At 33.8% G+C, this 43,768-nt stretch carries 38 protein-coding genes and 1 other RNA gene (1 of these 39 running past the window's edge); 16 read left to right on the top strand and 23 right to left on the bottom strand.

All coding sequences use genetic code 11. The features are described 5' to 3' along the window. From ISP71_06140 to ISP71_06130, 3 genes are all read right to left on the bottom strand, one after another. Positions 1–2,341, bottom strand: a 2,341-nt coding sequence (locus tag ISP71_06140; GenBank protein MBL6663669.1) for a fibronectin type III domain-containing protein, incomplete at its 3' end; no start/stop codon positions are given. A gap of 90 nt (positions 2,342–2,431) precedes the next feature. Continuing rightward, positions 2,432–3,517: a deoxyribodipyrimidine photolyase gene (locus ISP71_06135; protein MBL6663668.1), complete on the bottom strand. Its 1,086-nt coding sequence runs from the start codon at positions 3,515–3,517 to the stop codon at positions 2,432–2,434. Between the two features lie 83 nt (positions 3,518–3,600). Then, the gene (locus tag ISP71_06130) at positions 3,601–3,906 is read right to left on the bottom strand and encodes a hypothetical protein (protein MBL6663667.1); all 306 of its coding nucleotides are present in this window, start codon (positions 3,904–3,906) and stop codon (positions 3,601–3,603) included. A gap of 116 nt (positions 3,907–4,022) precedes the next feature. On the opposite strand from ISP71_06130, the gene ISP71_06125 reads away from it, so the two are divergent. The 4 genes from ISP71_06125 to ISP71_06110 are packed head-to-tail and all read left to right on the top strand — an operon-like array spanning position 4,023 to position 8,140. Beyond that, positions 4,023–5,249: a DUF481 domain-containing protein gene (locus ISP71_06125; GenBank protein MBL6663666.1), complete on the top strand. Its 1,227-nt coding sequence runs from the start codon at positions 4,023–4,025 to the stop codon at positions 5,247–5,249. Positions 5,250–5,306: 57 nt separating this feature from the next. Further along, positions 5,307–6,641: a hypothetical protein gene (locus tag ISP71_06120; GenBank protein MBL6663665.1), complete on the top strand. Its 1,335-nt coding sequence runs from the start codon at positions 5,307–5,309 to the stop codon at positions 6,639–6,641. 18 nt (positions 6,642–6,659) lie between these two features. Then, the gene (locus ISP71_06115; protein MBL6663664.1) at positions 6,660–7,424 is read left to right on the top strand and encodes an alpha/beta hydrolase; all 765 of its coding nucleotides are present in this window, start codon (positions 6,660–6,662) and stop codon (positions 7,422–7,424) included. A gap of 2 nt (positions 7,425–7,426) precedes the next feature. Further along, a complete protein-coding gene (locus ISP71_06110; GenBank protein MBL6663663.1) occupies positions 7,427–8,140 on the top strand; it encodes a thioredoxin fold domain-containing protein in 714 nt (237 codons plus the stop codon). A gap of 9 nt (positions 8,141–8,149) precedes the next feature. Here ISP71_06110 and ssrA read toward each other — a convergent pair. Beyond that, positions 8,150–8,520, bottom strand: a transfer-messenger RNA (tmRNA) gene (gene ssrA, locus ISP71_06105). 275 nt (positions 8,521–8,795) lie between these two features. On the opposite strand from ssrA, the gene ISP71_06100 reads away from it, so the two are divergent. From ISP71_06100 to ISP71_06080, 5 genes are all read left to right on the top strand, one after another. Then, on the top strand, positions 8,796–9,884 hold the full coding sequence (locus ISP71_06100) for a hypothetical protein (protein ID MBL6663662.1): 1,089 nt from the start codon (positions 8,796–8,798) through the stop codon (positions 9,882–9,884). A 45-nt stretch (positions 9,885–9,929) separates the two neighbouring features. Next, positions 9,930–10,715: a hypothetical protein gene (locus ISP71_06095; GenBank protein MBL6663661.1), complete on the top strand. Its 786-nt coding sequence runs from the start codon at positions 9,930–9,932 to the stop codon at positions 10,713–10,715. A gap of 69 nt (positions 10,716–10,784) precedes the next feature. Beyond that, on the top strand, positions 10,785–13,292 hold the full coding sequence (locus ISP71_06090; protein MBL6663660.1) for a hypothetical protein: 2,508 nt from the start codon (positions 10,785–10,787) through the stop codon (positions 13,290–13,292). 107 nt (positions 13,293–13,399) lie between these two features. Then, positions 13,400–14,350 carry a Fic family protein gene (locus ISP71_06085; protein MBL6663659.1) on the top strand — a complete coding sequence of 317 codons (951 nt, stop codon included), beginning with the start codon at positions 13,400–13,402 and terminating at the stop codon, positions 14,348–14,350. Positions 14,351–14,414: 64 nt separating this feature from the next. Further along, positions 14,415–15,620, top strand: a complete 1,206-nt coding sequence (locus tag ISP71_06080) for an alanine dehydrogenase (protein MBL6663658.1) — start codon at positions 14,415–14,417, stop codon at positions 15,618–15,620. On the opposite strand, the gene ISP71_06075 is transcribed toward ISP71_06080, so the two are convergent. The 6 genes from ISP71_06075 to fbaA form a co-directional block, all read right to left on the bottom strand. Then, complete coding sequence (locus tag ISP71_06075) at positions 15,617–16,267, bottom strand: ribulose-phosphate 3-epimerase (GenBank protein ID MBL6663657.1); 651 nt, start codon at positions 16,265–16,267, stop codon at positions 15,617–15,619. The two genes, ISP71_06080 and ISP71_06075, sit on opposite strands and share 4 nt — an antisense overlap. Before the next feature lie 60 nt (positions 16,268–16,327). After that, positions 16,328–17,191, bottom strand: a complete 864-nt coding sequence (locus ISP71_06070) for a sigma-70 family RNA polymerase sigma factor (protein MBL6663656.1) — start codon at positions 17,189–17,191, stop codon at positions 16,328–16,330. A gap of 71 nt (positions 17,192–17,262) precedes the next feature. Continuing rightward, complete coding sequence (locus ISP71_06065; protein MBL6663655.1) at positions 17,263–19,380, bottom strand: polyribonucleotide nucleotidyltransferase; 2,118 nt, start codon at positions 19,378–19,380, stop codon at positions 17,263–17,265. Between the two features lie 90 nt (positions 19,381–19,470). After that, complete coding sequence (gene rpsO / locus ISP71_06060; protein ID MBL6663654.1) at positions 19,471–19,740, bottom strand: 30S ribosomal protein S15; 270 nt, start codon at positions 19,738–19,740, stop codon at positions 19,471–19,473. A gap of 82 nt (positions 19,741–19,822) precedes the next feature. After that, on the bottom strand, positions 19,823–20,668 hold the full coding sequence (locus ISP71_06055) for an acetyl-CoA carboxylase carboxyltransferase subunit beta (protein ID MBL6663653.1): 846 nt from the start codon (positions 20,666–20,668) through the stop codon (positions 19,823–19,825). Between the two features lie 5 nt (positions 20,669–20,673). After that, positions 20,674–21,735 (bottom strand): class II fructose-bisphosphate aldolase, encoded by a 1,062-nt coding sequence (gene fbaA, locus ISP71_06050; protein ID MBL6663652.1) that lies wholly within the window; start codon positions 21,733–21,735, stop codon positions 20,674–20,676. 110 nt (positions 21,736–21,845) lie between these two features. Here fbaA and ISP71_06045 point away from each other — a divergent pair, with 110 nt between their 5' ends. Then, a complete protein-coding gene (locus ISP71_06045) occupies positions 21,846–22,550 on the top strand; it encodes an RNA methyltransferase (GenBank protein MBL6663651.1) in 705 nt (234 codons plus the stop codon). Between the two features lie 329 nt (positions 22,551–22,879). On the opposite strand, the gene ISP71_06040 is transcribed toward ISP71_06045, so the two are convergent. The 4 genes from ISP71_06040 to ISP71_06025 are packed head-to-tail and all read right to left on the bottom strand — an operon-like array spanning position 22,880 to position 28,161. Further along, a complete protein-coding gene (locus ISP71_06040; protein ID MBL6663650.1) occupies positions 22,880–24,418 on the bottom strand; it encodes an FAD-binding protein in 1,539 nt (512 codons plus the stop codon). Between the two features lie 11 nt (positions 24,419–24,429). Next, complete coding sequence (locus tag ISP71_06035) at positions 24,430–25,125, bottom strand: PorT family protein (protein ID MBL6663649.1); 696 nt, start codon at positions 25,123–25,125, stop codon at positions 24,430–24,432. Between the two features lie 27 nt (positions 25,126–25,152). Then, positions 25,153–25,881, bottom strand: a complete 729-nt coding sequence (gene ubiE / locus ISP71_06030) for a bifunctional demethylmenaquinone methyltransferase/2-methoxy-6-polyprenyl-1,4-benzoquinol methylase UbiE (GenBank protein MBL6663648.1) — start codon at positions 25,879–25,881, stop codon at positions 25,153–25,155. A gap of 42 nt (positions 25,882–25,923) precedes the next feature. Then, positions 25,924–28,161 carry an amino acid permease gene (locus tag ISP71_06025; protein ID MBL6663647.1) on the bottom strand — a complete coding sequence of 746 codons (2,238 nt, stop codon included), beginning with the start codon at positions 28,159–28,161 and terminating at the stop codon, positions 25,924–25,926. An 80-nt stretch (positions 28,162–28,241) separates the two neighbouring features. Between ISP71_06025 and ISP71_06020 the strand changes: the two genes are divergently transcribed. Further along, positions 28,242–29,039: an ion transporter gene (locus tag ISP71_06020; protein MBL6663646.1), complete on the top strand. Its 798-nt coding sequence runs from the start codon at positions 28,242–28,244 to the stop codon at positions 29,037–29,039. Here the strand turns inward: ISP71_06020 and ISP71_06015 are convergent. Continuing rightward, a complete protein-coding gene (locus ISP71_06015) occupies positions 29,023–29,919 on the bottom strand; it encodes a D-glycero-beta-D-manno-heptose-7-phosphate kinase (protein ID MBL6663645.1) in 897 nt (298 codons plus the stop codon). The two genes, ISP71_06020 and ISP71_06015, sit on opposite strands and share 17 nt — an antisense overlap. A gap of 73 nt (positions 29,920–29,992) precedes the next feature. Continuing rightward, positions 29,993–31,186 (bottom strand): pyridoxal phosphate-dependent aminotransferase, encoded by a 1,194-nt coding sequence (locus tag ISP71_06010; protein ID MBL6663644.1) that lies wholly within the window; start codon positions 31,184–31,186, stop codon positions 29,993–29,995. A 132-nt stretch (positions 31,187–31,318) separates the two neighbouring features. Between ISP71_06010 and ISP71_06005 the strand changes: the two genes are divergently transcribed. Then, on the top strand, positions 31,319–32,764 hold the full coding sequence (locus tag ISP71_06005; GenBank protein ID MBL6663643.1) for a T9SS type A sorting domain-containing protein: 1,446 nt from the start codon (positions 31,319–31,321) through the stop codon (positions 32,762–32,764). Here the strand turns inward: ISP71_06005 and ISP71_06000 are convergent. After that, a complete protein-coding gene (locus ISP71_06000; protein ID MBL6663642.1) occupies positions 32,750–33,922 on the bottom strand; it encodes an MFS transporter in 1,173 nt (390 codons plus the stop codon). The two genes, ISP71_06005 and ISP71_06000, sit on opposite strands and share 15 nt — an antisense overlap. After that, positions 33,923–34,822: a site-specific tyrosine recombinase XerD gene (xerD, locus tag ISP71_05995; GenBank protein ID MBL6663641.1), complete on the bottom strand. Its 900-nt coding sequence runs from the start codon at positions 34,820–34,822 to the stop codon at positions 33,923–33,925. It lies immediately after the preceding gene. Positions 34,823–34,838: 16 nt separating this feature from the next. On the opposite strand from xerD, the gene aroQ reads away from it, so the two are divergent. Next, positions 34,839–35,255, top strand: coding sequence for a type II 3-dehydroquinate dehydratase (gene aroQ, locus ISP71_05990; protein MBL6663640.1), 417 nt, complete (start codon positions 34,839–34,841; stop codon positions 35,253–35,255). On the opposite strand, the gene ISP71_05985 is transcribed toward aroQ, so the two are convergent. Both ISP71_05985 and ISP71_05980 read right to left on the bottom strand, forming a co-directional pair. After that, positions 35,252–35,488 carry a hypothetical protein gene (locus ISP71_05985; GenBank protein ID MBL6663639.1) on the bottom strand — a complete coding sequence of 79 codons (237 nt, stop codon included), beginning with the start codon at positions 35,486–35,488 and terminating at the stop codon, positions 35,252–35,254. The genes aroQ and ISP71_05985 overlap by 4 nt on opposite strands. Then, entirely contained in the window at positions 35,478–36,452 is a 975-nt protein-coding gene (locus ISP71_05980) for a D-alanine--D-alanine ligase (protein MBL6663638.1), read from the bottom strand. The genes ISP71_05985 and ISP71_05980 overlap by 11 nt, the downstream gene beginning before the upstream one ends. 193 nt (positions 36,453–36,645) lie before the next feature. Here ISP71_05980 and ISP71_05975 point away from each other — a divergent pair, with 193 nt between their 5' ends. The 3 genes from ISP71_05975 to ISP71_05965 are packed head-to-tail and all read left to right on the top strand — an operon-like array spanning position 36,646 to position 40,143. Continuing rightward, positions 36,646–37,323, top strand: a complete 678-nt coding sequence (locus ISP71_05975; GenBank protein MBL6663637.1) for a PASTA domain-containing protein — start codon at positions 36,646–36,648, stop codon at positions 37,321–37,323. Further along, positions 37,316–39,130 carry a T9SS type A sorting domain-containing protein gene (locus tag ISP71_05970; protein MBL6663636.1) on the top strand — a complete coding sequence of 605 codons (1,815 nt, stop codon included), beginning with the start codon at positions 37,316–37,318 and terminating at the stop codon, positions 39,128–39,130. The genes ISP71_05975 and ISP71_05970 overlap by 8 nt, the downstream gene beginning before the upstream one ends. Next, positions 39,127–40,143 carry an RluA family pseudouridine synthase gene (locus tag ISP71_05965; protein ID MBL6663635.1) on the top strand — a complete coding sequence of 339 codons (1,017 nt, stop codon included), beginning with the start codon at positions 39,127–39,129 and terminating at the stop codon, positions 40,141–40,143. Before ISP71_05970 ends, ISP71_05965 begins: the two co-directional genes overlap by 4 nt. On the opposite strand, the gene mqnE is transcribed toward ISP71_05965, so the two are convergent. The 3 genes in view from mqnE to ISP71_05950 are tightly spaced (each overlapping or abutting the next) and all read right to left on the bottom strand, a layout consistent with a single transcriptional unit that may run on beyond the window. Next, positions 40,140–41,303 (bottom strand): aminofutalosine synthase MqnE, encoded by a 1,164-nt coding sequence (gene mqnE, locus ISP71_05960; GenBank protein MBL6663634.1) that lies wholly within the window; start codon positions 41,301–41,303, stop codon positions 40,140–40,142. The two genes, ISP71_05965 and mqnE, sit on opposite strands and share 4 nt — an antisense overlap. Beyond that, complete coding sequence (locus ISP71_05955; GenBank protein ID MBL6663633.1) at positions 41,304–43,214, bottom strand: T9SS type A sorting domain-containing protein; 1,911 nt, start codon at positions 43,212–43,214, stop codon at positions 41,304–41,306. It lies immediately after the preceding gene. Then, a protein-coding gene (locus tag ISP71_05950; protein MBL6663632.1) for a T9SS type A sorting domain-containing protein crosses the window boundary here: on the bottom strand, positions 43,211–43,768 show its final stretch. It continues 1,266 nt past the right edge of the window; only the last 558 of its 1,824 coding nucleotides appear in the window; its start codon lies off the right edge, out of view; its stop codon occupies positions 43,211–43,213. The genes ISP71_05955 and ISP71_05950 overlap by 4 nt, the downstream gene beginning before the upstream one ends.

Below are 43,768 nucleotides of genomic sequence, written 5' to 3'. Positions count from 1 at the left end.
TCAATACTCTAGCTCTCATTGACCACTCATAAGTAGTACCTGGCTCCATGAAGTAACGTGTTCTGCTAGTACCAGTAAAGGCATTAGAGTTAACAGGACCAGCTGTCATTACTGTCCAAGATGAAGTACCTACCACACGGTAACGAATCATGTAGTGTGATGGTGCAGCAGATGGTGCTGACCAGTTAAACACAACTCTATTGTGAATAATGTTATCCGCAAATAAACCTGTTGGTACAATGTCACAAGGGTTGTCAGTTACTACTGGCTCAGAAATAGTTATAGAAGTTGAAGCTTCACATCCTGAAGTTACATCAGTTACTGTAACAGTGTAGTCACCTGCTGCTAAAGCAAATGAGTTCTGTGGTACACCATTACCATCAGCAACAGTTATTTCGTAGTTGTTAGAACCACCTTGACCTGTTGCTTGAACACTACCATCTGAAGCACCAGCTTCAGAAACATCAGAAGTGCCAATTAAAAATACTTCAAATGAATTACAATAAGTACAACTTCCATCGTCTGTGTTAGCGTTAGGATCAAAGTTATCAGCAGAAGCATCAGTACAACCTGGCACATCTTCAACACACTCTGTACATTCACTGAAACATACAGTTGGTAAATCAATAACTTCACCACATTCTCCTGAGAAGAAGTAGTTTGGTGATGCATCACCTGTTGTTTCAGAAACGCCTAATTGACAAGCTTCAGGAGCAAATCCAATAACACCCCAACCTGACCAACCATCAGCCGCTCCAGTTAAAGCATGAACATACTCATGAACAACGTTAGCTTCTACAGTAGTAGAACCAGTGTAAACGCCGTCTGCATCTTCATCGGATAGAGTAACACCCCAACCAAACCAGTTTGCAAATGATCCATTAATTACTACATTATCGTAATCACCAGAAACAACGTTACCAGCGTCAACACTAAAGTTAACAGTTACAGCATCACAGTAGTTACATGATCCGTCATCTTCAGTAGCATTTGGGTTGTAATTATTTGCAGCAGCATCAGTACATCCTGAAATCAAATCAGAACACTCTGAGCATGAGCCGTAAGTATCAGCAGTTGTTGAACCAGCAGCTACTTGACGATTTGCATATCCAAAATAATCTGTGACAGGAGCACAAGTAGCACCGTTAACCATATCATCGACTAGGTCTTCTTGACTTGCCCAATAGTCAACCATGTATTTGTATTCAACATCGCCTGTAAGATCATCAAATGTAATGCTATAAATACCATCACCATCATCATCTGACATTAGAATATCAGCAGTCCATCCCCAAATTGGTCCTGTAATATGTACAGTAGAGAATTCTACACCTGCACAGTTCATATCAACATTAAATGTAGTTGATACTGAAGCGTATTCACATGAGCCATCATCAACAGTTGCCTCAGAGTTAAAGTTTGTTGCAGCAGCATCAGTACATCCTGAAACAGTTGGTAAAGTAGCAATATCACAAGTATCGTTAACATTTATTGCTACATTACTTTGACTCCACTGCCAGTTTCCGCCAAAGGATTCCTTACTCCACAATACATTAATATCTACTATATCAACATCAGTATTCCATGTCATAGTGTTACTAAACACACCATTACTTGAGTTCATGACTCCAAGGGTATATCCACCAGTAGCACTATTGATAATCATATCATCTATAGGATCAGCATCAGCTGATTCCACTTGAATGATAATAGAGTTTGCACCATTATTTCCAACAGAAATAAATATGCTAGAAGGTACTTCTGCCTCATTCATGAAGTGATAGATTTGAGTATCACAGTAAGGAGATTCTCCATCAACTAAAAACTCACAACTACCATCATCTTCTGAAGCTGCTGGATTGTAGTTCATAGCAGATTCATCAGTACAGCCTGAGATAACTGGACATGTACCATCATTATCGCAAGTTGCGAAACAATGTAATAAAGTCGTGTCTGAATTGATAGCAGGTAAAATTCTATCGTTCCAGTTAGCCGCATCAGCACAAGGAAGACCAGCTATGTTTTCTTTAGCACCCCAGTCGCCACCATGAGCAGGACTATTAAGTAGGGTATAGTTTCCAGTTGTTCCTGAATTGATGTAAGCTACACCAGTCCAAACACCATCGCCATCATCATCAGACAAAGGTAGTGCCATAGCATCACCTAACATACCACCACCAGCATACATGCCGTTAGGGCCTACTTCGATGTTAGCCGTGTTTACAGAAAATGTTACGGCAAAACTTTCTGAATCAGGAGTTTGCGCATAACTTAAATTCGTACTTATGAAGAGGATAAAAATCCAACTAAGTACAACATTTAAAGGTTTAAAAATTGACATTTTATGAAATTATTTTGGTTAGTAAAGTGTCAAAACTACACTTTATGTTCAAAAATCCTAATTACTTAAGTTAATTTTTTTAAAAAATAATCATTTTATGTGTTTTTTACACTTATTCCAATACTTGAAGAAGCTAGGAAAATAACCCTTAATAGGAAATATCCAGTCTCTATCTTCTTTTGTTCCTTCATAAGAATGATTTAAAGGATGTTCTTTATAATATATATGACTCTCTTCAGTAATTTTTTTTAGTTCTTTGAACTCGCCCACATATAATTGTATGTCATTAATATTTTTGGATAAGTCAATCATAAACTCCATTGATTTATTTGAAATTGGATAATTTTCAAAAACAGATGGTTCGACAAGAAGAATTCTATTCGCATCAACATTTACTTTCCATTGTGGGTCGAGATTATAAAAGTTGTATATCAATGTAGGCTTATTGGTGTCAATTTTAATTTCTTCAGTCATTTTGGGTAGGGTGGTAGTCAGTTTTAAGTCAATAAGTTCTACTAATTCATTAGGAATATGTAAATCATTAAACTGATGGTATTCAATATCAAGAAAAGTATTTTGTTGAGTAGTATGGCAATATTTGTTGATATTGTTCTGATTGGCGTAGTACAATTTATTACTATTACTACCGCATACCCATTGCCAACTTAAAGCGTTACTTGCCCAATCTCCGTCTAACAAATAATAATACATCCATTGAGCAGGTAATTTCCAATGAGATTTAGCCACATTACAACAAAGTGATGCTATGTACATACGCAGGTGGTTGTGTATATATCCACTTTCATAAAATTCTGCTATACTATCATCTATAGCTTTGATTGAGGTTTTTCCATCCACAATAGCTTTTGGTATAAGGTGGTTTTTAACGCCATCTTGTTTATTTTTTAAATCAGAATTGATATGGGTGCCTTTATCTATCCAAATTTGTTGCCAATAATCTCTCCATGCTAATTCTTGTACAAATTTTTCGATTTTATAAAATGGATAGCCTTGAGCCATAACATATTCAAAAACTTGTTTGGTAGAAATTACACCTCTAGAAATATAAGGCGATAATTTACTGACATCTCCATCAATATAATTACGGTTTTTGGCGTATTCAACAGGCTTAAGTAGGTCTAACTTTTGAAGTATTTGTGAGAAGTCTGTATTCATTTTGTATAACTATAAAATTAAAAAGTTATACAAAAATACAGTTTTAAGTGATTATATGACTAAAAGCCAAGAGCAAAAACTATTTATTGATTTCTATTTCCTCTAAAAGCTTGATATAATTTATCTTTAATTTCTTCTTCCATGTCTGCTTCAGCTTGTAGATAGCCTTCTTTTCTACCTATAATCATAGCAATAAAAATAGCTTCTCTCAGATTATGACCTTTTTGAAGAATTTTCATCATAGCATCATAGGTGTATTCTGTTTCATCAGCGATTTGTAAAGCAAGCTTTTCAAATTCTACTAATTCTTGTTGGTCACACTCTAAAAGATGACATAGCTTTTCTATTTCAAAAGAGCTCAGATGTTGTATTTTACTTGGAATATTCATAATTACTAATTTCTATACTAATTCAGTTCAAATTTTATGCCAATGTTAAATTTTAGTCAAAATGTCAGTTTTTGCAATAATTGTATGCTTGTAAAGTTATAGCTAAAAACTCAGTCATGTTTAAAAAAACCATCTTTTTTCTTTTGCTATTACCATCACTTCTTTTTTCACAAGAAATTGAAAAGCTCAATGTTTTTTTAGATTGTCACTTAAATTGTGATGAAGATTTCCTTAAAAGAGAAATGCCTTACATTAATTTTATGCGCGAGCCCTCAGATTCTCATGTGCAAATAATTGTTAAATCTCAAAAAAGTGCTAGTGGTGGTAGTCGAATATCATTTAGGTTTATCAGCTCAAAACAATTTAACTCTAAAGAAGATGAGTATTTCATAAATCTCAAACCTGACATTTCTAAAGAAAACCAACGGCAAGAAATTTTAGAGATGCTTAGAAAAGGCTTGTTTTATTATTTATTGAGAAGTGAAGAAGCTAAGAACTTCAATTTAGATTATACAAATACTACAGTTTCTAAAAATAATCTGGATTTAGACCAGTGGAGAAATTGGGTGTTTAGAATTAATTTGAGTGCTTGGCTAGATGCCGAAAAAGGATACAGCAATAGTAATTACAATTCCTCTTTATCCATTAATAAGATAACTGAAAAGTCAAAGTTTTTATCCAACTTTAGGTTGAATAATTCCACGACTAAATACGATTATCCTGATTATAAACTGCAAACCGAAAAGAAAAAATCGTCAATAGAATTTACTTATGTAAAAAGTATTAGTCCTAAGCTATCATTGGGTGGGTTTACTAATATTTCAAGAGATACATATTCTAATTATAATCTAAAACTTCGTTTTGAACCTGCTATTGAGTATAATTTTTATCCTTATGATGAGTCTTCTAAACATCGATTGAGTTTGCTTTATGGCGTCGGTTTGGGTTATAACAACTATATGGATTCAACAATATATTTTAAAACTGAGGAAACATTTCCTCTTCATCAATTTGAAGCTAGATATAATAATATTCAAAAGTGGGGTAGTATAGGTTTAAATTTATATAGCTATCAAATCTTAGATATTGAGGAAATGGGTAAATATTATCTCAATTTTAGTACGGATATAGATTGGAAAATTGTAAAGGGTCTTTCAGTAAATTTATGGTATTGGATAACTCTTAATCGTGCGCAAATTTCTCTAGTTAAAGGTGATGTTTCATCTGAGGATATTCTAACACGTCAGAGAGAATTGGAATCAAATTATAAGTTTTACTTTAATTTTGGTTTGAGTTATACCTTTGGTTCTACAAAAAATAATATTGTAAACTCACGATTTTAATATTTTTGGATTTTAAATTTTTTAACTAGATTTGATAAAACTTAATCTAATACACCAATGTTCAAAAAAATATTACTAGTTCTAATTTTCTCGCCTTTTATTTTACAGGCTCAAGATTGTATCGACTCAACAGCTATTGACCCAGGTTGTCTCTGTGGTCTTATATATGATCCTGTTTGTGGATGTGATGGTGAATTGTATAGCAATCCGTGTGAGGCTACACAGTGTTTTGGTGTTACCTCATATGTTTCGGCATACGATACCAATGGAAATATAATAGATTGTTCTACAGTAGCTACAGATAATTCTATTTGCGACTCTATTAATGTAGTGGTAGAATCATTTAGTCTTTTGACAGAAGAAAGTGGAGCTATACTGACTATTAATATGTCCACCTTCTTTACTTCATCAGAATTCTTTGATTATGCAGGTTTTGTATTGTTAAACTCCGAAGGAGAAGAAATTGCTCAGGAAGGTATGGACGCAGGAAATGTGTATGGTTTTGGTGCTAACTACAGTGATACGAGAACATTATATTTTGAAGAATTTTTTAGTATTCCTTTTGAAGGAACCTTGTTGCTTTTCGAAGGGTTTTTTGCTGGAAACCCTGAGCTTGTCTGTTCATTTCCTATCAGCTTTAGTCTAGATGATTCTGGTATTTCTTTAGAGGGTCAATATAATATAGCCGAAGAATACGATTATGTGGAGTTTACTTCTGATTCTTTGTTTGTTTATGACTTTGAGGAAGACATGGAATGTTACGAGTATATTGCTTTTAGCTATTTAGCTTCGGACTCTCAATTGGTAATTACCAATGCAGACTTTGAGGAGCAAATCATGTTTAATTATGTATTTTCTGAAAATAATATAATGCTAATGACTGCTGGAGAAAATATTTTGTTGGATTACACTTCTTTTGATTCTTCTGAGTGGGAAGAGTGCAATGAAGATTCTACAAGCTGTATTATTTATAATGTATTTGCTGAGGCAGGAGAATGTGATAGTTTAGGTTATTTTATGGTTGATATAGAATTTGATGTGGAAAACCCTATGGCTTACACCTTTACTATTCAGGGTAATGGCACGAATTACGGTTCTTTTGAATATGGAGAGCCCTTTTATCAATTAGGTCCATTTTTAGCTGATGGCGAGACCGAATATGAGTTTGTTATTATTGATAATGAGGATTCTGAATGTTCTAATTACTACGTTTTAGGAACAGTTAGTTGTAATGTTACTTCTAGTATTACAAATTTCGAAATGTCAGACAAACGACTTTTATTTATCAAAAATATTTTAGGTGAAACGGTCAATAAACTAGCACCCAATAACCCATACATCTACTTTTATGATGATGGTAGTTTTGAAAAGAAGATTATTTTTGTACAGTAATTTTTTTGTTGAGTACCCTTGTTAAAATTTAAGCATTTCATAAAATCTGATGATGCCACTTGGATAACATTTATTCATGGAGCAGGTGGTAGTAGTACTATTTGGCACAAACAGGTCAAAGTACTCAAAGAACATTTTAATTTATTGCTCATCGATTTAAGGGGGCATGGTATGTCAAATGACCTTCCTGTAAATGACGATTATTCTTTAGGTATTGTGGTAGATGAAGTGGTTGAAGTTATTCATCATTTAAGCATCAAAAAATCTCATTTCATTGGTGTTTCTTTGGGAACAATTATCATTACCAAGATTTCTGACCTTTATCCTAGTATTGTTGATAAGGTGATACTAAGTGGTGCTATTACGAGTTTTTCAACTCGTACATTATTTCTATTAAGGACAGCACAAGCTATAAAGGGGTTTACTCCTAACATCATTTTATACCGTTTGTTTGCCCTTATAATAATGCCTAGCAAAGAACATAGAGTTTCTAGAAGAGTATTTATCAATGAGGCCAAAAAAATTAAGAACAGAGCCTTTAAAAATTGGCTGAAATTATTGCCAGAAATTAAGCATACTATTGATGATATTTCTAAACTCAAACTTTCTAAACCTACCTTATTTATTTCAGGAATTGAGGATTACCTTTTTGTACGACAAATTGAAGAATATGTAAAAGACAAATCCAATTGTTTTTTTGAAAAAGTAAATAATTCAGGACATATTGTCAATATTGACCAATACCAAACTTTTAATAAATTTGCATTAAAATTCTTAAAATAATCATGAAAAACTTGTTAATCCTTATTGGCTCATTTCTGTTATTAGGCTGTAGTTCAAACTCCCAACCTTTCATCAATTTAAATCCTATTGAATTCCAAACAGCTATTGAAAAAGAAGGAGGTATTATATTAGACGTCAGAACTCCACAAGAGGTAAGTAGTGGTGCCATAGAAAATGCCAGTACAATAGACTTTTATGACCACGATTTTGAACGAAAAATCAGCAAAATTCAAAAAGATAAAACCGTTTTTGTTTATTGTAAGAGTGGAGGTAGAAGTTCTCAAGCTGCCAAATTATTACTCAAGTCTGGACAAGCTAAAGTCGTCAATCTTAGTGGAGGAATTATGGCATGGCAAGCCACTCAATTACCTTTAATACGAACTTCTAAGAAAAAAGATAAATCCATTCAGGAGTTATCCATTTCTGACTTCGATAGTATGCTTAGTCAAAATAATTTAGTGTTAGCAGATTTCCATACTTTGTGGTGTATGCCTTGTCGTAAAATATCCCCTATGATAGACGAGCTGAAAGAAGAATACATTAATTCAGCACAAATTCTTCGAATAGATATGGATAATAGTGAATTACTAGCAGAATCTTTTGAAATTAAGGCGGTACCAACCCTAATACTATTTAAGGAGTCTAAAGAAATATGGAGGCACACTGGCTTAATTAGTAAAGAAGAGCTGACTCGACTATTGGATTCTCACCTATAGTTTAGTCTAAAGTGGAGCTGGTGGGAATCGAACCCACGTCCAAACAAGGAACTCAAGCGCTTTCTACATGTTTATTGTTTTTTGATTGTCGGGAAGGGTAAGGAAAAACACAACCATACTCCAACCTTATCTTCTTAAATTTCGCTTTTTAGTCGAAGCACTAAAAAACTAGCCCAATCTTTTTATGATGCTTCATAAGAACAAAAGCACTGAGCCTTCTTTCATTCAGAAGCAAAGGCGTCCTAAATACTATATTTAGGCTGCCATAGCGTAGTTATACTCGCCATTTAAAAGTGTGTGAATTGATATTTACGAGCCAACAAACAACGCTCGACATGCTTACGGTTAACTTCATCTTGTAGTCAAAACCAGTCAGCCCCAATAACTAAAGAACGAAAGGCAAAAATACAACTTTTTACTTTGATTTTGCCGAATGATTAAAATCCAATATTTTACAGATATAACTTAGAGATAATGACGATGTATTCGGATTTTTAGCAGATAAACTAATATTTTTATTGGCTTAGTGTTACTTGGTAGATACTCGTTTTAAGCTTTAAAATGATAGGTTTGTGTAGTCTAAACACGTTAAAAGCTATAAAGTTAGAAAACATAGTTTTATAAGCGTTTGTTGTAAAAAAAACTTGAAGTGGGGATGAGACTTATCTTAAACATAGCTTTCCTTTTGGTAAATATAGCATTATTCGCTCAGACACCAGGTATTCCATATCAAGCGATATTATTGAGTCAAGATGACCCTCAAGAGCTACCGGGTTATGATTCTGAGTATTCAAATGTACTACGTAATTCATTAGTATCTATACAGTTTTCAATTCAAGATATCAACGGACTAGAATTCAAAGAATATCATTCTGATGTGATTGTAGATGATTATGGCATGATAAATTTAATTGTAGGCAGAGGAACCTACACTTATAATGACTTTTATGAAATGGATTGGAATGGTGAAGAAAAGTGGTTAAAGGTAGAAATTGATTTTGATAATGGTATGGATTTCGATAACCTAGATTATTTACCAATTCACTGGATACCTGGACCAGATAGACAACGCTTGTTCCTTACTGGTGATTCATTAATTATCGAAAATGGAGGAGGAGTAGATTTATCTTCATTACTAGCAACCGCAGGCAATGATAACCAAAGTTTAACACTAGTTGGTAACGTCATTTATTTAGAAAACGGAGGAAGTATAGATTTAACCGACTTGCTAGAAAATGCAGGAACAGACGACCAACGTTTGACACTGACGGGTACCTTGTTGAATTTGGAAGATGGAGGAACGGTTGATTTATCGAACTTGTTAGGTATGGCCGAAGACAATCAGCATTTGACAAACTTTGAAATAGTAGGTTCTACTTTACATATTAGTATTGAAGATGGAAATACACTCTCTTTAGATATATCTCCACTAGCTCACGATTCTACTTTTGTGTCTGAATTGGCTGATGACTCTTTATTTATTAACCTATTGGCTAACGATTCGACACTTATACAAGCTTTTAGCAACAACGGACAGATGTATGAAGTGGTGTTTATAGCTAATAACGGCCAAACAGTTTTTACACCTCCTATGCCTACAAGTCAATCAGCTAATATTGATGTATATAGAAATGGAGCTAGAATAGGATTTACAATAATTAACACCAACTCTATTGAATTGGAAGCTGAGGCAACATGCTATCAGGACGATGAAATACGAATTGTGCAATACTATACACCTTAACACTTTTTTAAAACAGAAACTGAATTATTAACCAAAATTTTAACTATGAAAAAAAATTTTTTAAAACTAGGTATTTTAGCCTTAATGCTTGTAGCAGGTGTAGCAGTACACGCACAATCAACAGGGGCAGATATACCAAGACAAACTGATGCTGCATTAGGTGATGAAACAACACCTGTTGCCGCAACACCTGGTGCTGATGCATTTACTGCACCAACATCTGGAGCAACTACTCAAGGTGGTGCGATTAGACTTATTGACAACAAGGGTACTAAGAAGTATCTACAAGTTCAAAATGGTTTGACGCAACTTACCAACACTGCACCTGACGGTGGTATTATTACCACTTGGCAATTGGGTGGGCAATTAGCTGATGATACTGATATTGATTTCAATGGTCATGTATTTTCTTTCAACAATGTAGTTCAAGTAGATGTAACAGACGCTACTAATGGTGTTCCTGCTACAACTACGACTACAGCAAGTGGTCAAGGGAATACGGGTTGGACTTTATTGGTAAGAGATGAGGCTACTGGTGAGATTAAGAAAATGTTAGCTACTGACTTAATCGTTAGTGGACAAACAGTATTTACAGCTACTGCTGGTACTCTTACTTACGATGTTACTGCTGGTACTCCAGCTATGGTAGGTGCTCAAATTCCTTTACCAGATTATGAGAAAGTATGGGTGTATAGAAATGGTGCCAAATTAGTTGCTGGTATAGATTACACTATTGCGGGTTCTGTAGTAACCTTAGTGGAAAATACAACTGCTCCTAATGACTGGACACTTTTTACAGGTGATGTAATAGAAGTTCAGTATTATAGGTAATAATTTTTTAGTCAAGAGTTAGTATTCTTTATTAACTCTTGACTTTTTTTAATTAATAAAGTTGTGTGTATGCGTTGTTGTTTTATTATTTTTTTTTCTTTTTTTCTCTTTGAGATTAACGCTCAACAAGTAAGAGTTATTGACAATAAAGGAACCTTACAAGACGTCACATCCAATGTAGTAACAACTTCGGCAACTGCACCGACAAATCCTGTTGAGGGAGATGTTTGGTTTGATACGACTACCAATATTTCAAAAATTTACGATGGCTCTGTTTGGAAAGTCATTGATTTAGATAAAGTAACTTCTTCAGCCACAGCCCCTACTACACCTGTTGAGGGCGACATATGGTTTGATACCTCAAATACTAGTACACTAACTAAAGTTTTTGATGGTACAAATTGGCTGCAAATTCAACACATTTCAGATGATCAAAAAATAGATGTCTTCGAAATATTAAACGACTCTTTACAACTGTCCATTGAGGACGATTTAGAGGCAAACAAAAGTATAGCTCTAGCTGATATTGCTAGAGAACCTTGGTTTGGCGATGATGACGATGCAGCTGCTACCACCAACACCGAAGACATTTACCATTTGGGGCGTGTTGGTATAGGTATTAATGACCCTGGTGTTTATAATTTGTTTGTTCAAGGATCAATAGGAATAAATTGGAAAGGAGGTAATCACGAAATGGAGTTTTCTACTCCTGCAGGTCATACGGGCATTATTATTAATAGAAACAGCTTAGGTAGTCGAAGTCGTTTTGAGATGCTTAATGTAAGTAATGCAACGGTAGCTAATCGCTATTTTGAATTAAGTTATAATGGAGAGAATGCGCTTTTTTTACGTAAAGGAGGAAATGTAGGAATTGGTATTGCAGCTCCAACCAAAAAGTTAGACGTCAATGGCGAAGCTCGAGTAAGAACGCTTAATACTGGTATTGTAGGCACCGATGAAATAGTAGTGGCTGATACCGATGGAGTCCTCAAAAAAATACCAGCAAGCAACCTGAACAACGACTGGCAACTGTTGGGCAATAGCGGTACAACCGCTGGGACCAACTTTGTGGGAACCACCGATGCACAAGACTTAGTATTTAAGACCAACAGTATAGAAGCGGCACGATTTAAGAGTGGCGATCAACGCCTATTGTTTGCTAATCCAGGAGACTTTGCCGTACCTGGAGTATCTTCCTCGGCAGTATTGGGCATTGATGGTACTACCCACTCTCGGTTAAGAATAACCGCTGGGGACGATGAAAGCTATAATGATAGTAAAGGGGCAAGTATAGATTTACACGGCAATAATGCTACTGCCAATACGGGCGTGTTAGATTTGGTAGCTGGTAGTGCTGCAAGTGGCTCCAATTCAGCCATTAAGTTTTGGACCAATACCGATGGCAGTAACCAACAAACCAGTGCAGTCATAACTGGAAGTGGAGATATGGGTATAGGTACGACGACACCCTCTGAAAAATTACATATTAATGGTGGAGAGGCAACCACTTTAGCAATCTCTGACAATACCAATGCAGGAAATAATTTGCGACTAGCAATGTATCATGGTGGAGCTAGTGGTAAAGGTATGAGCTTTACTTGGAATGATGTTATTAATTCTAATGTAGGTGGGCTAATAGTCCAAACAATAAATAATACAGGAGGATTTGTTTCAAACCATACAACCTTTAGTCGTGATGGTAACTTAGGTATTGGAGATACTGCTCCAACCAAAAAGCTAGATGTAAATGGTGAGGTACGTATTAGAACTCTAAATGTAGGTGCAGATACTGACGAAATAGTAGTTGCTGATGGTACCGGTGTACTAAAAAAACGAACCATTTCTGATATTAATCAAGAGCCTTGGTTTGGAACAGATGATAATGCAGGTGCTACCCTAAATACAGAGAATATCTATCAAATGGGAAAAGTAGGTGTAGGTATTAATCCAACAGCGAAACTTCATATAGGTTCAGCATTAGGTTCAGTACCAGCAATTGGATTAGTTAGAGTTGGAAGTAATTTAAACTATTCAGGTCAAACTAATAATATTTTATTATCTGTAGCACCTGGAGTGGTTAATGTAGATGCACCGGGAGTAGTTGGTGGTAGATTTAAAATTGATAAAGATGGTAATGTAGGAATAGGCACCACGGCACCAAGTGAAAAGTTAGAGGTAAATGGTATAGCACAAGCCAAAGCATATAAATCAAAAGTGCATACTGTTAGAAGAACTTCAGATTTTACTACAAGCAATAGTAACGCTTGGGCTCAGTTTGCTAATTTGACACAAACTATTACCTTAACTCATCAGGCTACAGTACTTATTACTTATAACATTTCTATGGTTGGCAGCTTACATTTAGTTAGTCGATTGAAAGTTAATAATACTGTTGTACAAAAAGCTATAACTGGTAATTCACAATATTGGACAAATAGTGGTAACTGGTCTCAAACATTAGCAGCTGGAACCCATACTATTGTAGTTGAATACCGAACACCTTCTTCAAGAACATTATCTCCTAGTCTTGATTGGAATGAGGCGGTTCTACAAGTTACAATTCTTGGAGAGCAGTAGTTTTCAGTAGTATTATAAGAATGTATCAATCGGATATAAGGTAGTAATTTTTTAATATCGGTTAATTATAATTTTTATATTTAACGATATTATTGTATTTTTGTGGAGTGAATATTGATTTAACATATAGAACAACATTAGAGAACACTTTTGAACGTTTGTTTGATAAACAAACACAACTTCAGAAAAGTCGTCCTATTAGTGCTGCTTCACTTAGAAATTTAAAAGAAAGCCTATCATTGGAATGGACATATAATTCTAATAGTATAGAAGGTAATACGCTCAGTTTGCGTGAAACTCAAATGGTTCTACAGGAGGGTATTACTATCAAAGGCAAATCTCTGCGAGAACATTTTGAAGCTAAAAATCACGAAAACGCATTGTTTTTACTAGAAAAATTAGTTTCTACTAAAACCTCACTTTCATTAAATGTAATTTTAGATTTACATGCTCTAATTTTACGTTCTATCGAAGATGATCAAGCAGGTAGAATACGCAATGCTGGAGTTAGAATTTCAGGTGCAAATTTTATTCCTCCAAATGCTCGTAAGGTGACTTTCTTGTTAGAAGAACTTATCTCTTTTGTTAATTCAAATCCTTTAAATCTGAATATCATTGAGCTAGCAACAATTTTTCATCATCAATTCGTTTGGATTCATCCATTTTTTGACGGCAACGGTCGTACGGCTCGATTATCTATGAATTTAATTTTAATGTCTTTTGGTTTTCCACCTGCTATTATTCTTCGAAATGATAGGAAGAAATACTATTCTGCATTGAATGCTGCCAATAATGGTAATTATCAAAAACTTATGCTCCTTGTTGCTCAAGCTCTTGAACGTACTCTAAATATTTATATCAATGCTTTGCCTGGAGTAGATTATGGCTATGATGAAATTTCCAATATTGTAGAAGAAGATGATGTTCCTTATGGTCAGGAATATGTTAGTTTGTTAGCCAGACAAGGAAAAATAGATGCCTATAAAGAGGGTAAAAATTGGTTAACTTCAAAAGAAGCGATTTTAAATTATATACATAATAGAAAACGTGCTCGCTAGATTTATTGATTGGTTTATAAGTTATTTATTGGATATTTTCTTTTAATTTTGAAGCATGACTGAAATCAAAATTGGTATACTTAAAGAGGGTAAAACTCCACCAGATAAAAGAGTGTCTTTGACACCTATTCAATGCAAGAATTTGATTACTCAATATCCAAATCTAAGTTTGGTGGTTCAAAAAAGTCCCATCCGTTGTTTTGATGACGAAGAGTATGCTAATTTAGGTATTCAATTAGTCGATGATGTGTCCGATTGTGATGTGTTATTTGGTATAAAAGAGGTTGTAAAATCAGAATTACTAGAGCGTAAAACCTACTTTTATTTTTCACATACTATTAAGGAACAAAGCTACAACAGAGCTTTGTTACAAACTATGATTGCTAAAGGGATTTCAATGGTAGATTACGAAACCTTAACTCATGCAAATGGCAAACGAATTCTAGGTTTTGGTCGCTATGCTGGAGTAGTGGGCTGCTATAACGGTTTTTTGGCTTATGGAAAAAGAACAAAACGATATTCTTTAAAAGCGGCTCATTTGTGTCAAAATCGATTGGAACTTGAACAGGAATTGCAAAAAGTGAATTTACCCGCCGTTAAAATTATTGTTTCTGGTAATGGTAGAGTAGGGCATGGGGCATTAGAAATCATTAAGCAATTAAATATTAGAGAAGTCAGTAAAGAAGAATTTGTATCTCATAGTTTTGACGAAGCTGTCTATGTGCATTTGGATTTTTACGATTATAACGAACGAATTGATGGTTCTACATTTTCGAATAAAGATTTTTTCTCAAATCCTGAATGGTTCCAGTCTAGCTTTATGAACTATGCTTCTTGTGCAGATATCTTCATTGCTGGGCATTATTATGGCAAAGGCTCACCTTATCTATTTACTAGAGAAGATGCAAAATCCTCAGATTTTAAAATACGTACTATTGCTGATATTTCTTGCGATATTGATGGTCCAGTTGCTTCAACTATTCGACCGTCTACCATTGCAGAGCCAATTTATGGTTATAATCCTCATACAGAATCTGAAGATGTCTTTGATAAAGATGATGTGATTACTGTAATGGCTGTAGATAATTTACCTTGTGAGTTGCCAAAAGATGCTTCTGAAGATTTTGGTAATGCTCTCCTTCAACAGGTTTTCCCTTGTTTGCTTGGTGAAGACTCAGAGCAAATTATTGCTCGAGCTACAATTTGTGAGAATGGTGATTTGACTAAAAATTTCGAGTATTTAAGAGAATACGTCAATACTAAAGACTAAATCGATTTTAAATCAGCTATAGTTTTTGAAGGGTTTTCAGATTTAAAAACAAAACTTCCTGCTACCAATACATCGGCTCCTGCTTGTTTCAATAGGGGGGCATTACTAGAGTTAACGCCGCCATCAATCTCAATTTTAGTAGAGGCATTTTTACTCTGAATTAAGTTTTTCAATTCTCTGACTTTTTGATACGTATTTTCTATAAATGACTGACCACCAAAGCCAGGATTTACTGACATTAAACAAACTAAGTCAATATCTTGAATAGTGTCTTTTAACAAATCTACAGACGTATGAGGATTGAGTGCCACACCTGCTAACATACCTTCCGCTTTAATAGCTTGTAAAGTTCGGTGCAAATGAGTACAGGCTTCATAATGGACCGTTAAGATATCTGCACCAACTTCTTTAAAGGTTTTAATGTATCTATCTGGGTCAACAATCATCAAATGTACGTCCATTGTTTTTTTACTGTGTTTTTTGATAGCTTTAATAACAGGCATACCAAAAGATATATTGGGTACAAAAACACCGTCCATTACATCGATATGAAACCAATCGGCTTGACTTTCGTTAAGCATTTCACAATCTTTTTCAAGATTGGCGAAATCGGCGGCTAAAAGTGATGGTGCTATTAAATGTGACATAGTTGTTAGATTATTTGTGCAACAAAGTTAAAAAAAAAGAGAGCCGAAGCTCTCTTTAGTTTATCCCAAATAGGTTTTTAATATTTTACTTCTAGAAGTATGTTTCAGTCGGCGAACAGCTTTTTCCTTTATCTGTCTCACTCTTTCTCTAGTTAAGTCAAAGGCTTCGCCAATTTCTTCAAGAGTCATAGCGTGAGCACCATTCAAACCAAAATAGGCTTTTACTACTTCTCCTTCTCTAGGAGTTAGTGTAGCCAGAGCTCTTCCGATTTCTTGTCTTAGTGAATCAATCATTAAGCCTTCATCAGGATTCGGACTATCTTCACTACCGATGACATTATACATGTTACTGTCTTCTCCTTCTACTAAAGGAGCGTCCATAGAAACGTGACGGCCAGAATTTTTCATAGCTTGTTTGACTTCATCTTCGGTCAAATCCAATTCTTTAGCCACTTCCTCAGCAGTTGGCGGTCTTTCCAATTGTTGTTCTAATAGGGCGTAAGCTTTATTGATTTTATTGATTGAACCAATTTTGTTTAATGGAAGTCTCACAATTCTAGACTGTTCAGCTAGAGCTTGAAGAATAGATTGACGAATCCACCAAACGGCATAGGAGATGAATTTGAAACCACGAGTTTCATCGAAACGTCTGGCAGCTTTTATCAAACCAAGATTTCCTTCATTGATTAAATCGGGAAGTGATAAACCTTGATTTTGATATTGCTTAGCTACTGAAACTACAAATCGTAGATTGGCTTTGGTAAGCTTCTCAAGAGCCATTTCATCACCTGCTTTGATACGTTGAGCTAATTCGACTTCTTCTTCTGCAGTAATAAGGTCTACACGACCAATTTCTTGCAAATATTTATCTAGTGAGGCGGTTTCTCTGTTAGTTACCTGTTTGGTGATTTTTAGCTGTCTCATTTTGTAATTTAAAAATTAATAATTCGGTTGTTCCAGCATTCTTTTACGCTGTAAACAATCAAAGGTTACAACTATTGATTATTTTTTTCAGGTTTTGGTAAAAGTACTTTTCTTGACAACCTTAATTTTCCAGATTTAGGATCAATTTCAGTTAATTTAACTTCTACTTTATCGCCTTCTTTTAAAACATCTTCAACGTTTTCTACTCTTTCCCAATTGATTTCAGAAATGTGTAATAAACCGTCTGTTCCTTTGCCAATATTTACAAACGCACCATAAGGCATTACAGAGCGAACAGTACCTGTATAAACATCTCCTACTTCAGGAGTAAATGTCAATGCTTTAATTTCTGATATAGCATTATCTAATAACTCTTGAGTAGTTCCTAAAATCTCTACTTTTCCTTGATTGTCGATTTCCTCGATAGTTATTGTAGTATCGGTATCAGATTGAAGTTGCTGGATAATTTTTCCACCAGGTCCAATTACTGCTCCAATAGTATCTTTTGGAATGAACATGACATGTATTTTTGGCACATGAGGTTTAAGTTGAGCTCTTGTTTCAGAAATAGTATCCGTTAATTTTCCTAAGATATGTAGCCTTCCAGCCTTGGATTGCTCTAACGCTTGAGTAAGAATTTCATACGATAAGCCTTCTATTTTGATATCCATTTGACATGCAGTAATACCATCTTTAGTACCACATACTTTAAAGTCCATATCACCTAAGAAATCTTCGTCTCCTAAGATGTCTGATAATACTGCAAAATTACCACCATCAGTAATTAATCCCATAGCAATTCCTGAAACAGGTTTTCTTAACTTAACACCTGCGTCCATCAGTGCCATAGTACCCGCACATACCGTAGCCATTGAAGACGAACCGTTAGATTCAAGTATGTCAGAAACTACTCTTACTGTGTAAGGGTTTTCTTCATCTATCATTCTAGATAAAGCTCTTTGTGCTAGGTTTCCGTGACCTATTTCTCTTCTACTTACTCCTCTGATTGGTCTTGCTTCACCAGTAGAAAATGGTGGAAAATTGTAGTGAAGATAGAATCTTTCAGAACCTACTTCTGTAACGCCATCAATTCTATTCTCATCCATTTTAGTACCTAAAGTAACTGTTGTTAGAGATTGTGTTTCGCCTCTAGTAAATAGTGCAGAACCATGAGGTCTTGGAAGATAATCAACTTCACACCAAATTGGACGAATATCAGAAGGGCTACGACCATCTAAACGAACATTTTCGTTAAGCACCATGTCTCTAACAGCTTTTTTCTCTGCTTTCTTGAAGTAAGCACCTAGCATAAAGCTCTTTTCTGCTAATTCTTCTTCAGAAAGTGTTTCTTTGAAAGCGTCTTTAATGGCTTTGAAGTCGTTACTTCTAGCGTGTTTTTCAGAGGCTTTTTTTGCTACAGTGTAGAATTTGTCGTAGCAATATGCCATTACATTGTCCTCTAATTCTTTATCGTGATTCTCGTGAGAGTATTCTCTTTTAGTTTCTGTACCTACTGCTTTAGTTAGTTCTAATTGAACAGCACAGTGGTTTTTTATTTCATCGTGAGCAAATTTGATAGCCTCTACCATTTCTGTTTCAGAAATTTCGTCCATTTCACCCTCAACCATTGCTACGCTATCTGCTGATGCACCGATAACCATATCAATATCAGATTCTTCTAATTGAGCAGGGGTAGGGTTAGCTATTAATTCGCCATTTACTCGACCCACTCTAACTTCAGAGATAGGACCGTTAAATGGTATGTCAGAAACTGCAAGTGCAGCAGATGCACCTAAACCTGCTAGTGCTTCTGGACATACGTTTTCATCGTGCGATACTAGTGATAACATAATTTGTGTTTCAGCATGGTAGTCGCTTGGGAAAAGTGGACGTAGTATTCTGTCTACTAATCTCATTATTAATATTTCGTGATCTGTTGGTCTAGCTTCACGCTTTAAAAAGCCACCTGGAAAACGTCCGTCGGCAGCAAATTTTTCTCTATAATCTACGGTTAGCGGTAGAAAGTCTACATCATCTTTGCCCTCTAAGTTAGATACTACAGTAGCTAACAGAACAGAATTACCCATTCTTAATTCAACTGATCCATGTGCTTGTTTAGCGAGTTTACCAGTTCTTATTTCAATGGTTCTACCATCTTTCTGTTCAATTTTTTTTACAATTTCTTTCATTTTTCTTTGTCTATTTACATACTAACGGATTTATACACAAAAAGGCAATTGAAAAATTGCCTTTTGCGTATTGTCCGCTTAGAAGATACCTTATCTTCTTATTCCTAAATCTTTGATTAACGCTCTGTATTTCTCGATATCTTTATTCATTAAGTAATCAAGAAGACCTCTTCTCTTACCGACAAGAAGTTGTAGCGAACGTTGTGTGTTTTTATCTTTTCTGTTATTTTTTAAGTGACCTGTAAGGTAAGATATTCTGTTGGTAAATAATGCTATTTGACCTTCAGTTGAACCTGTATTTTTTGAGTCACCGCCATATTTTTTAAAAATGGCGTCTTTTTCTTTAGCAGTTAAATGCATTCTATTTTATTTTTTTTATCCTAAAAATTGGTTTGCAAATATAGAAAAACTTTTAAATAAAGAAAGATAATTCTCTTTATTTCTAGGAAGTGTACATATCTAGTAAGAGAGAGACTTTGGATTTAAGGTTTTTTCGTTCAACTATAAAGTCTAAAAATCCGTGCTCTAAGACAAATTCAGAGGTTTGAAATCCTTCGGGTAAACTTTTACCGATAGTTTCTTTAACTACTCTAGGACCAGCAAAACCAATTAAAGCTCCAGGTTCAGCAATATTGACATCACCTAACATGGCAAATGATGCTGTTACTCCACCTGTTGTAGGGTCTGTTAATAGTGAAATATAGGGCAGTTTAGCTTGTGCAAGTAAAGAGAGGTTAGCTGATGTTTTTGCCATTTGCATCAATGAAAAAGCGGCTTCCATCATTCTTGCTCCTCCTGATTTAGAAATCATCATGAAACCACACTTTTGTTTAATAGCGTGTTGTATGGCTCTACTGATTTTTTCTCCAACAACAGCACCCATAGAACCTCCAATGAAATTAAAGTTCATACAAGCAATGACAAGGGGTTTACCCTCGATTTTACCAAAGCCTGTTGTAATAGCATCTTTAAGACCTGTTTTTTCTTTTGACTGAACTAGTCTGTCTATGTATTTTTTAGTGTCTTCAAATTTTAAGGGGTCTTCAGATTCCATTTTAGAATCTAGCTCCTTGAATTTGCCTTCGTCAAAAAGAATTGAAAAGTAGCCGTTAGCATTTATTCTTTCATGATAGCTGCATTTTTGACATACGCTTAATTCTGATTTATGCTCTTCGGTTGGTACAATATGTTTACATTTAGGACATTTATACCACAATCCTTCAGGGATTTCCTTTTTGTCATTGGTGGAAGTAGTAATGCCTCCTTGTATTCTTTTGAACCAACCCATTTTGTTTATTTCAAGGTATTAACGTTATTTAAATCAGCAAATGCTTGATTGAGACGAATTTTGAAAGCTTCTTCACCCTTTCTTTGCCATACTCTAGGGTCGTAATACTTCTTGTTCGGAATATCACTGCCATCAGGGTTTCCTATCTGACTGGAAATGTAATCTTTCTTTTCGTTCATGTAATCCCTTACTCCAGAGGTAAAAGCGTATTGAAAATCAGTGTCTAGATTCATTTTAATGACTCCATATCCTATCGCTTCTCTTATATCTTCAACAGAGGATCCTGAGCCTCCGTGAAATACAAAATTAACTGGATTTTCTTTGGTGCCAAATTTCTCTTGTATGTGTAATTGAGAGTTTTTAAGAATTTTGGGTTGTAAATCCACATTACCAGGCTTATAAACACCGTGAACATTTCCAAAAGCTGCAGCTACTGTAAATCTATCACTAACCTTCATCAACTCTTCGTATGCATAGGCGACTTCTTCGGGTTGGGTGTAAAGTTTTGAACTATCTACGTCAGAATTATCTACACCATCTTCTTCACCACCAGTAATACCTAATTCAATTTCTAAAGTCATATCCATTTTGCTCATTCTTTCTAAGTAGCGTTTACAGATATCAATATTTTCTTCTAGTGGTTCTTCTGATAAATCTATCATGTGTGAGCTGTACAATGACTTACCATGAACTCTATAAAAGTCTTCACTAGCATCAAGCAGTCCATCTATCCAAGGTAAGAGCTTTTTAGCACAATGGTCAGTATGTAGTATAATTGTCGCACCATAAAGTTCTGCTAATTGGTGTGTGTGCATAGCACCAGAGATGCCACCTGCTATAGCTGATTGATGCTTATCGTTTGAGAGCCCTTTTCCAGCAAAAAATTGACTTCCTCCAGCTGAAAATTGAACCATAGCAGGAGAGTTATTATCTCTTGCAGCTTCCAAAACAGCATTAACACTACTTGTGTTAACAACATTGATTGCAGGTAATGCATACCCGTGTTTTTTAGCATGTTCAAAAATCTCTTGCACTTCGTTTCCTGTGGCTACGCCCGCTTTTATCATCTTAAAATTTTATTAGGTTGGTTATTATGGCAAATGTATTAAATACTATTTTTTATTGAATGTTTCATCAAGATATTTTTTTACTTTCGGCTTAAAGTTTTAAACACAGAATGTTAACTAAGAATCAAATTAAATTAATTCGTTCATTATCTCTCAAGAAGAATAGGCTAAAACATGGTTTATTTATTGTTGAAGGGGAAAAGCTAGTAAATGAAGTCCTTAGTTCTGACTGGACGGTAGAGGCTATCTATGCTACAAAAGAATGGTTAGGAGAAAATGCAATAATCATTTCCAATAACGATTTAAGTAGGATTTCATCTCTAAAGACACCAAATAAAGTAATAGCCGTAGTTCAAATTAAAAAGGATTCTTTGGATATTACTGGTAATACAGTTTTAGCATTGGATGGTGTCAAAGACCCTGGTAATCTTGGCACTATTATACGTCTTGCTGATTGGTTTGGAGTTAAAGATATTATTTGTTCAGATGACTGTGTGGATTATTTAAATCCTAAAGTGGTTCAGTCAAGTATGGGGTCTTTTACTAGAGTTAACCTTCATTATACAAGTTTAATAGATGCATTCAAAAAATATTCTGATTATAAATTGTTTATGACAGTGTTAAATGGTAGTCCACTTAGCGAATTGACAAAAGATGATAAAAAGATTATTGTTATGGGTAGTGAGTCTAAGGGTATTAGTAAAGAGATTTTAGAATTAACAAGTGAAAAAATTACTATTCCTAAATCTAAATCTTCAAAGGCCGAATCATTAAATGTATCTGTAGCTGCAGCAATTATTCTCTCTGCTATTTAAGCTTTTTGGTGTAATTAGCCAATAAGCCTGTCCATTTACATGATTTACAACAAAAACGTTTAAAACCAAATATGCTTAGAGTTAGCACGTTAATTTGTTTGTCGTATATTTTACTTTTATATCTATCTAAAGGTTTGCTGCAAATAGGGCAACAATTACTATATGTTTTATTTTTTAATCTAGACTTAAAGAGTCTTAATCTTAGTACAAACAATACTATAAGATATACGAAGATTAATAGAACAATTAATGCAATTAAATCCAACTTGAAATAGCTTAGTGTTATTAATACAATTTTTTTAGCTAACTTAGATTATTTTCTAATTAGTTCAAATTTTTTCAGCTACTTTTTTTCCATCAATTGCAGCAGATACTATTCCTCCAGCATTTCCTGCACCTTCACCGCATGGGAAGAGGTTACTAATTCTTATGTGTTGTAGAGTTTCTTTATCTCTAGGAATTGATACTGGTGACGAGGTTCTACTTTCTAAGCCAATAATATTAGCTTCATTGGTTAAATAGCCTTTCATTTTTTTTCCGAACACTTTAAAACTATCAGAAAGAGAATGAGATATACTTTCTGGTAAAATTTCATGCAGAGGTTGAGATAAAACTCCTGGTTGATAAGATGTTTTATTTAATTTATTGGATGTTTTTTTATTGATAAAGTCAACCATTCTTTGAGCAGGAGCAACTTGTAAGTCAGGCGTTATTTTACACATACTTTTTTCTAAAGCCATTTGATAATATAAGCCTTTCAATTCTCCATGTTTTTCATATGGCATCAAGTCTTCTTCTTTTACCTCTACTACTATTCCAGAATTTGAAAATACAGAATCTCTTTTAGATGGTGACATTCCATTGACGACTATTTCGCCGCTATTTGTTGCTGAGGGCACAATAAAACCACCGGGACACATACAAAAAGAATATACACCTCTATTATTTGTCTGTGTAACTAATTTATAAGATGCTGGAGGCAGATATGGCCCTCTTTCAGAGCACGAATATTGAATTTGATCTATTAAGTCTTGAGGATGCTCAATCCTTATGCCCATAGCAAAAGGTTTGTTTTGGATTTCTATAGATTTTTTATCCAAAAGTTTAAAAATATCTCTTGCAGAATGACCTGTCGCTAAAATGGTGTTTTTGGCCAATACTTTATCGTTGTTTTGTAAGACAACGCCTTTTATAGTGTTACTTTCTATTATAAAGTCAACAACTTTAGTATCAAAATGTATTTCTCCACCATGAGACAAAATAGTTTCTCTAATATTGGCAATAATTTTGGGTAATTTATTGGTTCCTATATGGGGTTGAGCTTCTATTAAAATATCTTCCTTGGCACCGTGAAACACTAAAGTTTCTAAAATATCAATTATTGAGCCTCTTTTTTTAGAACGTGTATATAATTTTCCATCCGAATATGTGCCAGCCCCGCCTTCTCCAAAACAGTAGTTTGACTCTGGATTTACAATATGATTTTTATTTATTGCGGCAATGTCTCGTCTTCTACTTCTTACATCTTTACCTCTTTCTAAAACAATTGGTTTTTTACCTCTTTCTAATAGGGTTAGAGCAGCAAAAAGTCCTGCTGGTCCTGAGCCTATGATTATTACTTCCTCAGAATTAGAAACATCTTTATAGTGCTTTTCAATTTTCAGTTTTTCTTTGATTTCTTTTTCAAAGACTTCAATTTTCAGTTGAATTTTAACTTCTTTTTTTCTAGCGTCAATTGATTTTTTTAAGATTTTCCATTGGGATGGTTCGATGTCACTAGAATTCAATTCCTTGCAAATATGATTATTTATAGAATCATCAAAAGCAGCATTTTCTGGGCTAAGTGTTAAGGAAAGTATTTTAGACATCGTTTGTTGTTTTATTCAAATGTAAATGATATTGAAAAACCTCTTGTTTTCATTCCTTTTATTGAACGACTATAAATACTACCATCATTAACAACTAAATTTGTTAATCCAAAATTAGCTTTTAGTTCGGGAGAAAACTTAAAATAGGGGAGGTAGAAGTCTAAGCCCAATCCAATTTCATACAAAAAATCATCTTTTTTAATTTTCACAATTTCTAAGCCTTCATCATCAATATTTCGTTGAGAAGCTAAATCCAAAGAATACTTTAAACCAGTCATTATATATGCTCTACCATTATTGTATCTTAAAGATTTGTACTTTATACTAATAGGAAATTCAATAAAAGTAGATTCAATTTTTTTATTTTCATTTGTCAGAACAGTGTTATCATTTAAGGTATAAAATATTCTTCTTTCAGCTAATGATAGTGTTGGTATAAATCTAAAGTCTAAATTGTTTCCTAACCTCATATTACTGACTACACCAAGATTAAATCCTTTTTGATTTTGAGATTGGATAACAAACAATTCATCTTCAACATTAGATACTGGTGTCAGTTTAAAGTCCAGAGTATTTAAACCAATTAAGAAACCAAAGTGCATAGGCTTGTTATCGTAATTAGGAAGGTTTAATGGAACATTATAGCGTTGAGCAAAAAGGTTTTGACTGAGTAGTAAAATTAGAGCGATTTTGTAAATTTTTTTCATACTGCAATATCGTAAAAAAAAATAGAATTATTTAGTTGCTGTATACAAAGCTGCTATGCCAAATGTTAAAGCTTTAAATTTGGGCTCTTTAAAGCCAGCTTTCTCTAGTTCTTTAATGAAAGCATTTCTGCTAGGAAATGCAGCTACAGATTCTGGTAAGTAGGTGTAGGCAGAGTTGTCTTTAGAAAAAAGTTTGCCAAGAAGTGGCAGTATAACTTTAAAATAAAGCCCATACAATTGTTTAAAAGGGAATATTTTCGGTTCGGCAGGCTCTAAAATAGCAAGTTTTCCACCAACTTTCATTACCCTACACATTTCGCTTAGCCCTTTATCCAAGTTTTCGAAGTTTCTGACACCAAATCCAGCAGTAACTGCGTCAAAAGTGTTGTCTTCAAAACTTAAATTTTCGGAGTCGCCATATTGCATATCGACTAGTTTGTCTAGTGATTTTTTTTTCATTTTTTCTCTACCAACATCTAGCATATTGTTAGAGATATCCACTCCTATAACTTGGGTTGGATTTAGTCGACTAGCTTCTATAGCTAAGTCTCCTGTTCCAGTAGCGATATCTAATATCATTTTAGGATTTACTTTAGCGATTTCTCGGACAGCTATTTTTCTCCAAACAATATCTATTCCTAATGATAAAAAATGATTTAAGAAGTCGTACCTACCAGCTATAGCATCGAACATTTTGGCTACTTGTTCTTTTTTAGAGGTTTTGTCTTTGTTATATGGAGTGACTTTTGTTCCCAATTTTAAAATTTTAGGGTACAAAGATAGCTAAATACTATTCTTTTACTCAATATCTTTCTTGTTGATACTGTTTACAAACAAGATATTACCTAAGCTATCGTAACCTTCAAAAATATCGAGCTTTTGTTTTTTCACCAATTCCCCTCTAAAGCCAATAATTGTCAAATCTGAATTTGAAGAGCGTTTGTTTATGATTTCCTTGATACTTACGTCCTCATCGTGAGGAACCATTTTCATATTTCTAGGCGATATTGGAAGTCGTCCTGACTCTATGTAATCAAACATTTGGTTTTTGTATTCTTCGAATTTATCTTTAGGGTATATAGTAAAAACTTTTATTTGAGCCATTTTCCACTCCGGATGACCTAAGATAATGTAACCTAATAGAATCATCATATTTGAATTTTCATAGTCTCTTGATGATATCCAAATATGTATTTCTTCTTTTTTGTCAACTTTTTTATCATTAGAGCGCATTATGACTACATCATAGCCAGTTGTATAAAGTAAATTAAAGTTACTCATTACATCTTCGAAAGATTCTTTATCAGATTCTCCATATTCTAGTAGTATCAGGTTGTTTTCTGAACCCGAAATACTTGATAATTGTACTACTTGAGCAAGAGCTGATGTATACGATGGCGAAATGAGAGTATCTACATAGACATTTGTTCTTTTGCCTTCTATGAGTTGATGTTTGATATCTTTTGATTCCTCAAAAGTTTGTTTACTCAAGTAACCCTTGATAAAGTGTATGTATGTTCCAAAACCATATTTGTGTGCTATCCATCGAGTAATATCAAATGCACTTTTTCTTGTCAATGAAGCGTCACTAATACTCACTACAAACGGACGCCAATGAACATTAGAGGAAACGTTGCTGTCATTTTTCCGTTGCAAAAATATTTGTAATTGTCTAGCTACTTGCTCTAACACATCTTTAAAGAGGTTTACAAACTCTCTTTTATCAGAAGACTTTTTACTGATGAAATAGTAGAAAGTAATCATAATAACTATAGACAGAAAAGCGAACAAAGTATCCATTTTGAACATAAGCCATAGTGATAGTATTGCTCCTAATAAAGAGATGTACCATCTAGATTTAAATACAGGTCGATAGGAGGGGTCTCCTGAAAAATGTTCTAAAAATGATATCAGACAAATTGCTCCGTATGTTACCATAAAAAACATAGATATAATACGAGCAACGAAGTTGATATCTCCAATATAAATAAAGAAAAAGGCTATAACGCAGGTTACTAGTGTGCCATTTAAAGGTTCATTATTTTCTTTTTTTCCCTTAGCTAACCAAAAATCCAATTTTTTGTAAGGAAAAATCCTATCTCTCCCTAATGCTTGTAGTGTTCTAGGTGCTACAATAATTGAACCTAAGGCAGATGAAATAGCAGCACAAGCTAGTCCAATAGGAATTATTGGTCCCCAAATTGCTATGTCACTCATTACTAGTTGATTATTGGCAAGATTGTCTAAGTCGGTGGAAATAGTCAATTTGAAAGCCACCAAAACATAAATTATTGCTCCAAGAACAGTTGCAATAATTGTTCCTCTTGGTATGGATTTTCTAGGTTCTTTTAAATCACCAGATAAACCAAGTCCTGCAGAAATTCCAGTAAAAGCAGGAAATATAATGGTAAAGACGTAAAAGAAATTATCAGCATTTTCTACTTTAGAAAAGAAGTTAACTTGTTTCCAGTCGATTTGACTTTCCCCAAAGAAGAAAAATAGTAGAGAAACTAATATAACTGAGGCCACAACATATAAGGCTTTTACTCCTAAATCTGCTCCTTTTGAAATAATAAGTAGGGATAAAAGAGACATTGAGATTAATCCTATTGCTTTTCTATCTTCTAAAAAATCACCCAATAGCCCAAGATTGTATGTCTCGTTTAAATATTGACCAAAAGGAATGAAAGATTCGGCAAAAGCAATGATATAAAAAGAGACACTTATAGCTTGAGATAGAAATAGTGCAATTCCAATAGCTGCACCAATATTTAGCCCAAATGATCTAGAAATCACATAATAATCTCCACCACCTTCTACTTTTCTATTAGTAGCAATTTCAGCTACTGCTAGAGCAGTTGGTATAGTAACAGCATGACCTAAAATGATAATTGCTATAGCACCAAAAAAGCCAACATTTCCTACGGCATAGCCAAAGCGTAAAAATAGAATAGCACCTAAAATAGTACTGATGGAGGCCATAAAAACGGGTGTAGTTCCAAATTGTCCTCGATTTTCTTTTATCTTTCTTGGCATAGTCTCCTTTGAAAATTTTTCAAATTTATAAAAATAAAAAATCAAGATGTATACAAAATAGTTATTAAATTCGCTGAACTATGACAAAAGATAGACTTCACGAAATTATTTTTGAAGCAGATACTAAAAAAGGTAAACTTTTTGATGTTATACTGTTAATTGCCATTCTTATATCAGTATTAGGCGTAATTCTCAGTAGTGTTGAAAGTATTGAAAGTGAATATGGTAATCTTTTGACGTTTTCTGAATGGGTATTTACTATATTATTTACTATCGAATATATACTCAGAATTTATTCTATTAAAAAACCTTTCAAGTACATCTTTTCATTTATGGGAATTATTGATTTTTTATCAATTATCCCTACTTACTTGGTCTTTATATATCCTCCTATACATGTACTAGTAGATATTAGAGCCATCCGTCTTATTAGGATATTTAGAGTGTTTAAATTGTCTCGATATTTGAGAGGTGCAAATATTATGCAAATAGCTCTAAAATCCTCTAGGCCAAAAATTATAGTTTTCTTGCTGTCGGTTATTTTGATTGTTATCATTTTAGGTACTTTAATGTACATTGTTGAAGGACAAAAGAACGGTTTTGAAAATATACCTAAATCCATCTATTGGTCGGTTGTTACTCTAACCACGGTAGGTTATGGAGATGTAGTTCCAGTAACAACATTTGGTAAGTTTTTAGCTTCTATTATTATGATACTTGGTTATGGAATAATTGCTGTTCCTACGGGTATTGTTACTGCTGCAATAGCAAAGTCTTCTAGTAAGGTAACGACACAAACTTGTAGGTTTTGTTCTAAAGAAGGACATGATTTAGATGCTAAGCATTGTAAATTTTGTGGCTCTATATTAAACGAATAGCCTCGTTTAATAAATTTTCCCTGTCAATAGAGTTAACACCAACTTTCTCGCAAGATAATCCACCCGCTAAATTGGCTAGTTGCGCCAAAATATGATAATCTAGTTTTTGAGCTAAAGCTAAAGCTGCAGTAGCAATAACAGCATCACCTGCACCTGATACATCAAGAATTGTTCTTTTGTATGCGGGGTAGTGGTGTTCGTCATTTTCGGTTTGAAAAAACACACCTTTTTCTGATAAAGTGAGAAGAAACGACTTAGCGTTAAGTTGTTTTCTTTGCTTAGTGACTATTTTTGAAATATTATCTAGACTTAGTGCTTCAGTTTCAGAATTACTTTCAATTAGCTCTTTAGCATTTGGTTTAAAAAGATTAACTCCTTTGTATTGCCAGTAATTTTCTTTTTTTGGATCTACTAAAGTGGGTATCTGTTTTTTTGTGGCAAATTCGACTAAACTAGTTATAACATGTTTTGTGAGTACTCCTTTATTATAATCTTGAAAAATAACTACATGTACTTTACTCATCAAATCAATTGAGTGTTTTATGAAATCAGATTCATTAACAATTGGGAAAGTGTCTTCTTCATCGACTCTTAATTGATGTTTGTTTTCACTAATTATTCTAGTTTTGACAGTCGTTTTCCTTTCTTCTTGCAAAATGCCTTTAGTCGAAAGGTTTTCACTCTTCATCAAATCAAAAAAACCTTTATCCTCATTTCCTATGACAGAGCAGAGTATAGGAGTAGCTCCCAGAGCTTTAATGTGTGATGCTACATTGGCAGCTCCACCTAGTCTTTTTTCATACTTTTCAATATCTACAATCGGTATAGGAGCCTCAGGAGATTGTCTATTTATAGAGCCCCACATATAGGAATCAATCATAGCATCGCCAACAATTAAAACTTTAAATTTTTTAAAATCATTGAAAATGCTATGCCAATTTGTATTCACTATTTTATTGAAGTTTTGCTAATGATTTTTTCATTCTTTTTACTGCTTCGATAAGGTTTTCTTCAGATGCAGCATAAGAAATCCTAACGCAATTAGGTGAGCCAAAAGCTTCACCAGCCACTAAGGCTACGTGGGCATCGTTTAGAATATACATACAGAAGTCACTAGAGTTTGAAATTGTTTTTTGACCATCACTTTTGCCGAAATAATGAGATATGTCAGGGAAGATATAAAACGCACCATCTGGTGTGTTGGTTTTTATTCCAGGTATTTCAGATAGCATTTTTAACATTAAATCTCTTCTTTTGTGAAATGCTATTCTCATATGCTCTACTTCAGATGGTGAGGCTAACATAGCTGTTTCTGTAGCCTTTTGAGCAATTGCACAAGTTGCCGAAGTCACTTGACCTTGTATTTTATTACAGGCACTAGCTATCCATTGTGGGGCTGCAATATAGCCAACTCTCCATCCAGTCATTGCAAAGCCTTTGGAAACTCCATTAACCGTAATGACTCTATCTCTTATGGATTCTATTCTTGCTATACTGAAATGCTCAACTCCGAAATTAATGAGTTCGTATATTTCATCGCTTACCACAAATATATTTGGGTATTTTTCCAACACTTTGGCTAATTCTTCAAGTTCTTGTTGACTATATACTGTTCCACTTGGATTACAAGGTGAACTGAAAATTATCATTTTAGTATTTGGCGTAATAGCGTTTTCTAAGTCTTGTGGACTCATTTTAAAGTCATTGTCGATACTACTTTTTACGACTATTGGTGTTGCTTCTCCTAGTTTAACTAGTTCATAGTAACTTACCCAATATGGAGCAGGAAGAATAACTTCATCGCCTGAATTTAATAAACTTAAACAAACGTTAGCTATTGATTGTTTAGCTCCGGTTGATACAACAATTTGATCAGCACTGTAGTCTAATTTATTATCTCTTTTCAATTTTTTACTTATGGCTTCTCTTAGTTCTACTAAACCAGGAACAGGAGTGTAGTGAGAGTAGTTGTTATCAATCGCATTTTTGGCAGACTCTTTGATAAATTCTGGAGTGTCAAAATCTGGCTCACCCAGACTAAGTGCGATTACATTGTGTCCCTGAGCTTTTAGCTCACGACTCATTCTTGCCATTGCTAGAGTAGCTGATTCTGACAATTGTTTTAGACGATTTGAAACTTGTTGCATTGTTGAGATTATAATTTATAATTAGTTGCAAAAATACTAATTTACAGATGTCATTTATCTTTTATTAAAATCATTTCTATTTATTTTTTAATTATGATTAACTTTGTGTTAATCATTTAACCTATTCTTATTATGAAGTTTCGTTTATTACCTATTTTATTGTTATTTATCACAACTCATTTGTTTTCTCAAGACTGTCCTCAGCCCACTGGACTTTTTACTGATAATTATACTTTTAATTCATCATATGCTTCTGTAAATGCAAATTGGGAGTCTTTATTAGGAACAGGAGTTCATCATTTTATTGTTAATTATAGAAATGTGGATTCTTTGCAGTGGAATAATTTAGCGAATTTAGATAGTAGTTCTACCTACAAGGTGATAGGCTTATTAGATTATAATACTACTTATGAGTGGAGAGTAGCTGCTTATTGTTCTGAAAATAATCTAATAGCTTCAGAATGGTCTGTTGTAGATACGTTTACAACATTGGAATACGTTGAGTGTCCTGAACCTACTAATACTTATTCTGACAATATTATTGTTACTGAGGTAACAGGTTTTGCTGATACTCATTGGGATTCTATGCTTGGAATGGGTGTTGATCATTTTTTACTTACATACAAAAATGTAAATGATACTATTTGGACAAATGTTTCCAATATGGATAGCACCATTAACTCTAGAACAATAGGAGCAAATCTCGAACATGATAATTATTATGAATGGAGAGTTAGGGCTTATTGTTCTCAAAATCAAAGTTATTATTCAGAGTGGTCTGTTAGAGATACCTTTTATATAGGCAATTTTGTAGCTGAGGCCTTTACTCCAGAAATCAATATTTCCCTATCATCATTAATTTGTGAGGAGTTATCAGATATAAATTTCATAACAGAGCAAGGCTTAAACGAGCCAGATATTCAATCAACTTCTGTTACTTCAAATTTGGGCTATATAAATCTAGATAATTTGGAAATAGGGCAAAATGTGGGAAATGCAACTATTATTGCAGGCATCAATAACTTTATTAATAACGAATATTCACTAGAAATTAGTGAAATTAATTCTGTCGAGAATTCAATTGAAATTGATTTAGTCAATGATGATAATGAAACTCAATTTTCTTTTACTATTGAAAATATAGAAGGTGGAGGTGTAGAAATGTCTATTGTTTCTCCTTCTGATAATAATTCTTATACTTCTGGCAACAGTTTAGATATCAACCTAACAGGAATTTTTATGAATCCTAGCCCTTCTTTATTACAGTTTGATGTAACTGTTTTTTCTGAGTTAAATGATGATACGTTTAATCAATTTGATTTTAACATTGATTGTGCAAATACTATTGCAACTTTTGATAATGTTAGTTTGTTTTATCCTAATCCTACATTTTCTATTGTGAATTTGATGGTTGAAAATTTGAAAGCGGTTAAAATATTTGACACTAAAGGACAATTGATGGTATTTGATGAAAACCCTTCCAATAGTATAGATGTTAGTCAATTATCCCAAGGTTTGTATTTCGTGGAAATAATCAGTGATGGTAAAAGTAGGGTAGAGCAATTAATTGTTAGATAAGGCTTTTAATTTCAAACTAGCCAATAAGCTAGTAATTCCAACAATTATTCCTAACAATAAAAAACTTTGTCCTAGAGTATAAATGTCGGCAATCCAGCCCATAAGTGGTGCCATAACAGCAAAGGTTACTCTAATACAAAAACTTCTTATAGACAAGACAGTTGCTCTCATATTAGAAGGTGTTATATCGTTTATATATGTTCTCATTACAGGAGTAGCGAACCCTCTAATCATATATACTGTCGTAATCAAAATTAATCCCAATATGGCTGTTGATTTTGAAATTAAAAAAATAGATATGCTTATGCCTAAACTTATGAAAATCAAAAAACTATTTTTAGACAATAACCTTTGCAATCTATAAGCGTTTATAGAGGAAAAGCCAGTAGTTAGGTTTAAATACGCCCAAGCAAATCCAAAGTATTTTAAGGGCATATCTATACTTTTAAAATAAGGTTGTGCAAACCATGCTAGGGATAGGGTAGCAAAGCCAATAGATGACGATAGGATTATCAACCACTTCAGTAATTTGTTTTCTACTAGAGAAAATTTAACAACTTGCCATATAGCTTTGAAACTCTTAGGTAGTTTATTTTGTTGATGTTCTTTAGGCTCTATTAATAAAAATGTAAATGGTATAATGAGCCCTGCTACAACAACTTGAACTTCCCAAGGCAATCGTAAAGATATTTCTGCTAATAAACCTCCACAAATTCCTGCAATAGCCTCTGAAAAGTTTCCTATACCATAAGCTACACCTTCAACTTTAGTGTATTCATTTTCTTTTTTGCTTTCAGCAAGAGAATCATATAAAATAGCCGAATCTGCTCCAGAAATAAAACTCGAACCAATACCTAAAATAATTTCACCAATGATAAAATACCAAAAACTGAATGAAAGGCTGATGATTAGAAAGCCAAAAAAACAGAAAATTGCTCCTAATATCAAGGTGTTTTTTCTACCAAAGACATCGGCTAAATAGCCTGAAGGAATTTCCATTGCTGCCACCATAAAGGAATATATACCTTGTAGAATCATCACCTCTTGTAGACTTAATCCATTTTCTTGAAAAAATAGCACAACAATAGGCATGACTATCATAAACCATTTCAACCCTTTGATTACGTAAAGTTTCCAGATGTTAGAGTAAATATTCATTTATGACCTTGGATGATGTGATATTATGGATTGTCTTAAAAATTCTCTGTTGATGTGTGTGTAAAGTTGAGTAGTTGTAATGGATTCATGCCCAAGCATTTCTTGTACTGCTCTAAGATTAGCACCTCTTTCTATTAATTCAGTGGCAAAACTATGTCTAAAGGTATGAGGACTTATATTTTTCTTTATTTGTGCCTTTTCAGCAAGTTCTTTAACAATATTAAAGATGGATACTCTACTTAAATTTTTACCTCTTTTACTTAAGAAAATGTAATCTTCCTGTCCTTTTTGAATACTTAGATGGCATCTGACTTCGTCAACATATATATTCAGTACTTTAGCTGTTACATTACCTATTGGAATCAATCGTTCTTTGTTACCTTTTCCAATTACTTTTATAAACCCATCTTTTTTATACCAATTGGAAAGTTTTAAATTAATAAGTTCCGAAACCCTTAATCCACAGCCGTATAATGTTTCTATAATAGCTTTATTGCGTTGTCCTTGTGGGTGGCTCAAATCAATAGCGTTTATAATTTGGTCAATTTCTTCAGTACTTAAGGTATCAGGAAGTTTCAGCCCTTTTTTTGGTCCTTCAATTAGGTTACTAGGGTCGTTGCTAATGACATCTTCTAATATTAAATATTTGAAAAAAGCTTTAATTCCAGATAGTATTCTAGCCTGAGTACTAGCACTCATTCCGATTTCTGCTACCCAGCGTATAAATGCGGTCAAATCACTAGTATTTATTTTTTTAACACTAACTTTATTATCGCTCATTTCTAGATAGTCAACGAGTTTATTGACGTCTCTTACATAAGATTCAATAGAATTTTCTGATAGATTTCTCTCTAACATCAAATAAGAACGAAAGCCATTTATGTTATTTTTCCAACTCATTGATTACTTTTGTACTATGAAAGTCGTAATTGTTAATGGACCAAATTTAAACTTATTAGGCGTAAGAGAAAAAAGTATTTATGGTGATCAATCATTCGAAGAATATTTAAAAGAATTACGCCAAACTTTTCCTAGTATAAATATAAGCTATTTTCAGAGTAATGTAGAAGGTGAAATTATTAATTGTCTTCATGAAAATGGCTTTGATAGCGATGCTATTATTCTAAATGCTGGAGGGTATACGCATACCTCTGTCGCTATCGCTGATGCCATATCTTCCATAAATTCACCTGTTATTGAGGTACACATTTCAAATATATATTCCAGAGAAGATTTTCGTAAAAAATCTTTAATAGCTCCATATTGTAAAGCTAGTATTTGTGGTTTTGGATTAGATAGTTATCGTTTGGCTCTTGAAAGCTTAAAAAACTAATTCACTAAAAATCCTCGATGTGGTTTCAATCTTTTTTTAACGAAATCCAAATCACTTTCTTTAATAATAACCGAGCAAATAGAATGTAGTTCGCTAATCTGTTCTGATGACTTATCTAAATATGAAACATCTTCTTTTTTCATAAATTCGACAAGATGTATAAGTTGATGTTCAGCAGTTTTTAAAGCATCCGCCCCTCTAAAATCCCAAACTAGACGAATTTTATTTTCCATGAAACATGTGTTCAACAGATTGATTAAACAATTTACTGAGTGATATCCCTTGGCAGCGTGCTTGTTGTGGAATGATACTCTCTTCAGAAAGACCTGGTACTGTGTTTGCTTCTATGATATAAGGTTCATTGTCAACAATCATAAAATCAATTCTTGCAATTCCATTTAGTTCTAATAATTTATAAATTTCAATGGTTCTTTCAGAAACTTTTTTAGCCAAGTCGTCACTAATTCTTGCCGGAGTGATTTCTTTTGATTTACCCTCGTATTTAGCTTCGAAATCAAAAAAGTCATTTTCACTGACAATTTCTGTAATCGGAAAGGTTTCGATTGTTCCGTTTAGATTATGAACACCACAAGTTATTTCAGTGCCAATTAATAAGGATTCAATAAGGATATATTCGTCGTGCTTAAAAGCCTTGTCTATGGCTGGTAGTAGTTCTTCAATAGATTTGACCTTGCTGATGCCAAAGCTACTTCCGTTACCATTAGGCTTAACGAAACATGGTAGTTGCAAGTGTTTAATGATGTTTGAAGAATCTATTGTATCCCCTTTTTTTAGTTTTATAGATTTGGCACAAGGAATATCAAAATTTCTTAAAAAATCGTTGCATGCTCCTTTGTCAAAACTTAATTCTGAAGCTTTTGCTCCAGAGCAGGTATAAGGAATTTCTAAATTATCAAGATAGTGTTGTAGCACGCCATTTTCTCCAGGCGTTCCGTGAATAGCCATAAATACACCGTCAAATTTTACCTTATGATGGTCAATATTTACACTAAAATCGGATTTATTAATAGGGTAAGACTTTCCATCTTTTTCTAATCTCCAGCCTTCATTATCGATAATTACTGCAAATACATTGTATTTGTCCTTATCTAGAAACTTTAATGCGACCTTTCCACTTTTTAGTGAAATAACTTTCTCAGCAGAAAAGCCACCCATTACAATGGCGATATTCTTCATAATTCAAAAATAAACTAAATACATATAATCACGACAAGGGCAGCATAATTATTATATTTGTTTTTCGTTATCGATTAATATGGAAAATAGCAACAATTCTTGGTTATCCTTTTTTTTAACTAAATCATTTTACAAAAATTTATCGTTTTCACTTATAACAGTTATTGTTATTATTTTATCAATATTGTTGGTGTTGAGGTTTTATACTCGACATGATGATTTAATTGAATTACCTGATTTTAGCGGTATGCATATTCAAGAAACAGATAGTATTTTAAGTGAAAAATCATTGAGATACATAGTTATAGATTCTGTTTTTAATACGGAACTTACTCCTCATAGTATAATTGATCAAGACCCTATTGCTGGTTCTTTTGTAAAAGAGGATAGACGAATTTATCTTACTGTTGTTGCTAAACGCAAAAAACAAGTTATAATGCCAAAGTTAGTTGACTTGAGTCTACGTCGTGCAGTTTCAAAATTAAATGCACTAGAGCTTTCTGTTGGTAATTTGACCTTTGTTCCTGATATGGCTAAGAATGCGGTGCTTAAACAAACGATTGATGGTATAGAAGTAGAGTCTGGTACTCAAGTATTTGTAGGCACACAAGTTGACTTAGTAGTTGGTGACGGGCTTAGTGATGTTATGGTTAATCTACCAAATTTGAATGGATTGACGAAAGAAGATGCTGAAATTTTGCTTCAAATGAATTCTATTAATTTAGGCTTAGTGTTGTACGATTCTTCAGTTAAAGATAGTGCAACAGCTGTAGTTTATCGTCAGCGTCCTTCAGCTGAAGAGAATACAATGATTAATTTAGGTAGAAACGTTGATATTTATCTTACATCTAACAATAATACCGATGAATAGATTAATAGTTGTCTTGATATTAATATGTCAAATTTCGTTGGCTCAGGAGTTTGTAAACCCTTTGATGTATAATTCACAAATACCTCAAACTCAAGAAAGATCATCTTTTGTGTCAATAGCTCCTCTAGACTTACCATTTTATGATGATTTTTCTGACTATTTAGTATATCCAAAGTCTTCACATTGGCTAGATAATGATGTTTTTGTAAATAGAAATTATCCAATAAATCCAATAAATATTGGTGTAGCTACTTTTGATGGTTTAGATTCAATAGGTAGCCCTAGAAATTTAGCATCAGAAACGGTTCATGGCCCATCCGATTATTTAACTTCTAGACCTATAGATTTATCAAATTCATCTGAAGTTTATTTATCCTTTTATTTACAATCAACAGGAATAGGGAATGAGCCAGAATCTAATGATATATTTATGTTAGAATGCTTAGATACGGCTTTAGTATGGCAAACGGTTTGGGATACTACGGGCTACAGCCTTTCGGATTTTGAAAAGATTAAAATTACCCTTAATGATAATGCTTTTTTACACGACTCCTTTCAATTTAGGTTTCATAATGAAGCTACATTATCTGGCAATTTTGACCACTGGCATATAGACAATGTTTTACTAACTGATGATTTATCTTTATCCAATGACTTAGAAGATTTGGCTTTTGTTTATGAGACTTCTCAAATGTTGAACTTTTATACTTCTATTCCTTGGTCTCATTTTGATCAGAATAGAGCCACCTATATGGCGTCCACTATGGATACTTGGGTTAGGAATAATTATTCGACTACACAAAGTGTAGACTATGCCTATGATATTTATACACAAGATAACGACTTAATATTCCATTATCCTTCCACTGGCCCTAGTAGAAATGATGAAATACCAGCTTTTCAAACAGATAACTTTTCCTATTCTGATGATTCTCCTGCAGCAATTACAGTAGGTGTTTCTGCTTTTCCATCAACCAGTGCTGGTTTAAAATCTAACTCATTTACTGTTGTACAATCTCTAGCAACCGATGATAACGATTGGTTTAAAACTAATGATACTTTGAAGTATGTTCAGCACTTTGACAATTATTATGCCTTGGATGATGGTTCGGCTGAAGCTTCTTATGGAATAAATGTTGAAGGAGGTATGGTTGCTATGTTGTTTAATATTTCTGAATACGACACCCTAAAAGCTGTTCAAATTCATTTTGAAGAAAATTATGAAGATTCTGATGGTCTAGCGTTTAGCATTACATTATGGAATAGTGAATCGGGGATTCCATCAGATATAATTTATCAAAGTCAAATTTTTTACCCTGAATATACAAATGCTAAAAATGGTTTTTATGAGTATGTATTAGAAAACCCTATTAGTGTGTCTGGTTCTGTATTTATTGGTTGGGAACAATATTATGACGAAATCATAAATGTTGGATTGGATAAAAATACTATCAATAATGATAGAATGTTTTATAATCTTGGAACTGGTTGGAATCAATCTAATTGTGCTGATTGTGATGGTACTTGGATGATTAGACCAGTATTTGGAAGTTTAACTAGTTCATCGATAGATAATGTTTCATCTACTTCTTTTGGTGTGTTTCCTAATCCTGCATCCACTTCAGTTAGTATTGAATTTGAAGAACCTCACACCCTTTCTATTTTCACTTTAAGTGGTACGCAAGTTCATAAGAATTTTTCAGATGGTCGACAGAATATTGACTTACAATCCTTTTCTAAAGGAATATATCTAATTGAAATACAAAGCGATTATATAAAACTCAGAAAAAAGTTAGTAATACAATGATGAATGAAGTGGAGGAGGAATTATTTGAACATCATAGAGTGGTTGCCGATAAAGGGCAAGAGCCTCTCAGAGTAGATAAATTTCTTTTAAATCGAATTGAGGGCACTTCTAGAAATAAAATTCAACAAGCGGCTATTGATGGCTACATACACGTTAATGATAAGGCTGTAAAATCTAACTACAAGGTTAAGGCTAAGGACGTAGTTACGGTCATGTTTAAAAATCCACCTAGGGAAATTGAACTTATTCCTCAAGATATTCCATTAGATAAAGTCTATGAAGATGACGACCTTGTTGTATTGAATAAAGAAGCCGGAATGGTGGTTCATCCAGGTTATGGCAATTATTCGGGTACTTTGGTCAATGCTTTAGCTTATCACTTTAAAGATTTACCTGCTAATGGTGGCGATATTACTAGACCAGGTTTAGTACACCGTATTGATAAAAACACCACAGGATTGATGGTTATTGCCAAAAATGAGATGGCTATGACTTCATTGTCTAAGCAATTTTTTGATAGAACTATTGACAGGAGATACAATGCCTTGGTTTGGGGTGAGTTAAAAGATGAACAGGGTAGTATTGAAGGTCATATTGGGAGAAGTCTAAAAAACAGAAAAGTTATGACTGTTTTCCCTGATGGAGAATACGGAAAACATGCTAAAACACATTATAAAGTATTGGAACGCTTTGGATACATTAGTCTTGTAGAATGTAAGCTTGAAACGGGGCGTACGCACCAAATACGGGTGCATTTCCAACATATTAATCATCCTCTTTTTAATGATTTTGAATATGGTGGAGATAAAATTTTAAAAGGGACAACCTTTTCAAAGTACAAGCAATTTGTTGAAAACTGTTTTCGTATTATTCCTCGTCAATCATTGCACGCCAAAAGTTTATCTTTTTCTCATCCTCGTACAAATGAATGGTTAAGTTTCGATTCAGAATTACCTGATGATATGAAAAGTGTTATTGAAAAGTGGAGAAACTATGCTATTCACAAAATTTAATAGCTTTTAACATCTTCTTTCTCAAATACAAAATCGTTATAGTCTTTGACGGTATTGTACACTGTATCTCTTTCAATAGGGTGTCTTTTTACATTTTTAATGAGTTCAACCAATTGTTGAGTGGATAGACTAGGACTTTGCTCTTCAGCACCCGCCATAGAGTAAATTTTAGTAGTATCATCAATAGTACCATCAATATCATTTACACCATAAGACAGGCTCATTTGAGCCGTGTTTCTACCTATCATTGGCCAGTATGCTTTTAGGTGTGGAAAATTATCCATAAAAATTCTACTGATAGCATATACTTTTAAATCTTCAATAACACTAACTTCTGGAATATGTGACATTTGGTTGTCACCATTTCTAAATTTTAGAGGAATAAAAGTGTTAAAGCCTTGAGTCTTATCTTGTAAGTTTCTAAGTCTGTTCATATGGTCAATAAGATGCTTAGGTTCTTCTATGTGACCATATAGCATAGTTGCGTTAGATGGCATACCCAATTTGTGAGCTGTTTCATGAATTTCTAACCACTGTTCAGAAGAACACTTGTCATTGCAAATTTCAGCTCTAATTTGTTCATCAAAAATTTCAGCACCACCTCCAGGTAAAGAATCTTGACCATGCGATTTAAGGATACTCAATCCTTCTTCAAAACTAACTTTAGCTTTTCTACACATATACTCTAGTTCAACGGCAGTAAAGGCTTTCACATGAATATCAGGTCTAATTTCTTTAATTCTCTTGATGAGATTTGCAAAATAATGTAAGCCCATTTTAGGGTGAACACCCCCGACAATATGTACTTCTGTAATGGGTTGGTCTTTATACTCTTTCATCTTTTGGATAATATCATCTTCAGATAATTCCCAACCTTCTGTTTTGTGTTTAAGTAACTTAGAGTAGGAGCAAAACTTACAATCAAAGACACAAATATTGGTAGGTTCTATGTGTATGTTTCTATTGAAATAAGTAAAGTTTTGATGTTTTTTTTCTCTTATAAAATTAGCTAGTGAACCTAAAAAGGATAAATCAGCATCAAAAAGGCGAATACCTTCTTCGGATGTTATTCTTTCACCTCTTATTATTTTTTCTGCAATTTTTTTAAAGTCGGTATTAAGAGACTTGTTTTCGAGGATGTGTGATAAAGTGTTGTTCATTTAACGATTTAAAATCAGTCTTTCTGTTATTTTTTCCTCACCATTAGAAAACTCTATAAAATAAACACCATTACTTTTAGATGATAAATCTATTCTAAGACTATTCAATAAGCTGTTCGAGTAAACTTCTTGACCTAAAACAGTATATACTTTTACTTGGGTCAAATCTTCATTTTCTTGGCTAACATATACTATTCCATTTGTTGGGTTAGGATAGATGTTTAGGGATTGTTTGAATTCTTCTAAATCAATACTGCTTCCTTGAGAGTCCACAAGAATATATGCAGACTTAAGCTCTGAGCTTTCATCATCGCCTTCAGTTACTTTAAGTCTAACTGTATAGCTACCACTATTGCTGTATGTTACTACTGGTGAGGGTTCATTCGAGTTTGCAGGGCTTACACCAGCACCATAAAACGTCCATTCATAAGAGTCAGGATTTCCAGTTCCTGTATAGCTGAATTGTGTGGCGTAACCCGTAAGAACGTGAGTGTGCGATGCTTTGAAGTTTGAAAAAAGTGAAGTTCCACAAACTTTACCATCTAAGGTAGTTACTCCAGAATTTGTTGGGTCTAGCCATGGCTTGAGTTGTCTATCGCTAGTATTTCCATTTTGATCCCAGCTATATGATAATTTACCATAAAAGTCTGAACCGTTTAGCAAATATGCAGGTGAACAAGCCGAGCTTCCCGTGGAAAGGTCACCCACTATTTGTTTATTAGCGTTTAGTAAAGGGCTGCCCGATGAACCACCTTCTGTAACACCATGACCATTATCAGTTGAGACCCATTTTATTCTCCAATCGTATCCTGAATTTATCGCTGATTGAGTATATCTAGATATTTTTTTGATATCACCTGCTGGGTGGTGTATACCCACTCCATTTGTTGATGCTGAATTTGCTCTGTCCCAGCCAGCAGCAAATAAGCCATAATCGTAGGGAGGTTCATTGTTAAGTTCTACTAGATGAAAGTCTGAAGTTCCGGTAATATTTCCATTTGCGCTACTATTGGAGATTTTACTGCAACCAGTCATTGTATTGGAAGATGGGCTGCTATTAGGATTTTCACATTCAGATGCTTCGTAATTGAAGTAGAATAGCCATTGATTCATATCATTTGCTGATGCATAAACATTGTTGTCATCGTCAAAAGTACAGTGGTCAGCTGTTAAAATGTATGGCTTACAATTTTGTTCAGTATTATTAATAAATGAACCACTACACCAATAACTACCGTTACCAATCTTAATACTAATTCTACAAACGGCTCTTTTAACATCTTGCCAATCGTCGCCTGATGGAGAACAATTGACATTAACTTGACAAGATTCTGAGTCACCAAAACCGCTTATACTTCTTGCTTTTTTAATTGAGCGATAGGCATAAGCCACTTGGTTAATATGAATAATGGGTTGTCCTTCACCTTTTTGAACATATTCAAGGGTCACTTCGCTATCTTCAATAATTTCGTTAGCAAAGAATCCACTTTCGTGATTGTTTGCATTGGTATAAGCACCCAGAAGTTTTGTTTTGTCAGAGTTGTAAATAAATAATTCACCATTTGATGGAAGCCAAAAAGCATCGTAGTATATCCCTAGAGCTTGTGCTCCTTCAGATTTGATATTTACTCGCCAAACTCTGGTGTCATTTTCTAGAGTTTCCCATAAGCCATCTTTGGAAGGGTCTATATCACTATCAATCAACACAGCATAACGATATGGCTTACCTTTTGAAGCATCTTCATTATCTTCTTTTTCTAAAGCCATAACATTAGGAGCAACTAGTTCAATGGTTGGAACTTCTCTAGAAAGAGTTTGTGAAAAACTTACTGGAATACCGTCAGAGCTAATTTGTGAAAAACTCAATTGACTAAGTATAATGCCTAATGCTATTAAAAGATACTTTCTCATTGAATGATTATTTTTTTATGATAAACGTAATTGTTTTGGGTACTAATAAGAACTACATATGGTCCTTTATTAAGAAAGGACAAACTTAACCATTCTAGTTTGTTTTGGCAATTTTTTTCTAATACAATCTTACCCATTAAATCATAAATTTTTATGGTTTCAATGTCAAATGGGGATTCAATTGTAAGCTCTCCATTACTGGGATTTGGATAAATAAACAAGGCGTCTTGTTGAGATAAATCCTTTATTGTTGAAATAGTGCATAAGTCGAATTCAATTTCGGAATTAAAATTACCGTTAAATATCTGATTATTGATAGAAATAAAGCCATTACCAAAATCGCAACAAATGCCATCTTCATATTCATCGTAAACTATTAGTGTGTAACAACTGTCAATATCTTGACAAAAACTAAACGTATTGAGCTGATTGCTTTCAAGTTCATTTTCAAATGCTATTATCTCGTTGTTATTATTAAGTATTTCCCATCTGTTTTCTTCAGCATAGTTGTCAGTTTGAATTTGAAATTCAAATGGAGTGCCATCTTTCAGATT

It is taken from the genome of Flavobacteriales bacterium (genome assembly GCA_016779995.1).
In the GTDB taxonomy this organism is placed as follows: Bacteria; Bacteroidota; Bacteroidia; order Flavobacteriales; family UBA7312; genus UBA8444.
Note: the sequence above shows the minus strand (reverse complement) of the source record. Positions and strands in the feature narration are given on the sequence as shown.

What these genes read in the sequence shown, in the direction of transcription:
- ISP71_06135 (MBL6663668.1), bottom strand. Translation starts at nt 3,517, where the DNA reads ATGAATACAGACTTCTCACAAATACTTCAAAAGTTAGACCTACTTAAG.
- ISP71_06130 (MBL6663667.1), bottom strand. Translation starts at nt 3,906, where the DNA reads ATGAATATTCCAAGTAAAATACAACATCTGAGCTCTTTTGAAATAGAA.
- ISP71_06125 (MBL6663666.1), top strand. Translation starts at nt 4,023, where the DNA reads ATGTTTAAAAAAACCATCTTTTTTCTTTTGCTATTACCATCACTTCTT.
- ISP71_06120 (MBL6663665.1), top strand. Translation starts at nt 5,307, where the DNA reads ATGTTCAAAAAAATATTACTAGTTCTAATTTTCTCGCCTTTTATTTTA.
- ISP71_06110 (MBL6663663.1), top strand. Translation starts at nt 7,427, where the DNA reads ATGAAAAACTTGTTAATCCTTATTGGCTCATTTCTGTTATTAGGCTGT.
- ISP71_06100 (MBL6663662.1), top strand. Translation starts at nt 8,796, where the DNA reads ATGAGACTTATCTTAAACATAGCTTTCCTTTTGGTAAATATAGCATTA.
- ISP71_06095 (MBL6663661.1), top strand. Translation starts at nt 9,930, where the DNA reads ATGAAAAAAAATTTTTTAAAACTAGGTATTTTAGCCTTAATGCTTGTA.
- ISP71_06090 (MBL6663660.1), top strand. Translation starts at nt 10,785, where the DNA reads ATGCGTTGTTGTTTTATTATTTTTTTTTCTTTTTTTCTCTTTGAGATT.
- ISP71_06075 (MBL6663657.1), bottom strand. Translation starts at nt 16,267, where the DNA reads ATGTCACATTTAATAGCACCATCACTTTTAGCCGCCGATTTCGCCAAT.
- ISP71_06070 (MBL6663656.1), bottom strand. Translation starts at nt 17,191, where the DNA reads ATGAGACAGCTAAAAATCACCAAACAGGTAACTAACAGAGAAACCGCC.
- ISP71_06065 (MBL6663655.1), bottom strand. Translation starts at nt 19,380, where the DNA reads ATGAAAGAAATTGTAAAAAAAATTGAACAGAAAGATGGTAGAACCATT.
- rpsO (MBL6663654.1), bottom strand. Translation starts at nt 19,740, where the DNA reads ATGCATTTAACTGCTAAAGAAAAAGACGCCATTTTTAAAAAATATGGC.
- ISP71_06055 (MBL6663653.1), bottom strand. Translation starts at nt 20,668, where the DNA reads ATGGGTTGGTTCAAAAGAATACAAGGAGGCATTACTACTTCCACCAAT.
- fbaA (MBL6663652.1), bottom strand. Translation starts at nt 21,735, where the DNA reads ATGATAAAAGCGGGCGTAGCCACAGGAAACGAAGTGCAAGAGATTTTT.
- ISP71_06045 (MBL6663651.1), top strand. Translation starts at nt 21,846, where the DNA reads ATGTTAACTAAGAATCAAATTAAATTAATTCGTTCATTATCTCTCAAG.
- ISP71_06040 (MBL6663650.1), bottom strand. Translation starts at nt 24,418, where the DNA reads ATGTCTAAAATACTTTCCTTAACACTTAGCCCAGAAAATGCTGCTTTT.
- ISP71_06035 (MBL6663649.1), bottom strand. Translation starts at nt 25,125, where the DNA reads ATGAAAAAAATTTACAAAATCGCTCTAATTTTACTACTCAGTCAAAAC.
- ISP71_06025 (MBL6663647.1), bottom strand. Translation starts at nt 28,161, where the DNA reads ATGCCAAGAAAGATAAAAGAAAATCGAGGACAATTTGGAACTACACCC.
- ISP71_06020 (MBL6663646.1), top strand. Translation starts at nt 28,242, where the DNA reads ATGACAAAAGATAGACTTCACGAAATTATTTTTGAAGCAGATACTAAA.
- ISP71_06015 (MBL6663645.1), bottom strand. Translation starts at nt 29,919, where the DNA reads ATGATTGATTCCTATATGTGGGGCTCTATAAATAGACAATCTCCTGAG.
- ISP71_06010 (MBL6663644.1), bottom strand. Translation starts at nt 31,186, where the DNA reads ATGCAACAAGTTTCAAATCGTCTAAAACAATTGTCAGAATCAGCTACT.
- ISP71_06005 (MBL6663643.1), top strand. Translation starts at nt 31,319, where the DNA reads ATGAAGTTTCGTTTATTACCTATTTTATTGTTATTTATCACAACTCAT.
- ISP71_06000 (MBL6663642.1), bottom strand. Translation starts at nt 33,922, where the DNA reads ATGAATATTTACTCTAACATCTGGAAACTTTACGTAATCAAAGGGTTG.
- xerD (MBL6663641.1), bottom strand. Translation starts at nt 34,822, where the DNA reads ATGAGTTGGAAAAATAACATAAATGGCTTTCGTTCTTATTTGATGTTA.
- aroQ (MBL6663640.1), top strand. Translation starts at nt 34,839, where the DNA reads ATGAAAGTCGTAATTGTTAATGGACCAAATTTAAACTTATTAGGCGTA.
- ISP71_05985 (MBL6663639.1), bottom strand. Translation starts at nt 35,488, where the DNA reads ATGGAAAATAAAATTCGTCTAGTTTGGGATTTTAGAGGGGCGGATGCT.
- ISP71_05980 (MBL6663638.1), bottom strand. Translation starts at nt 36,452, where the DNA reads ATGAAGAATATCGCCATTGTAATGGGTGGCTTTTCTGCTGAGAAAGTT.
- ISP71_05970 (MBL6663636.1), top strand. Translation starts at nt 37,316, where the DNA reads ATGAATAGATTAATAGTTGTCTTGATATTAATATGTCAAATTTCGTTG.
- ISP71_05965 (MBL6663635.1), top strand. Translation starts at nt 39,127, where the DNA reads ATGATGAATGAAGTGGAGGAGGAATTATTTGAACATCATAGAGTGGTT.
- mqnE (MBL6663634.1), bottom strand. Translation starts at nt 41,303, where the DNA reads ATGAACAACACTTTATCACACATCCTCGAAAACAAGTCTCTTAATACC.
- ISP71_05955 (MBL6663633.1), bottom strand. Translation starts at nt 43,214, where the DNA reads ATGAGAAAGTATCTTTTAATAGCATTAGGCATTATACTTAGTCAATTG.